The following is a 56395-nucleotide window of genomic DNA, read 5'->3' as shown; positions in this document are numbered from 1 at the left end:
GCCCCGCGCTGAACCGTCAGGCCATCCAGGGCGGACTGGCCCAGCCAAGCCGCCACCATGACCTCGAGGACAAGCAATGAACACCAAGCAACGCTTCGACGCGCCGCTCAAGATCAAGGCCGTCAACGATGCCGGCGAGTTCGAGGGTTACGGCTCGATCTTCGGCAACCAGGACAGCTACGACGACGTGGTGATGCCCGGGGCCTTCCAGGCCAGCCTGGCCCGCTGGCAGCAAAAGGACCGCCTGCCCGCGATGCTCTGGCAGCACAACATGCAGGAGCCGATCGGCGTTTATACCGAGATGAAAGAGGACGAGAACGGCCTCTTTGTGAAGGGTCGCCTGCTCGTCGACGACGACCCGCTCGCGCGTCGCGCCCATGCGCACATGAAGGCGGGCAGCCTGTCCGGGCTGTCGATCGGTTACATGGTCAAGGAGTGGGATTTCGACCGCGACAAGGACGTGTTTCTGCTCAAGGAGGTCGATCTCTGGGAGGTCTCCCTGGTGACCTTCCCGGCCAATGACGAGGCCCGGATCTCCAACGTCAAGAATCACCTGGAGCGGGGCGAGCTGCCCCGGCCCAGCGAGTTCGAGAAGGCCCTGCGGGAGGTAGGGCTTTCTCGGTCTCAGGCCAAAGCCTTCATGGCTTCCGGCTACAGCGCCATCCAGCCGCGAGATGCGGAGGCGGAAAAAGCGCTTTCCTACCTCAAGTCCCTATCGGATCGAATGCAATAAGGAGCCTCCCATGGCTGTGGATCATAAAGACGTCGCCCAGGTCGCCGAGGAGCTGGGCCAGCGCTTCGACGAGTTCAAGAAGTCCAACGACAAGCGCCTCGAGGCGATCGACGCCGAGAAAACGGCGCTGTCGGAGAAGACCGAGCAGCTCAACGGCAAGCTGACCGAGCTGGACAACCTCAAGGCCGACCTAGAGGCCGCCCTCAAGGAGGCCAATCGCCCCGGCAAGCCCGGTGCCAGCAAGGAGGTTTCCGAGCACAAGGCGGCGTTCGGCAGCTTCATTCGCAAGGGTCGCGAGGAGGGGCTGCGCGAGCTGGAGCAGAAGGCGCTGAACATCACCACCGACTCTGACGGCGGCTTTGCGGTACCGGAGGAACTCGACCGCAATATCCTCGACCTGCTGCGCGACGAGTCGCCGATGCGCCAGGTCTGCAATCAGATCACCGTCAGCACCTCGGATTACAAGAAGCTGGTCAACCTGGGCGGCGCCGGGTCCGGCTGGGTCGGCGAGACCGCGGCCCGTCCCGAGACCGGCACGCCGACCCTGGCGCAGGTCGCCGCCTACATGGGCGAGATCTACGCCAACCCCCAGGCCAGCCAGACCAGCCTCGACGACCTGTTCTTCGACGCCGAGGCGTGGCTGAACGCCGAGGTGGCGCGCGAGTTCGCCGAGCAGGAAGGCGCGGCCTTCCTCAGCGGTGACGGCGTCAACAAGCCGAAAGGCATTCTGGATTACGCCTTCGCCACCACCGGCGACGCGGCGCGCGCCTTCGGCACCCTGCAGGAGATCCATTCCGGCGTGTCCGGGGACTTCGTGGCGGATGACCTGGTCAAGCTCGTCTACACGCTCAAGAAGGGCTACCGCGGCAACGCCGGCTGGATGCTGCCGATGCTGACCCTGTTCAAGGTCCGCACCATGAAGGACGCTCAGGGCAACTACATCTGGCGTCCGGGCATCGAGGCCGGCCAGCCGTCCAGCCTGCTGGGCTACGCGGTGAACGAAAACGAGGACATGCCGGCCGTGGCGGCCGATGCCCATGCGGTGATGTTCGGCGACTTCCGCCGCGGCTACACCATCGTGGACCGCATCGGCACCCGGGTGCTGCGCGACCCCTTCACCAACAAGCCGAACGTTGGCTTCTACACCACCAAACGGGTCGGCGGCATGCTCACCGACTCCCAGGCGGTCAAGGCGCTGACCCTCAGCGTGTAAGCGGCGGGGCGCCTGCGGGCGCCCCTCCCTTTCGGATCACTCAAGGAGGCAAGCATGCCCTGGATCAAAGTCGAAAAGCCGTTCCCGTTCTCGCCGGATGGCAAAAGCGTCGTCGAGATCGAGGCGGGGGAGCAAGAGGTGTCGGAACGCTGCGCCGAGGTGGCCGTCGAGCACCTCGAGGTGGCCACCCGGCTGGAGAGTGCCCCGACCCCTGCCACGTCTACCGCGGAGTCGGAGACGTCCAGCGAGGACGAGGCCGCCGAGGCTGGCGAAGCGGAGGCCCCGGCCGCGGAGGAGAAGCCGGCCGCCAAGTCGGCCGCCAAGAAGACGCAAGCCACTAAGCGCTGAGGGTCGCCATGCTCGAGCTGGACATTATCAAGCAGCACGTCCGGCTCGAGCCGGACGACGTCGAGGAGGACGCCCTGCTCGACACCTACGCCACGGCGGCCCAGCGGCTGGTCGAGAACCGCACCGGGCGCAAGCTCTATGCCACCGCCGGCGAGATCCCCAACGACCCCGAGACGGGCGAGCCGATCGAGGCCGGCCTGGTGCTCGACGACGACCTGACCACGGCCATGCTGCTGCTGGTCGGGCACTGGTACGAGAACCGCGAGAGCGTGGTGCTCGGCACGATCGCCAGCGACCTGCCGATGGCGGTGGATGCCCTGATCGGGCCCTACAAGCACTACAACGTGTGAGGCCGATATGCGAGCCGGCAAGCTACGCCACCGGGTGACGCTGGAGTTCTACCAGCGCCTGCCGCGCACCCCCTCGGGGGACACCCCGAGCGATTGGGTGGCCGTCGATACCGCCCGGGCCAGCATCGAGCCGCTGCGCGGCCGGCTGCTGCTGGCCGCCCAGGAAGCGCAGAGCGAGAGCACGGCGCGCATCCGCTTGCGCTGGCGCCAGGACGTCGCCGACGCCACCGGCAAGACGCTTCGCTTTCGCTACCGCGGGCGCGTGTATCGCGTCGATGGCCGCCCGGTCGACCCCGACCTGCGCGGCCGCGAGCTGGAGGTGATGGTGCATGAGTGGGTTTAACGTCCAGGTCAGCGGGGCCGGCTTCGAGCAGGCCCGGCGCGACATGGCCGGGCTGGAGCACAAGCTGCAGCACGGCGCCGTGCGCGCCGGCATGGTGCGGGCCATCGCGCCGGTCAAGAAGACCGCCAAGGCCAACGCGCCCAAGGACTCGGGCGACCTGGCCCGGGCGGTGGGGCACCGCTCGTTGAGCAAGCGCGCCAAGGGCCGGCTCGGCCTCGGCGCCGATACCGTGGCCCTGCTGGTGGGCACCAATCGCCGCGTGGGCGGCCGCTGGCAGGGGCGAAAGGGCCTCTGGCAGGAGCACGGCACCGAGCACATGACGGCGAATCCGTTCCTCGGCCCGGCCCTCGAGCAGCACCAGAGCGGCTTTGGTGGGCGCTTCTATGCCGGCCTGAGCCGCTACCTCGACCGCAAGGGGCTACGCCCATGATCGACACCATTCTCGCCGCGCTGGCCGGTGCCGGCGTCACGGCCTGGCGCTCGAGCGACGCCGACCCCAGCCGCGCCGACACCGGCCCCGGGCTGGTCGCCCTGGTCGACCCGGTGGTGGCGAGCGCGCTGTGGCCGGTCCAGCTGCCCAACGACGCCCCCGACACCAACGGCGTGTACAGCCTCGCCGCGCAGGGCGACATCGAGGTCGACGGCTACCGCCTGGGGCGCGTCGATACCTATGTGGTCAGCCTGCGCTCGCCGACCTTCGACCCGCTGCGCGCGATGACCGACGACCTGGTCGAGCGGGTGGCGGGCCATGCCGGGCTGGTGAGCTGGGAGATCACCGACGCGGCCACCGACTACGAGTTCGACCCCCGCCAGTACCGGGCTCACTTCGAGCTGCAGGCCACCAGCCTGGCCACCGCGGCTCCGGCGCTGCCGGCGGCCTTCGTGCATCCGGTGCAGGCCGACGCCGAGACCAACGCCCTGGGCACCTGCGACGTGCGCCAGACCGTGAGCGAGCACCTGGCGGTGGTGCTGGTCGCCGAGCAGGACGGCATCGACGCCCAGCGCGCCCAGGTCCAGCAGGCGCTGCTCGGCCTCGAGGCGGCCGACGGCGTGGCGCCGCTGGAATACGCCGGCGGCCAGCGCGTGGCGGTGTCCGGCCGCCATGTCTACTGGCGCGAGCTCTACCGCTATGCCCGCCTGATCCGTTCCACCTGACCCCAGGAGATTCCCATGCCCAACCACGGCGGCCGCTACGAGATCCGTCGCGGCAAACGCGTGCTCGTCGAGCGTACCGACGGCCCGCAACCCGACCCCCGGCGCTCGGCTACACCCGCCCGCAAGCCGGCCCCCAAGACCGATGATGTAAAGGAGTCCAGCAATGGCGAAGAAATGGCGTAAGCGCTATGCCGTGGCCAAGATCGAGAGCGCCTATGGCACGCCGAGTGCCGACATGACCGGCGCCACCATCCTCGAGGTGGTGATGCTCGACGGCGGCAATCCCTATGCCGGCAATACCGTGGAGCGCGAGCGCATGCGCGACGGGCTCGGCGGCTTCGAGCAGGTCAATACCGGGCCCTATGTCGAGCGCACCCTGCGCCTGCCGCTGGCTGGCCAGGGCACCGCCGGCGAGGCGCCGGCCTATGGCCCGCTTCTGCGCGCCTGTGGCATGAGCGAGACGGTCAACGTCGGCACCGACGTGGTCTATCAGCCGGTCAGCGAGAACCACGAGAGCCTCGAGCTGTGGTGGATCGAGGACGGGCAGATGCAGCACATCAGCGGCGCCCACGGCACCCTCACCATCAGCGCCGACGCCCAGGGCCTGCCGTATATCGAGTTCAGCTTTACGGGGCTGTACAAGAAGACCGAGGCGGCCGGGGACGCCAGCGTGGCCACCCAGGCGGTGCAGGCCAAGGAGGTGCCGGTCAACAAGGCCAACACCACCGCGGCGATCGACGGGCATAGCGCCTGCCTGGCCTCGCTGTCGCTGGACGTCGGCAACCAGGTGGAATACCGCAACCTGGTCAACTGCGAGTCGGTGCATATCACCGACCGCGGCGTGACCGGCACCGCCAACATCGAGGCGCCGGACCTCGCCACCAAGGACTATTTCGCCGCGGTCGAGTCGCACAAGAGTGCCGGCGTCAACCTGGTGGCGGCGACCCTGACCCACGGCACCGTGGCCGGCAATATCGTCGAGCTGGCCGGCACCCATGTGCAGCTGTCGAGCATCTCGCCCACCGACAACCAGGGCATCATGCACTATGACCTGGGGCTGCGCTTCCTGCCGGACGGCAGCGCCGACGACGACTTTACGCTGACCTTCAAGTAAGGCCCGGCCACCACCCCTCGCGCGCCGCCCGCCCGGGCGGCGCGCCTGTTTCCGATCGACAAGGAACCGTTATGACCTTCGTGCTCAAGAGCGTGCCCGACATTACCGTGCCGGTGACCATCCAGGTGCCCGGCGAGGCCGAGGCCAAGACCATCGAGGCGCGCTGGCGCCTGCACCCGGTGAGTCGCACCCAGGAGCTGCTCGAGCAGCAGCGCCTCGGGGAGCTGACCGACGAGGCCCTGGTCGGCCAGGATCTCCTCGGCCTCGAGGGCATCACCGACGAGGCCGGCGAGGCCGTGCCGTTCTCCGACGAGCTGGTCGCCCAGCTGCTCGACATTGCCTATGTGCGCCGCCCCCTGGTGCTGTCGTGGTTCGCCGCCCAGCAGGGCCGCGCGGAGGCCGCGGCAAAAAACTGAGGGCCGCCGGCCGGTGGTGGGCGGGCGCCGGCCAGGTGGAAGACACGCGCGACAGCGACGCCCAGGCCCTGGGCATCACCCGCCCGACCCCCAGCGAGCCCGAGACCTTCGGGGTGTGGGAGGAGCATTGGCCCGCTCTGCGGGTGTTCCTGGCCTGCCGCACCCAATGGCGGGTGATCGCCGGCATGGGCGGTGCCGTGCATCAGGGGCTCGATTACCCGGCGCTGGAGAGCGTGATGCGCATGCAGGGCGTCGAGGACGCCGCGGCCATGCTCGAGCAGGTCCAGCAGCTGGAGGGCGGCGCCCTGGAGGTTATCAACGGCAACTAGCGCGGCTCGCGATCCAGCGGCGTCTGCATTAGAGTTTCCGCAGTAATCGCCGATCGAGGAGGGGCGTGTGGTCATTCTCTTGTTTGCCATCCTGCTGGTGCTGCTGTATGCGACCGGGCTGCTGCCCGGGGTGCTCAAGGCGGTGGCGTTCCTGCCGGGCGTGCTGCTGGTGGTCTATCTCGGCATCGTCTACGGCTGGGGCGTGGTGGCGGCCGGCGTCGCCGGCGCGGTGCTGCTGGCCGCCCTGAGCGTCTATCTCACGCTGCGCGTGGCCAACCGTGAGCCGCCAGCCCGGAAAGTGTCGCCGGAGGCGATCGCGGCGCGTGACGCCGCCCGCCGGGCGGACAAGGACGCCCGCAAAGAGGAGGCGATGCGCCGTCAGCGAGAGATCACCGACGGCCTCTGACCCTTTCCCTTCATTCACTATCGCGAAAGCCCCGCCACCGAGCGGGGCTTTTTCGTGCCCGATCGTCGAGGTAGCCCATGGCTAGCCAGTACAAGGCCGGTCTGATCATCACCGGCGACGCCAGTGGTGGCATCAAGGCCATTCAGGCCACCGACAAGCAGCTGCAGGCCCTCAACCGGGACTTTACCCAGGGCGGGCGCAAGGCGCGCCAGTTCGGCCAGGACGCCAACCGGGCCGGCAACGACGTGCGCGGCCTGACCCAGAACGTGCATTCCGCGGGGGAAGGGCTGGCGGTGCTCAAGCGCGCCGCGGTGCCGGTGGGCGCGGCGATCGCCAGCATGTTTGCCGCCGGCAGCCTGCGCGCCCAGGTCGACTTTGCCGACCAGCTGCAGAAGATCAACCTTCGCATTGGCGCGAGCACCGAGGCCCTCAGTCAGTACAACTATGTCGCGAGCCTCAGTGATGTGCAGTTCAAGGAGCTGACCACCGCGTGGCAGCGCCAGAGCCGCCGGGTGGCCCAGGCCGCCCAGGACACCGGTGAGGCGCAGGAGGCCCTGGCCGCGCTCAACCTGGACGCCGGCGAGCTGGCCAAGCTGGCACCGGAACAGCAGTTCGAGCGCATCGCCGCGGCCATGAACGGCGTGGCGAGCGAGGCCCAGCGGGTGGCCCTGGCCCAGAAAATCTGGGACAGCGAAGGCGTCAAGCTGCTGCAGATCGTCAACCAGGGCACCGACGCCATCGCGCGCATGCGCGCCGAGGCCGACGCCCTGGGGCTGACCATCAGCCAGCAGACCGCCAACGACATGGCCACCTTTAACGACGAGATGGCCCGCCTGTCGTTCGCCGCCGAGGGCGTGTCGAAAACCCTGCTGGCCGAGGTGGTGCCGGCCATGACCGACGGCCTGCAGGCGACCAGCGCGTTCCTCGCCGAGGCGGGCGGGGCCGAGGCGGTGCTCGGTGAGCTGGTCGACATAGGCGGCGCCCTGGCGCTGGTCTATGGCGGCAAGCTGGCGCTGGCCATCGGCGCCAAGACCGCGGCAACCATCAAGGCCGCAGAGGCCAGCATGGCCGCCGCCCAGGCCGATGTGCGCGCCACCCAGGTGGGTGTGGCGCGGGCCGCCGAGAACCTGCGCGTGGCGCAATCCGAGCAGGCCGCGGCGCAGCGCGCCCTGGCCAATGCCCAGGCCACCACCGCGGCCACCGGCAGCACCACCAACCGCACCCGGGCCCTGGCGGCTCTGGCGGTGGCCAACCAGAAGGCCATGGCCGCCGAGGCGTCGCACACCGCGGCGGTCAACACCCAGGCCGCGGCGATGACCCGGGCCAGCGTGGCGGCACGCGGGGCCAGCATGGCGGTGCGAGGCTATTCTGGCGCTATGATGCTGCTCGGCGGTCCCGCCGGCGCGGCGATCCTGGCCGCCGGTGCGGTCTTCTACTTCCGCGACGAGCTGGGCCTGACCATCCCCACGGTGGACGCGTCCGCAGCGGCCGTGGCCCAGCTGACCGGCGAGCTGGACGGCATGAACCGGGCCACGGCCGAGGCCAAGCTCACCCAGCTGACCACCCAGCTGGCCGACCTCAAGGCCGCCGCCGAGGAGACCGGCGAGGCATACCTGGCCGTCGGCCAAGACGACACCGGCGCCGGCGGCTTCCTGGGCGCCGACGTGGCCGGCCAGGTCGAGCAGATCCGCGAGATTGGCGAGGCCGCGGGGCCGGCCCGCCAGGAGATGGCCAACGTCGAGGAGGCCATCGGGCTGGTCAAGGACCGCCTCGAGCAGCTCGGCGACGAGGGCGAGCGCACGCCGCCGACCCTGACCAAGATCGGCGACGCCGCGAAGGAGGCCGAGAAGGCCGCCCGCGAGCAGGCCGACGCCCTCGAGGCGCTGCGCCAGGCCATGAACCCGATGCGCGCCGAGGCCACCACCCTGGCCGAGCGCGTCGCCGTGCTCGACCAGGGTCTGGCCGATGGCACCGTGGGCGTGGTCGAGCACGCCCAGGGGCTGGCCTGGGCCGCCGAGGAGTACATGCGCGCCGCCACCGGCGCCGAGGAGTACGAGAAGCGCACCGAGGCCCTGGTGTCGCAATACGACCGATCGGCGCAGAAGGCCGCGCAGCTCGAGCAGGCCCTGGCGGATCTCAACGAGCGCTACCGGGCCGGCGAGCTGGAGGGCGGCCCCGAGCAATACCGGCGCATGGTGGCCGCCATTCGCGAGGAGATGGCCGAGCTGTCCCGCGAGGCCGACCCCATGGCCCAGGAGATGGCCCGGGCCTGGGAGGAGGCGACCAAGCGCATCGACGCCACCTTTGCCGACGCCTTCCAGGGCGCGTTCGAGTCGTTCGACGACTTCGCCGACCAGCTGCTCGACGGCTTCAAGCGTCTGCTGGCCGAGCTGGCCTATCAGGCCACCCTCAAGCCCATTGTCTTGAACATCACCGGGCAGATGGGCGGGACGCTGGGCATTCCCGGCACCGGCGGCGGTATGGCCGGTGGTGGTGGCATGGGCGGCACCGGCAAGCTGCTGTCGACGGGCAAGCAGCTCTATAACGGCCTGACCGGGGGCGGCGGCATCGCCTGGACCGGGGCCAGCAACGCCGCCTATAGCGGCGGCTTCGCCGGCTCGGCCACCAGCGGGATGGGGCAGTCGGGCTTTATGGGCGGCTCGACGGCCAATTTCCAGGGCATGAATGGGCTGGCCTCGGCCGGCGCCGGTTATGTCGGCACGCGCCTCGGCGGCGAAGTGTTCGGCGAGACCCAGACCGGCCAGCACCTGGGCACCGCCGGGGCGCTGATCGGCACCTACTTCGGCGGCCCGGTGGGCGCGGCGATCGGCAGCTTTATCGGCAGCTCGATCGGCTCGGCCTTCGCCGACAAGTACGCCGGGGAGAACCCCACCGGCACGCTGAAAACCGTCAACGAGTACGGCGCCGCCGGGCGCAGTGGCTTCGAGCGCGAAGCCGTCGCCGAGTCGGCCCTGGGCCGGGTGGGCTTCGCCCGCGAAAGCCGTGACATTGACACGCTTTTCGGTGATCGCGACAACTTCGAGAACGCCAAGAAGTTCGCCCAGCAGGTCGCCGCCACCGACAACGCCATCGCCCAGCTGGCGCGCAGCGAGGCCGAGCTGGCCGAGATGCGCGAGGCGGCCGCCGACCAGGGCCTCTCGAGCATGGACGACCTCGAGGGGCGCTATCGCGCCATCCTGTCGAGCCTCGACGGCACCTATGGCGACTTCGTGGCCAGCCTCGAGGGCGGGGTCGAGGCGATCGTCGCCCAGGCGGTGCCGGCCCGTCAGGCCCTGGTGCTGCTCGCCGACGGCGTGGACGCGCTCAACCTGCGCTTTCGCGAGGGCTCGGTGGCGTCCTACCGGGCGGCCGGGCACCTGGCCGAGCTGATGGGTGGCGTCGAGGCCCTGGCCGGGGCCCAGCAGTCCTATTACCAGGCGTTCGTCGGCGAGGCCGAGCGGCGCGCCAACCTCGAGGCCGACCTGGGTGACGCCTTCGCCGAGCTCAACCTGGAGATGCCCGACACCGCCGCGCAGTTCCGCGACCTGGTCGAGGCGCAAAACCTGATGACCGAGGCCGGCCGCGAGCAGTATGCGGCGCTGCTCAAGCTCGCCCCCAGCATGAGCGAATACCTCACGGCGATGGAGCAGCAGCACGCGCAGATGCGGGGCTTTATCGACTCGCTGCTGCTCTCCGACCAGTCGACCCTCGACCCCGGCGAGCGCCTGCGCGAGTCGCAAGCGCAGTATGCCCAGCTGCGCGACGAGGTCCGCCAGCTGCGCGCCGAGCGGTCCCGCGATGCCGGCCAGGCCGCCGACCAGCGTGCCCAGCAGCTGCGCGAGCAGCAGGGCATCCACCGCAACACCCGCAACCCTGTGAGCACCGTATGACCGACGCCGACTATGCGGCCTGGCTGGCCGACCACGCCGCGCCGCGGGTGGTGCTGTGCGAGATGGAGCACGGGGCGGGGACCGAGTTCCTCGCCTCGCACCCCTATATCTCCCGGCCCACCGATGCGGTGCCCAACCGGGTGTACGACGACCTGCTCGCCGAGGCCATCGACATCGAGACCCGTGCCGATGCCCGGCTGTCCTTCGGTGAGGTACGCCTGGTCAATGACGGCGCGCTCGACGCCTGGCTGGGCTATGCCTGGACGGGCCACGCGATCCGCCTCTATCTCGGCGGGCCGGGCTGGTCACGCGACGACTTCCGACTGCATGCCCGGGGCATCAACCAGGGCATCAGCGGGGCGCGCCGCGGCGAGCTGGTGTTTTCGATGGTCGACCAGTCGGCGCGGCTCGACGAGCCGCTCGACACCGGCACCCTGCCGCTGGGCGGCGGCCCGGTGCCGCTGGCGCTGGGCAGCGTCTACAACGCCCCGGCCTATCGGGTCTCGACCACGGCGCTGACCTATCGGGCGTCCTACTTGGCGGCCACGGCGCTGACGCCCAAGGAGCTGGGGAACACCGTGCCACACACCGACGACCTGGCCGGCGGCGCCTTCACCCTCGACAACGCCCCGGGCGGCGCGCTGACGGTCGACATTCAGCAGGCCGACGACACGCCGGCCGAGGTGGTCGCCTGGGTCGCCGCGCAGTACGGCCTGACGGTCGCCGAGAACGGCCTGTCCGGCTACACCGTCGGGCTCTACTACGCCGGCCCGGTGAGCGGCCGGCAGATCCTCGACGACCTGTGCCGGGGACAGGGCGGCTACTGGTATCTGGACGCCCTCGGCCAGCTGGTGGTGCGTCAGCACCAGGTGCCCACGGTGGCCGAGCTGACCCTGGCGCCGGATGACGTGCTGTTCGGGAGCCTCGAGCTGGTCGAGACCCAGCAGCCCTGGGCCTCGCTCACCCTGCGCTGGGGGCGCAATGCCGCCCCGCTGCGCGAGGTGGCCGGGACCATCGAGGCCAACGACGCCAGCGAGGCCGAGCGCCTCAAGCGCGAATGGCGCGAGTCGGTGGCCACCCAGGCGCTGCCCGACTACCCGCTTGCCGAGGAAGTCACCCGCGCCTCGCCGCTCAGTGTGGCGGCGGACGCCGCCACCGAGCGCGACCGGCTGCTGGCGCTGCGCGCGGTGCGCCGTGACGTCTGGCGCCTCGAGGCGTTCCTGCCCGAGGCCGACGTCGGCCAGGCCATCGCCGTGGAGGTCGGGGCCCTGTCGGGCCGGCTGGGCCGGGTGATCGCCGTGCGCCGCTCGCCGACCCGGGGCATCACGACACTGGAGGTATGGGTGTGAGCAACCGCCTACGCATGATCCTCGACAACCTGCACGACCCGGCCACGCTGACGGCGACCTCGGAGGCGCTGCCGGTGGCCCATACCCAGCGCACCGGGCGGGCCTATGTGTGGCGCTCGGCGGATCTCGCCGACCAGGTGATCACCGCCACCCTGGCGACCCCGGCTTTCCTCGAGGCGCTGGTGATCTACCGCCACAACCTCTCGGCCACGGCCACGGTGCGCGTCGAGCTGCTCGACGACACCACCGTGGTGCATGACACCGGCGCGGTCACCGTCTCGGGGCTGATCGCCCTCGGCGACTTCCGTTTCGGCGTCGACCCCTGGGGCGCGACGCTGACCGATGACCTGCCGATCAAGCAGGCGCCGTTCTGGTTCTCGTCCACCGCCGTGACCGGCTACCGGGTGACCATCAGCGACCCCGACAACCTCGACGGGGTCATGGAGATCGGCCGGATCATCGCCGGCCAGGTGGTGACGCCGCAGTTCAACGCCAGCTATGGGGTGGCGCTCGAGTGGCAGGACGCCAGCGAGCACCGCCGCAGCGAGGGCAACTCGCTGCGCACCCTGGGCGGGGGCATCGCCCGGCGACTGTCGTTCGACCTGGCCTATATGGACGCCACCGGCCGGGCCACCCTGTCGCGGGCCTTCCTGCAGGGCGGCAAGGCCGGTGACGTCTATGTGTCGCTCTACCCCGAGACCGGCGGCCTCGACGAGGCCGAGCACGCCTTTCTGGCGCGGCGTGCCGGCAACTACGCCCACACCCATGACTTTTTCAACAACTGGCGAGCCGACGCGCTCACCTTCGTGGAGGTATAGATGGCCACCGTCCCCACGGTCCCCAACTTCGCGCAGTACAACTTTGCGCTGGGCGATACCGATGCCGCGATTACCAAGCAGAACGGGCAGAATGCCGCCCTGGTGGCCTTCGGCGATGACCTGGTGCTGATGACCCAGAGCCTCAACCAGGACATTGACCAGATCGCCCAGGACAAGGCCGACGCCCAGCAGGCGGCCACCGAAGCCGAGACCTACCGCGACCAGACCCAGGAAATCAGCGAGGGCGGCCTGCCGGTGAAGGGCGGCAACGCCAAGAAGGTGCTACGGGTCGCCGACGACGAGCAGAGCTATATCCTCGACGGCCTGCTGCGCTTCGTGGTGCCGGTGGGTGCGGTGATGGGCTTTCCCTGCACCACGGCGCCGGCCGGCTGGCTCAAGCTCAACGGCGCCGAGCTGTCGCGCAGCGCCTATGCCGACCTGTGGGCCTTCGCCCAGGCGAGCGGCAACCTGGCGGGCAGCGAGGCCGGCAAAGATCCGCTGCAGTTCGGCCCCGGCGACGGCTCGACGACGTTCACGCTGCCGGATCACCGCGGCAAGTTCCCGCGCTGGTGGGACGATGGCCGCGGGGTGGATGCCGGCCGCGGCATCGGCGAGTCACAGGGCGACCAGAACAAGGCCCACGACCACGGCGGCAAGAGTGGCAGCGACAGCCATAGCCATAGCGGCACCACCGCCAGCGACAGCCACAACCACTCGGGCAGCACCAGTACCGACACCCACAACCACGGCATCCCGGCGGCGAGCGGCTACAACGACGGTAACAGCTCGGTGGCCGCGAACAGCAAGAGCGTCACCACCACCAAGTCGACCAACAACGACAGCCACAACCACTCGTTTACCACCAACACCGACACCCATAGCCACTCGTTTTCGACCAGCACCGACACCCACGACCACACCATCGCCTCGGATGGTGGCAGCGAGGCGCGCCCGCAAAACGCCCCGCTGCTGGCCTGCATTCGCTACTGAGGGACCGCCATGCAGATTTACCACTACCACCCCGACACCGGCGCCTATCTCGGCCGGGCCGAGGCCGACCCGTCGCCCATGGAGCCCGGCGCGTACCTGATCCCGGCGAACGCTACCACCCTGGCGCCGCCGTCGCCCGAGGAGGGCCTGCGCCGGGTGTTCGTTGAGGGGGCCTGGCAGCAGCTCGACGAGGCCGACGTGCCGGTGGCCGACGCTGGCGAGGCCGCCCCGCCCGAGGTGACTCATGACGACCTGCGCGCCCGGCTCGGCGAGATCCACGCTGCCTATGGCAATGGCACCACCCACCACCGGGGGCTCGACATCAGCATCGACGTCGAGGCCCGGGTCAACGCCCGGGGCGTGCTCGACGAGGTGAAGGCCGGCACCCAGCCGCTGCCCTTCCAGTGGTTCGCCGGCGGCCAGGCCATCGACGTCACCACGGTGGCCGAGATGCAGGCCATTCACGACGCCATCTATGCCGCCCTGCGTCGCGGCTTCACCGCCAAGGGCAAGGTGCTGGCGGCGATCCCCAATATCAGCCAGCCGGCCGACTACGACGTCGCCGCGGCCTTCCGCGCCCACCTGTAACCCGCACGAGGCAACCCCATGCTATTGACCGGCATCCTCTACGATGCGGGCGGCCCGCTCGCGTCCGTGACTATCACGTTCGAGGCCACCCAGACCACCCAGAACGGGGTGATCCTGGGCGCGGATCGGGGCTTTACCACCAACGAGGACGGCACCTATGCCATCAACCTCGAGCCGGGGCATTACGCCGTCTTCTGGAATGAGCGCGGCCACCGGGTGCGCCTGGGCAACCTGGTTGCCGACGAGTTCAGCGAGTCGAGCCTGCCGGCCGCCCTGCAGGCGGCGCCGACGCCGGTGGATTCCAGCGCCGTCGAGGACGCCATTCTCGAGGCCCTGCAGCAGATGCAGGCCGACCTCGACGCCTCGCGGGACGCCCGCGACGCCGCCCAGGAGGCCCAGGCCGCCGCCGAGCTGGCCCGCGACGCGGCCACCGTGTCCGGCAAGGTCTACGCCGACACCGCCGCCGGCCTCGCCGACACCCTGGGCGGTGACTACTTCAAGACGCCGGCGTCCACCGGCGACGGCTTTTTGACGCTGTACCGCAACGACGCCGGCAGCGCCACCGAGATCGAGACGTTTCCCTCGCTCAACGGGCTGACCGCGGCCGTGGCGGCCGCCAACGAGCAGGCCACCCGGCTGAATCGCGCTTTCTCCCTGCGGCCTTACCAGGGCGAGACCCTGCGCCTGGACTTCGTCAACCGGGCCTATGGGCAGGGCGATGTAACGGGCATCTCGCAAGCCTTTGCCGTGGCCGACCTGCTGACGGTCACGCGCACCGCCGAGGCGTGGGAGTGGGGACCGCACGGCCGCCTGATGCGCTATGCCCCCGACGAGCTGGCCTATGCTTACGACCCGGTGACCGGGGCCCCCTTGGGCGCCGTGAAGCGCGGCGACCGGACCAACCTGGTGCCGTGGAGTGAGGCGCTCGCCAACTGGTCGCAGCTGTCGGGGTTTACGGAGGTGCTCGCCTCGGCGGAAACGGCGCCCCGGGGGGAATATTCCCGGGTCGGCAATACCGACGGCGCGGCCGCCCAGAGTGTCTATATCGCCGAGTTCTACAGCCTGGCGGCGAAGGACTACACCTTTCGCTTTTGGTTCAAGCCCGTGGGAAATGCCACCTGCGTGGGCGTGAAGCTCGATAGCGACAACCTGCGGGCGGTCTTCAATGCGGCGGATGGGACATTCGACAACTATGCCGGCATCACGATAAATGCGATCGAGCTGCAGAACGGCATGGGCTACGAGGTGACGGTGCAATGGACCTCGCTCGGCGGCGATAATCGCATCTTGGTGCAGCTCCAGGATACTATCGGGTTTTCCTACTCGGCCACGATTCCCGCCGGTGAATATGCCTACCTGGGCGGCTTCCAGCTCTCCGATCGCCCCTTTGATGGCAGCTATATCCCCACCGAGGGGGCGGTCGTGACGCGCGACCTCGAGGAAATCTATCGACCCTTCGGTGATGAATACCAGCAGCAGGCCGGGGCGGTCTATGTCGAGTTCTCGCGGCCGCTCTTCCCGGACGGTGGCGGCGGCTTTGGCGTCTGGCTGGGCTCGACTACGGAAACGAATGAATACCTCGGGTTAATCTATTTCAGCGTCGGGGCGGAGGCGCTGACGTCGCAGAACTATTACAAGGGCGGCGGCGACCAGGCGGTGGTTTCCGATAACGGTCAGTATGTTGAGTACGGCAACAAGCTGGCCGCCTCGTATGGGCTGGGCGAACACTTGGGGGTGTCCTTGAATGGCACGTCTGCCGGCTATGGCACCGACGTGCCGACCACCCAGGCCCCGGGCAACCGCCTGGCCTTCGGCTGCAGCTCGTCTGGCAATGCCACCAACTGCGATATTTTCCTGCAGCTGCTCGAGCTGTACCCGGGGCCGCTGTCCACGGCTGAATTGGAGACCATGACCACATGAACCGCACCCACCTCGAACACACTGTCATCGCCCTGGTGATCCAGCTGGCGTTGTGGCCCCTGCTGGGGCCCTGGGGCGCGGGCTTCACGGCCTGTGCCGTGTTCCTGGGCCGGGAGATCGCCCAGCATGAGGCCAAGGGCGGCGGCGCCAAGGCGGTGCCCTGGTACTACGGCGCGATCCGTCACTGGTCGCGCGATTCCATCCTCGACGTTGTCCTGCCGGCCGCCGTCTGTGCGGCCCTGGCCCTGGGAGGGGCTGCCCTATGATCGACGCGATTCTCTATGTGCCCGACTTCCCCGCCCTGGTCGCGCACCTGGATACCCACCACCCCGCCATGCTGGCGCGGGACGAGAGCGGCGCGCTGGTACAGCCGCCGGTGGTGGTGGGCTTCGCCCGCACCCCGGCCGTGGCCACGCCGGACGGCGCGGCGCTGATGGTCTATGCCCGCCTGCGCGGCCCCGAGGTCGAGCAGTGGCACGGCATGCCCGGGGTGGAGGTGCTGGCCGAGGCGCCGTTTACCGGCCTGGGCACCGCCCAGGCGGTCTATGACCAGGTGTTCGCCGATCCCGACGCCCTGGCGGCCTATGACGCCGTCTATGATCGCACCCCCCGCCAGGTCAACGACGGCGAGGGCGGCACCCTGACCGTCACCCCGCCGGCCTGGTTCGGTCTGATAGCCGGGGCGTGAGCGGCTCGCTTCATGGAAGGCTCGGGCATGGCGGTTTCTCCATGGCCTGTCATTTCAGTGAGGCTCGCCGCACTCAAGTCGGCAAATGTTGGTCCCGATAGAGGGATTGATTTGCTCGAGTGTTAACTCGGCTGGGAGTCTGGCGAGACTCACCGAAGAACCCATAGTCCCGCCGATAGCCCTAGCATGAAAATGTTGGCGTAGAATATAACCGCCATGATTTTTTCGGTTGTTTTCCTCGCTGTGTGTCGGGTTGTTGTTTTGCTGTCTAAATAAATTCTAGTTCCTTTGTTTAAAGAGGTGCTCGCCTGACTCATCAGGTCATTGTATCTCTCTAAGGATTGCGTCAAAAAATGAGACACAAGGAGGCTGAAGATGCTTGCTGCTATGGCCAAAAAATGTTGCTTGGACTCAAATAGTACATAGTACCAGCCGGCGATAAATGCTGTCTGTATTGTTATTGAATACTGGATAACTTGCCAGGCTCTTCCTTGATGGCAAATTAATAAATCTTTTCTTATCGCGTCATACTCTGCGCCTAACTTTTTAGTGGAATCCATGAGAAGATCCAGCTCCTTTTAATAAGCTATAGACTTTGGTTAATATTTCTTTCACGGCGGCAGTCGCCGGTGGGCTTGCCCGGTACATTCGCTCTGGTCTTGAACTATTTGCCATGCACAATCTATAACATCTACTCGCAGAATAAATAGGACGGTCGGATTTTGTTAATTCCCTTGGCGCCATGTGGCCTTATCTAAGTCCTGTTGGTTAAAGGTATTACGAATCAAAGGGTAAGCCATTATTTTACATAAGGGTTGCCATTACCTTGGATGGTTATGATCCGCTGATTTCGTTTTCGCTCCCACCTATCTACCGGATCTTGATTCGACCAGGCAGTGAAGAGCTGTTGTTGCTGGCGGCTGATGCGAATTCCGTAGGTGTCGCGCATGTACCAGTAGGTGCGAGCAATATCACCACGGACATGGGCGGGAGGTTCGAAGGCATCGACTTCGAAGGATACCTTGGCCTGGCACTGGCCATACTGGTAAGAGTCCGAGCCAGCAACCATGCCATAGCGTAGGTTCGACCTATCCCCATTCACCTCGCCTACCGATGGCACCAAGTTGTGGAGATCGGCCTCGGCCCGGCGGAAAACCTCATCCACGGAACGGCAGAGATCACGTCCGCCTTCTTGCCAGCACTGACGCTGCCGTCCGAAGTCGTAGGCAGGGACGACGTGTTCCCACTCGATGCGGGAGGCGCGTTCCGGCTGCTTCCGCACCTCATACCCACAGCTGGCGAGCTCCGGCCCTTCCTCGAAGTCGAAGGCGCATCGGCAGTAGAAGGTGAGATCCTGGTCATGGTAGATCTCCTGCTCTGCGATTCGCTTCGCCGTCGAGAACGAGGTGGGCACCTCCGCTGCAGCCAAAGAAGGCTGTATGGCCAGCAGGGTGATGGTGACGAACGTTGGTAGGCGCATCCTTGTGCTCCCCGGCAGCCAATGCCGGGAGTGTAGCAGCCCGAGGGTGCCCCATGATGGCAGGCGCAATGGAAGTAAAGCTGGATGCCTGTCCAGTATCTCGGCGGATCGATTGCGCTGGATCGCTCAACGGCTCCGGTGGAGGCGTGAGACAATCTAAGAATTGTGAGACAGGGGGGGGGGGGGGGCAGGGCGCTGATGGAGAAGGGATTTCACGGTACCTTCTGCTCTACCATTGAGCTACACCCGTGCAGGGGATCTGCGTCCGCTGCGGTCGCATGTGATCAGGTGGTCGCAGTTTGGTCGCAGACCAGGTGCGACCACGATGGCAGGTGTGATGAGTGGAGGCTGTAAGTGGCTGATATTTCAGCGAAGGCCCGTAGCAAGCGCGGCCCTGGTTTGCTGAAAAACGGATTCAAAATCCGCCGGGTGCAAGCCCTTGTCGGTTCGAGTCCGACCACCGGTACCATAAAATCAAGCACTTATCTCCTTCCAGGTGCTTGGTCTGGATTAGATTCCCCTCACGTGTCAACAAAGTGTCAACGCCGCTTTGACCCTGTCCCGCTCTACTCCCTCCCCGTAGCCGGGCGAACTATGCCGCTTAGTACCTAATCTCCCTATTTCTAAGACGTTATTATTAGCGTTTCATGTGAGTGCAGACTACATTTCTAATGTCAGGCAGGAAGCCTTCAGACTCGATCATGCTCATGGTGTGGTAAGCGGCCCCTCTTCTTCAGGGGGGGGGCGCTTTTTTCGTTGGATGGAATCTTCGTGGGCTGGCGGGGCGACCGTGCCGATCAGCTCGGGACCGGCAGCTCTCGACCTCTTCGGTAAGGCAGCAGGCAATGACATCGCCTCGGCTGCCGTCGTCACTTGATGGCCGGGAGTCGACGCGCCTTGGCCTTTCCTCAGGCACACGAGAATGCCCGCTCCATGGAGCGGGCACGGGTCATGTCGACCCCGTCGGAGGGTGGTGGGCCGCCTCAGGAGGCGTAGGCGCCGGCGGCGTAGGTCAACTCGTAGCTGTGGCTGTAGATCTCGAGGATATTGCCGAAGGGGTCTTCCATGTAGACCATGCGGAACGGCTTCTCGCCAGGGAAGTATTCTCTAACCGGCATGCGCTGCTTGCCGCCGGCAGCGACGATGCGCTCGGCGAGCCCTTCCACGTCAGGATCCTGGACACAGAAGTGGAAGACGCCGGTCTTCCAGTACTCGAAGTTGTTCTCCGGGGTTTGCTGGTTCCTAAACTCGAACAGCTCGACGCCGACCCGGTCGCCGGTGGACATATGGGCGATGCGGAATGACTCCCAGCCAGGCCCGAAGACGTCGCTGCACATCACGCCGATCGCCGAGTCGTCCTCGACGATGGTGGTCGGTTCCATGATCAAGTACCAGCCGAGCACCTCGGTATAGAACGTCAGGGCCGCCTCGACATCGGGCACCGAGATGCCGATATGGGAGAAGGTACGGGGATAGACCTGGCGCATGGCAAGCACTCCTGTTGGTCGTGGGCGGTTGGCACGCTGGCCATGCTAGGCGGTGATGAGCATAATCAGAACCATCACCCCGTTATCCTTATGATAAGAAATGCTTATGATACAGCCGCAATGGCTGCGCACCTTCGAGGCCTTGGTCGAGCTTGGCAACTTTACCCGTGCCGCCGAGCGGCTGGACCTGACCCAAGCCGCGGTCAGTCAGCACATCAAGCACCTGGAGAGCCGGCTCGGGCCGCTGCTGCTCCGCCAGTCCCGAAAATTGGAGCTGACCCCGGCAGGCCATGCCCTGCTCGATTACCAGCGTGAGCTGCAGGCCGCCGATCAGCGCCTGCAACAGCGCCTGGCCGGCGACGATGCGACGCGGGGAGAGCTCAGCCTCATCACTCCCGGCAGCATCGGGCTGGCTATCTACCCGCACCTGCTGGCGCTGCAACGCGAGGCGCCCGGCCTCACCATCCGCCATCGTTTCGGCCCGACCGCCGAGGTCATCGATGCTGTGCTCGACAACCGCGCGGAACTCGGACTCGCCACCCGGCGGCCCGATGACCCCCGGCTGTCGGTGTCGCTGTTCACCCGGGAAGCGCTGGAGCTGGTGGTCCCGGCCGGGGAGAGGGTGGACGGCTGGGATGACCTGGTGCGGCTTGGCTTCATCGACCACCCCGACGGGCATGACATGGCCACTCGCCTGTTGAGCCGCTGCTTCCCCGGCAACCCGGGGATACGCCGGCTGCCCTGTCACGGCTTTACCAACCAGATCGGCCTGATCCTCGCGCCGGTGGCCGAGGGGTTGGGGTTCAGCGTGCTACCCCGCTTCGCCCGGGAGGCATTCGCGAAATCCGAGGCGATCCGGGTCGTCAAGGGCCTGCCGGCGGTCGTCGACAGCCTGTGGCTCCTGCATCGCGCCGAATGGCCGCTCTCGGCCCGTGCCAGCCGCGCCGTGGAGTGGCTCTCAGTTCGAGTGGTGGGAGCATCGTCCGTCTAAGAGACTCTCCTTGGCCGTGGCGGCTCCGGGACCGAATGCCTGCTCCATCGCCCGGCATGCCGCGCTGGCCAGGAACTAGATGCTTCTTAGACCGCAACGATCTGGGTTACCCCCAAAAGATTCTTAGTACTGTCGCTTGAAGCAGGACTACATTTCTAATGTCAGCGCAGGAAGCCTTCTGACTAGTCATGTTGTGGATCGCGGCCCTTCTTTGGGCCGCTTTTTTCTTCGCTGCCGCGGAGTGTGGCACTGCCCCTTCGCATTGGAGGCTGGGCTCGCGTCATCGCATCATGCCCTCCTGGTGCGTCATGGCGGCGCCGGCCGTCCCTCTCTCAGTCGATGCTGGTATCCCGAATGGCGGCATTGATCAGGCAGTAGAGGCCGTAGCTCGCCAGGCCGAGGGCTACCGCGCCGAGCAACCAGGGACCGAAGGGCTGGGCGGCCAGCACGTTCAGCGCGCCGCCGAGGCCCTGGGCCTCGCTCGGGTCGGTCTGCCAGGCCGAGATGCACAGGAACAGGCCGATCACCTGAAATACCACGCCGCGGGCCGAGAGGCCCCAGCGGGTAATGATGTCCGCCAGCCGGCGTTGCAGCGGCCCCATGTCCTGGCGGTACCAGTTCTTGAGATAGGTGCGCCGGATGGCTCGCCACAGCTGCCGAAGGCCGATAGCGATGAACACCAGGCCGATGGCAAAGATCACGTAGAGTCCGCCCTGGTGGCTCATCACCAGGGCGGTGCGGTCGCTGGCCGTGTCCTGTCCCGACGAGCTGGCGGCGTTGCGCAACAGGTCGAGGCAATAGATCCCGAGGCTGCCATGGATCAGGCTGCTGATCAGGAATCCCAGGCGCGTGACGAGTCCCTTGGGGCCGCGACCGACGTCCTCGGTATCCAGCAGGGCCTGGAGGAGACGCCAGGCGGCATAGGCGGCGAGTCCGGTGCCCAGTCCGCCGAGCATCAGGTCGCCGAAGGGCTTGCTGGCCAGGCCATAGAGGGCTTCCTTGGTTCCGACGTTGTCGCCCCCCAGGCCGATCGCCGCCAGGAAGGCCAGGCCGCCCACCAGCAGGTAGACGACGCCCTTGGCGGCGTAGCCCACCCCGGCCGCGAAAGCCACACCCCGCGTCAGTCGGGTATTGGATCTTGGCATCGTGAACTCCACAGTCACCGCGTCAGACGAGGCCGATGACCACCATGGCCAGGGTGCCACCGGTCAGCAGGTAGGCCATCAGCGCCATCAAGCCGTCCTCGGCGAGCAGGGCCAGGCCGAAGAGCGTCAGCGCCAGGCCGGCCCCGTTGGCAGTAAAGGGCACCAGCTCCATCGGCGGCATCGCCAGGCCGATCAGCAGGCAGGTCAGGGCCACTGGCAGGTGGGCCGGGGGGCGGGCAAGCCATACCAGGCGGGCTCGCAGGAGGCGGTCGACCCAGCGTGCGGGGCGCTCCATCCAGTCGGTCACCCGCACGAAACGCTCGCGGGACACCCGCCGCCGCAACAGGCATCGCGGCAGCCAGATATGCTCTCGGCCGAGCAGCAGCTGGGCGGCCACGAGCACCACCAGGCTGGCCATCAGGGTCGGCACGCCAGGGATATCGCCGAGCAACGGTGCCAGGGTGATCAGCCCGGCGATCAGCAGGAAGGGCGCGAAGCTGCGTCGCCCCACCGTGTCGAGGATCGCTTCCAGGCTCACGTCCTGTCGCCGCCGCCCCGCCTGCTGCACCCGAGCGATCAGCGTCGTCAGGTTGCGTGGGCATGGCGGGGGCGGTGCTTGCGGGGTGTCTCCGGTCATGCGGCCCCTGCTGTCTGGGGGAGGGGGCCAGGGCTCCTGGTGACCAGGATCGCCTGGGCGACGTCATGACAGTGTACCCTTGCCGCCCGTGGGGATGCATGCCGATCCCGCCAGGCCGGGCAGCGGCCCTGTCGCATGGCATCGCAATATCGTATGGTAAGCGGCCAGACTTTCTCCCGTGCTTGCGAGGGAAGGCTGTTTTCGTTGGCTCCCCTCGGCGGGCGTCTGTCTTGCCAGGTCTCCCTGTGCTCGCAGCGCAGCCTGGCACCATGCTTCGAGGGCGCGCTGCTCTCCTCTTACCTTGTCTGGTGGTCCGCTGTGTCCATGGTCGCTTCTGGCAGATTCCTCCAGCAGCTACTGCGCCATCCCCTTCGTACCTGGCGGCTTTGCTACAGCCAATGGCGCTACGACTACACCCCCGAGTCGCAGGTGCCCGACACCCTGCACAGGGCAGTGCTGTTCGTGCCCAAGCGGATCGGTGATGGCATGGCCGTCTTCCCGGTCATTCGGGCCCTGCAGGCCCGCGGGGTATCTCGCCTCGTCATCGTCGCCTCGACCTACAACGCGAGCGTCTTCCGGCAGCTCGCCGACGAGCATGTCGAGGTGGTGACCCTCGCCGACGGCAAGGATATCGGGGCGGTCCGAGACGTCGCTCGCGAGCTTCGTGCCCGCCATGGAAGCATCGATCTCTGCGTGGAAGGCACCATCCGCGACGATGTGGCCACACGGTGCTTCGTCGGCACCCTGCGGGCGCGCTGCAACCTGAAGCTGGGGGGCTCGCCGATGCGCTGCTACGCACCGCTGCGGGGGGAGGCCCGGGCGATGCAGGATCACGGCGAGGCCCGCCCGCACTGCTGGGCCGCGCTGATGCGGGAAGCCGGCATCGCCGACGTCCCGGGTACCTATGAGTTTCCCATCGCCGCCGACGACGAGGAGCGGGTCCGGCGCTGCGTGGCCCCCCTGCGACCCTATGTCGCCCTCAACCTGGATGGCAGCCACCCGGCGCGCCAGCTGTCTCTCGAGCAGGGGCGACGGCTCTGCGAACTGCTGCGGAACATCACGGGTCTGGCCGTGGTCATGGTCTTCGGCCCCGGCGGCGAGGACAAGGCGCAACGGCTGGCGGCCGAGGTGCCGGATGTGCACCGGCTGTCGCTGGCGGTGAGCCTGCCGCACAGCGTGGCTATCGTGAAGCATGCCGCCCTGGTGGTGACCCCCGATACGGCGGTGCTGCACATGGCCAGCGCCTGGAATCGGCCGACCCTCGGCCTCTACGCGCGTCCCCAGCGGCGTTGGCGGCCGCTGGCCGAACACAGTGCCATGATCGAGACCGGCGGCCATCTTGCCGATCTCGATCTGCAGGAGGTGGCCATGGCCCTGGCCGTGCTGGCGCCGGTCGATGACGGTCGAGGCTGAGCCGCCACGCCAAGCTCTGGCCCTGTCCTTGGTCGGGGGAATATCGTATGGTGAAGACGGTTGCAGTCCTTTTCCCGCCAGCGGGAGGAGGACTGTTTTCGTTGGCCCCCGGACGGGGCCAGCCTGGACGGAACATGGAGGTCAACGATGACGCAGCGTCCCCCCTTGATCATCAATCGCCTGGATGCCGAGCGGTTGCAGCGCCTGATCGACGAGGCCGGCGGTGACCGGGGCGTGGCGGAGGCCCTGGAGGCCGAGCTGCTGCGCGGCGAGGTGGTCGACCCGCAGGAGATTCCCGAGGACGTGGTGAGCATGAACAGCCAGGTGCTGTTCACGGACCTGGCCCGGCAACGCCGGGTGATCCGCACCCTGGTCTATCCGCGCTCGCTACCGGAGACCGGGGATGGCGTCTCGGTGATGGCCCCCGTGGGAGCGGCCCTGCTCGGCCTGCGGGTCGGGAATGTCATCGACTGGCCGCTGCCCGGCGGCGAGCCGGCCCGGCTGCGCATCGAGGCGGTTCTCTGGCAGCCCGAGCGGGCCGGGCAGTTTCATCGCTGAGGTTCCGTCATACTTGACCCAAGGAGTCTGATCATGCCGTTTTCACTGTGGATGTCACTGGCCGCGGTCTGCGCCATGGGAGCCATGTCGCCGGGGCCGAGCCTGGCCCTGGTGCTGCGCCATACCCTGGGCGGCGGGCGCTTGCCCGGGGTGGCGGCGGCGCTGTCCCATGCCCTGGGCGTGGGGCTCTATGCCTTGCTGACCGTCTGGGGCCTGGGGGCGCTGATCGTGCGCTTTCCCTTGCTGTTTCAGGCGATCACCTGGGGGGGCGCGGCCTACCTGGCCTGGTTGGGCATCAAGGCGCTGCGGGCCGGTCGCGCCGGGGCGCTCGACGCCGAGGCCATGGCCACCTCCGGGAGTCAGGCCGCCCGCGAGGGCATGCTGGTAGCGCTGGGCAACCCCAAGCTGATCCTGTTCTTCGTTGCCCTGCTCAGCCAGTTCGTGACCCCGGACATGAGCCTGGCGGCCCGGGCGATCATCGTGCTCACAGCGATGATCATCGACGGCGGCTGGTACATGCTGGTGGCGGTCAGTCTCTCCCACTCCCGGGTCCTGCCCTGGCTGCAGGCGCGCGCTCACTGGATCAACCGGGCCACCGGGGTGCTGTTGCTGGCGCTGGCGCTGAGGGTGGTCGCCGGCCCCATCGGCTGAGGCTGCGTTGACGTGGATCACGTGGCCGGGTGGGTCGAGAGGTCGAGGGGCTGATACGCTAGTCTTGTCGTCTTACCGGAAGTCGTGTTGATGAATGAGTCCTCCCCTCATGCTCTGGCGGTATTGCTCGAGGATGATCCCGATGCCGCCGCTGCCCTGGCGGTCCAACTGCGGGTGCTGGGGGTGGAGACGCGTTACTGCCGGCATTCCCACCACCTGGTCGGCGAGGTGCTGGCCAAGTCGCCGCAGCTTGTCGTCATGGGGTTGGCGTTCGGCGAGCAGGACGGCATCGCGATGTTGCGCCGGCTCGCCGAGTGCCGTTATCGGGGGCGAGTTCTGCTGCTCAGCGGCGTCGAGCGCAAGGTGGCGCGCATCGCCGAGCGGCTGGGCGAGGCCCTGGGGCTCAACATGTTGCCTTCCCTGGACAAGCCCATGCGGCTCGGCGAGCTACGCGAACGCCTGGAAGGCCTGGAGGGCGAGGCGAGTCCCGGGCCGGCCGAGATCCGCCCGCCGTTCTTCCACCAGGATGAGCTGGAGCGAGCCTTCGACCGCCAGGAGCTGATCCTCCACTACCAGCCCCAGTTCGACCTGGCGAGCCGGCGGCTGTCCGGCGTCGAGGCCCTGGTGCGCTGGAATCATCCCGAGGCGGGCCTGCTGGTGCCCGGCGACTTCCTGCCGCTGCTGACCCCGGCCCAGAGTCGCTTGCTGACCCGTCGCGTGTTGCAGTTGGCCATGACCGATGCGGGCCGCTGGCGCGAGGCCGGCCTCAACCTGTCGCTGTCGATGAACGTCACCCCCGACGACCTGCTGTGCCCGGAACTGGTCGCCCTGGTCCGCGAGGGCTGGCACTCGGCCGGTGGGGCACCGCTGGTGCTGGAGATCACCGAGACCGCCTCCATGGAGGACGAGCTGCTCGGCAGCGAGGTGGCGGCCCGCCTGCACCTCACCGGGCTGGAGGTCTCGGTGGACGACTTCGGGGTTGGCTTCTCGTCGCTGGCGCGACTGCAACTGCTGCCCATCAGCGAACTCAAGGTCGATCGCAGCTTCGTCAGTCGCCTTCACGAGGACCTGCAGGATGCCGCCATCGTCGAGGCCGTGGCACTGCTCGGGCGACGGCTGGGCATCCGCGTGGTCGCCGAAGGCGTCGAGGACCTGGCCTGCCTGGCGGCCCTGGAGCACTATGGTTGCACCCATGTGCAGGGGTTCGGCCTGGCCCGGCCGATGCCGAGCGAGGGCATCATGGCCCTGGCTCACGGCGAGTCGCCCCTGACGCCTTCGTGGGGACGGAGTTCCGCTGACAGCTCATGTAAGTGATAATGGTTCTCTAATGTAGGAAATGTCTCACGCTGGAAGTGGTTGACGGCAAGGGTGAGCGTCATCTTGCCTGATGATTGCTGGCGATAGCGTTCGTTCGACGCATTTCTCTCTCTTTCCTCCTCCGGGACACCTGGGGCGATACCCTCTGTCGCCCCAAGCTGCCTTCCCACGGGCTTCATTTGCCTTGCTACCCTCGCGCCCACATTCGGCAATGCCACGGACGGCCGCCCGTGCCGGGCGCCCGGATACCGTATCGTCTGCGTCTGTCAGGGCACGGCTCCGAGAAAAAGGCCGGCCACGGGGCGTCGCGTCGTTATATGCAGGGAGGAAGCACGAAAATGGCCAAAGAAGGGTCCGTTGCGCCGAAGGAGCGCATCAATATCAAGTACGTGCCCGCCACCGGGGACCAGCAGGCCGAGACCGAGCTGCCGCAGAAGCTGCTGGTGGTCGGCGACTTCAAGGGCGGCGCCGAGGAGGCGCCGATCGAGGAGCGCGATGCCGTCTCGGTGGACAAGAACAACTTCCAGTCGGTGATGCGCGAGGCCGGCCTGGGGCTGCAGACCAGCGTGCCCAATCGCCTGGAGGCAGAGGAGGGCAAGGAACTCGCCGTGGACCTGAGCTTCCAGTCCCTGGCGGATTTCGCTCCCGACAGCGTGGCGCGCCAGGTGCCCGAACTGCGCCAGCTGGTCGAGCTGCGCGAGGCCCTGGTGGCCCTCAAGGGACCGCTGGGCAATGTGCCGGCCTTTCGCGAGCGCCTGCAGGCGCTGATCGAGAACCCCGAGGCTCGGGACCAGTTGCTGAGCGAGCTCGAACTGCTCGACGACGCCCCGTTCCCGGGCGACTCCTGATCCCTTCACGCACGGAAGCGAGGCACCCCTCATGAGCGAATCCACCCACTCCCAGGCGCCCGCCGCCGAGGCCCGCGCCGAGGACTCCCTGCTCGACCAGGTGATGGCCCAGACGCGCATGGCCCCCGCCGATGAAGGCTACGACGTGGCCAAGCAGGGCGTTGCCGCCTTCATCAGCGAGCTGCTGAAGAGCGACGACGGCCAGGCGCAGGTCAACAAGTCGGTCGTCGACCGGATGATCGTCGAGCTGGACCGCAAGATCGGCCACCAGGTCGACGAGATCCTCCACGACCAGGGCTTCCAGCATCTGGAGTCGGCCTGGCGGGGCCTGAAGCTGCTGGTCGATCGCACCGACTTTCGCGAGAACATCAAGCTCAATGTCCTCCATGCCACCAAGGAGGAGCTGCTCGAGGACTTCGAGTTCGCCCCGGAGATCAGCCAGAGCGGCCTCTACCAGCACGTCTACGCGGCCGAGTACGGCCAGTTCGGTGGGGAGCCGGTGGCGGCGATGATCGGGCACTACGATTTCACGCCCTCGACCCCCGACATCAAGCTGCTGCAGTACACCGCCTCGGTGGGGGCCATGGCCCACGCCCCCTTCCTGTCCTCGGTGGCGCCGAGCTTCTTCGGCATCGACAGCTTCGAGGAGCTGCCCAACATCAAGGACTTCAAGGCGATCTTCGAGGGACCCAAGTACGCCCGCTGGCGCAGCCTGCGCGAGTCCGAGGACGCCCGCTACCTGGGCCTCACCGCCCCGCGCTTCCTGCTGCGCATGCCCTACGACCCGGTCGAGAACCCGGTCAAGAGCTTCCACTACGAGGAGTCGGTCAGCGAGCGCCACGACCACTACCTGTGGGGCAACACCGCTTACCTGCTCGCCGAGCGCCTCAACGACAGCTTCGCCAAGTACCGCTGGTGCCCGAACATCATCGGCCCGCAGAGCGGCGGGGCGGTGGAGAACCTGCCGGTGCACACCTACGAGGCGCTGGGGCAGCTGCAGAGCAAGATTCCTACCGAGGTGCTGGTCACCGACCGGCGGGAATTCGAGATGGCCGAGGAGGGCTTCATCTCGCTGACCATGCGCAAGGGCAGCGACAACGCCGCCTTCTTCTCCGCCAACTCGGTGCAGAAACCCAAGACCTTCCCCAACACGCCCGAGGGACGCGAGGCCGAGACCAACTTCAAGCTCGGCACCCAGCTGCCCTACATGTTCATCGTCAATCGCCTGGCCCACTACATCAAGGTGCTGCAGCGCGAGCAGATCGGCTCCTGGAAGGAGCGCCAGGACCTGGAGCGCGAGCTCAACACCTGGATCCGCCAGTACGTCGCCGACCAGGAGAACCCCCCGGCCGACGTGCGCAGCCGCCGGCCGCTGCGCGCCGCCTCGGTGCAGGTCTCGGACGTCGAGGGCGACCCGGGCTGGTATCGCGTCTCGCTGGCGGTCCGCCCGCACTTCAAGTACATGGGCGCCAACTTCGAGCTGTCGCTGGTGGGACGCCTCGACAAGGACTGACGCCATGACCGCCTTCAGGGATTGCGGCGGGCGGCCCGGCGCGCGGCTCTTCGAGCGCCTCTCGGCGCCGGAGCGCCCGGTGCCGGAGGGCGAGCGGGCGCTGGAGGCCACCCTGGCCTCCATCAAGCGCCACCTGGTCGAGTTGCTCAACAGTCACCCGGGGCACAGCGAGTGTGCCCCGGGGCTGGGCCTGCTGGACTTCAACGACGCCACGCTGGGCGTGCTGGACCTCGAGCTCAAGGTCGAGCGCGCGATCCGCGAGTGCATCGAGCGCTACGAGCCGCGGGTCCGGCGCGTCCGGGTCGAGACCCTGCCCAACGACGGTGACCCGCTGCAGCTGCGCTTCCAGGTCCAGGCCACCCTGGACCTGGGGCGCGAGGCCACCGAGACCACCATCGACCTGTTGCTCAACGACAAGCGCTACCAGTGCGTCAACTGAGGCCATCATGCTGAACCGCTACTACCGGGACGAGCTCGACTTCCTGAAGCGCCAGGGCCGCGAGTTTGCCGAGGGCAACCCCGGGCTCAGCCGCTTCCTCGCCGAGCAAAGTACCGATCCCGACGTCGAGCGCCTGCTCGAGGGGTTCGCCTTCCTGTCCGGGCGACTGCGCGAGAAGGTCGATGACGAGTTCCCCGAGCTCACCCACTCGCTGATCGGCATGCTGTGGCCCAACTACCTGCGGCCGGTGCCGAGCATGACGGTGGTGCAGTTCACCCCCCACTGGCACGGCCTGAGCGGCGCCCAGACGGTGCCCCGCGGCACCTCCCTGGCCAGTCGCGAGGTCGAGGGCACGGCCTGCACCTTTCGCACCTGTCACGAACTGACGCTCTATCCCCTGGCCCACGACGGCGTCACCGCCCGCCACTCGCGGGAGGCCTCGGTGGTCGAGCTCGACCTGGCGGTGCACAGTGACCAGCCCCTGGACGGCCTGGGGGTTACCGACCTGCGCCTGCACCTGGGCGGCAGCGGCTACACGGCCCGCACCCTCTACCTGTGGCTCAGCCACTACCTGGCGGGCCTCGAGCTCGAGGTCGACGGCCAGCGGATGGCGCTGCCGACGCGCCTGCTGGCGCCGGTGGGCTTCGCCGCCGCCGACGCCCTGCTGCCGTACCCGCGCAACGTCTACCAGGGCTACCGCATCCTGCAGGAGTACCTGTGCTTCCCCGAGGCCTTCCAGTTCTTCGACCTGCAGGGCCTGGGTGACCACCTGCCGTCGCGCCCGGCCGAGCGGGTGACGCTGCGCTTCACCTTTACCCGCACCCTGCCGGCGGATGCCCGGGTGGGGGACGAGAACCTGGCGCTCTACTGCACGCCGGCGATCAACCTCTTCGCCCATGACGCCGACCCGGTGGACCTCAGCGGCGAGCGCAGCGCCTACCGCATCCGGCCCAGCAGCCGCTTCCCCGCCCACTACGAGGTGTTCAGCGTCGACGAGGTCACGGGCTGGCTGGAGAGCGAGGCCGGGCGCATTCGCGGCGAGCCGCGCCGCTACGTGCCCTTCGAGAGCTTCGAACACCAGATCGAGCGCGACCGCGGACGCCAGGCGCTCTACTACCGGGTCCGGGTCCGCGACAGCCTGCGCGGCGACGGCTTCGACCACGATATCGCCTTCGTGCGCGGCGACGAGCAGGCCTGCCTGGGCCTGCGCGAGACCATCTCGCTGCGCCTGACCTGCTCCAACCGCGAGCTGCCGGAGCGGCTGACCATCGGCGACGTCTGCCTGCCCACCGAGGACAGCCCGGCCTTCGCCGGCTTTCGCAACATCACCCGGCCGACCCCGGCGATGCGCCCGACCCTCGACGGCAGCCTGCTGTGGACGCTGATCTCCAACCTCTCGCTCAACTACCTGTCGCTGCTCGACCGCGACGCGCTGCGCTCGGTGCTGCGCGTCTACGACTTCCGCGCGCTGGTCGACCGCCAGGCCGAGCGCATCGCCCAGCAGCGCCTGGCGGGCATCGTCGATATCCAGACCCAGCCGGTGGACCGCCTCTATCGGGGCCTGCCGGTGCGCGGCCTGCGCTCCGAGATGACCCTGGACCAGGAGGCCTTCGGCGACGAGGGCAGCCTCTTCCTGTTCGCCAGCGTGCTGTCCCGGTTCTTCTCGCTGTACGCCAGCATCAACTCCTTCCACGAGTTGCACGTCACCAACCTCCACAACCGCGAGCGCTACGCATGGACCTTGCAGTCGGGCCAGCAGCCCCTGATGTAGCGCTCGCGCCCCTGGTCGACGGGGCCCGACGCTACGACTTCTACCAGCTGGTCGAGCTGCTCCACCGGCACCACGGCGACGACCTCGAGGGTGACCGGGAGGCCGACGCGAGCGCCGAGCGAGTGCGCTTCCAGGCCTGTGCCTCGCTGGGCTTTCCGGGCAGCGACGTGATCGACCTCGCGCCCCGCGAGACCGGCCGCTACGCCCTGCGCGTCAGCTTCCTGGGACTGCAAGGGGCCCAGTCGCCCCTGCCGGGCTACTACCTGGAGGCGATGGCGCATGCCGATGCCCACCGCGAGGGCGCGGCCGGCGACTTCCTCGACCTGTTCAATCACCGGCTGCTGTCGCTGCTGCACCGCGGCTGGCGCAAGTACCGCCACCACGTGCGCTACCGGGACGGCGCCGAGGATGGCTTCTCGGCGGGAGTCTTCGCCCTGGTCGGGCTGGCCGACGAGCGGCTGCGCGGCGAGACGCCGATCAACTGGAGCAAGATGCTGGCCTATGCCGGCCTGCTGGCCGGTCGCTCGCGCTCGCCGGACGTGGTGGCGGGCATCGTCGGCCACTGCTTCGACCTCGACGGCGTCGAGGTCGAGTCCTGGGTGCTGCGCCGGGTCGAGATCCCGGCAGACCAGCGCAGCCGCACCGGCCTGGCCTGCGCCACCCTGGGCCAGGACATGGTCGCTGGCGGCCGGGTCGCCGACATCAGCGGCAAGTTCGCGCTGTGCCTGCGCGGCCTGGACCTGGCGCGCTTCCGCGACTTCCTGCCCGACGGCCGCGACCACCAGGCCCTGCGCACCCTGATCGACTTCGTGCTGCGCGAGCCCCTGGCCTATGACCTGGAACTCGAGCTGCTGGAGAGCGAGGTCCGCCCCATGCGGCTGGGCGAGGGCGGCAGCTGCCAACTGGGCTGGACGACCTTCGTCCAGCCCGAGGCCGACGCGGCGCCCCGGCGGCGCCGGGTCCGCATACAGATGACACGGTGAACCTCCCATGAACACGACGCCCACGCAGCAGGCCATCACCCTGGTGGTCACCAACAGCGAACGGCTCGAGGGCCGCTCCACCAGCAGTCACGTCTTCCGGGGAGCCGGCGGCACCCTGGGCAGCGCCACCGCCGACGACTGGCTGCTGCAGGACCACGCCGGCCGGGTGCGGCCGGGCCATGCCGAGATCCAGCGCCTCGACGGGCGCTTCTGCCTGGTCGACCGCTGTGGGCAGACCTTCGTCAACCGCGCGACCCTGCCCATTGGCCGGGAGCGCCGGGTGGCGCTGCGCGACGGCGACGAGCTGCAGGTCGGGGAATACCGGCTGCGCGTGCACCTGGGCGACCGCCAGGCCGACAGCGCCGGCGTGCAGCCCCTGGCGACCCTGGTGGACGAGGAGCACGAGCGCCTCGACGCCCCCGAGGCGCCGCTGGCCACGGCGCTCGCCCCGACGCCCCAGCAGGACCCCCTGGCGGCGCTGGGCGAGGCCTCGCCGGCCCGCCGTCACCAGGACCCCCTGGCCGCCCTGGCCGACGACGAGATCGCCGGCGAGGACGATCCCCACGGCCTGCTCGATGCCCTGGACGGGCGGGGCGAGCCGTCTCCCGCCCCGGCGGCACCGCTGAACCGACGACACGAGGACCCGCACATGGACGAACGGTTGTTGAACGATCTGGAACGCTCGGTCGGCGAGCAGCTCGAGGAGCGCTGGCAGGAGCCGGCCGCGGGCGGGGAGGCCGGTCATATCGGTGCCTCGCCGCTGCTCACCACCCTGGGCGGCGAGCTGCGCTTTCGCGACAGCGCCGAGCAGCACGCCTTCCTCGAGGAGGCCGGCCGGACCCTGCGGGCCACCCTGGAAGGGCTGCTGGCGCTGCACCAGGCCCATGACGGCAGCCGCTATCCGCTGCGCGACCGCCGCCTGCAGCCCATCGAGGACAATCCGCTGCGCCTCGGCCAGCCCTATGCCCAGACCCTGACCACGCTGTTCGCGGCCCAGCGCAGCCCGGTGCACCTCTCCGCGCCGGCGGCGGTGGCGGAGTGCCTGGAACACCAGCAGCAGCACCAGGCCGCCGTCGAGGAGGCCATCGGCGACGCCCTGGCCGCGATCCTCGAGGCCTTCTCGCCGGACGCGCTGCTCAAGCGCTTCCATGCCTACCGCGGCGCCGGCCGACAGGGCGAGGACGAGGGCGGCTGGGCCTGGGAGATGTACCGGCACTACTACCAGGAGCTCAACTCGGGCCGCCAGCAGGGCTTCGAGAAGCTGTTCTGGGAGGTCTTCGAGCAGGCCTACGACCAGTCGCTGCGTCGCCAGCAGCGGGAGGGCGCATGACGCCCCGTGCTGCCCGGGCCGTGCCCCTGTGCTGTCGCCTGGTCGCCGGGCTGGCCCTGCTGCTGGCGCTGGCCGGCTGCGCCTCGACCTTCGAGGCCGCCGGCAAGACCTACCAGGTCATGCGCGACCCCTCCATCCCGGTGGGCTACCCGGAGGATCGGCCGTCGCGGGTCGACCTCAGCATGCTCGCCGCCGGCGACGTCAACCCCAACGGCGAGGGGGAGGGGGCGCCGCTGCGCTTCCAGATCCTGCAGCTCAAGGACGACTCCATGCTGATGGCGGCCGACCATCGCCAGCTGCGCGAGGACCTGGAGGAGGCGCTGGGCACCAACTACCTGGCCCATGACGACTTCACCCTACTGCCCGGCCAGTTCAAGTTCTACGAGCCCTTCGAGGTCGAGGAGGACACCCGCTACATCGGCATCATCGCCTTCTATGCCGCGCCGGACCAGGTGCAGTGGAAGAAGGTCGTGCGCATCGACGACCGGGGCCGGGACTATCACCTGCTGGTGCACCTGCACGAGCACGAGGCCGCGCTGCGGAAGGAGACCTGATGGCCAGTCGCAACCGAGTGGTATGGAGCGAGGGGCTGTTCATCAAGCCCCAGCACTTCCAGCAGCAGCAGCGCAGCCTGGAAGGCCTGATCGACAGCCGCCTGCGCGGCGTCGGCGGCCATCTGCACGGCTTCCTGTCCCTGGAGCTCAACGCCGAGTACCTGAGCTTCGGGCGCATCGCCCTGAGCCGTGCCAACGGCGTGATGCCCGACGGCACCGCCTTCCAGCTGCCCGACGACGACCTGGAGCCCCAGCCGCTGGAGATCGGCGATGCCTCGATCACCAACCAGGTGGTCTACCTGGGCGTGCCGCTGGCCACCGACGGCGTCGCCGAGGTCAGCCGGGAGGCCACGGCGCTGCCCTCGCGCTACCGGGCCGCGCCGCGCGGGGTGCGCGACCTGCACTCACCGGACGGCGACCTGGCCGACCTCGAGTTGGCGCGGGTCGCCCCGCGGCTGCTGCTCGAGAACGAGGACCGCAGCGCCTATGCCTGCCTGGCCGTGGCGCGCATCCTCGAGCGGCGTCCGGACGGCAGCCTGGTGCTCGACGAGGGTTTCCTGCCGACCCTGCTCAACGTCCAGGCCGCCCCGGTGCTGCAGCGCTTCGTCGGCGAGATGGCCGGGCTGATGCGCGAGCGGGCCCGCAATCTGGCCCAGCGCCTGGCCACTCCCAGCCAGACCGGGGTGGCCGACGTCACCGACTTCATGCTGCTGCAGTCGCTCAACCGCGCCCAGCCGCGCTTCCAGCACCTGGCCCGGCTCGGCCACCTGCACCCCGAGCGGCTCTACGCCAGCATGCTCGAGACCTGCAGCGAGCTGACCACCTTCACCGGGGAGTCGCGGCTGCCGCCGGAGTACCCGGCCTATGACCACGACCAGCCCGAGGCCGCCTTCCGGCCGCTGATGCAGAGCCTGCGCCAGTCGCTGTCCACGGTGCTCGAGCCCCGGGCGCTGGCCATCCAGCTGCAGTCACGGCGCTTCGGCCTCAAGGTAGCGACGCTCGCCGACCTCAGCCTGCTCGACGACGCCGACTTCATCCTCGCGGTGCGCGCCGACCTGCCGCCGGAGCGGCTGCGCAAGCTGTTCGTGCAGCAGACCAAGGTGGCCAGCGTCGAGCGCATCCGCGACCTCATCAGTCTGCAGCTGCCGGGCATCCCCCTCGAGCCGCTGCCGGTGGCGCCGCGCCAGCTGCCCTTCCATGCCGGCTACACCTACTTCCGCCTCGACCGGCGCAGCGAGGCCTGGAGCATGCTGCGCGGGGCCAGCGGCTTCGCCTTCCATGTCGCCGGCGACTTCCCGGGGCTGGAAATGCAGTTCTGGGCGATCAGGAGCTAAGCCATGAACGAACTCGCCACCCGCGACGACGCCCGGCGCCACGAGGACAGCATCGATGTCCAGGGCCTGGAGCGACTGATCCACAGCCATGCCGGCCACCTGGATGCCGACGAGGACTACTGGTTCCGGCTGCGCGGCCACAGCCTCAACCCGCTGGTGGATGCCGCCAGCTCGCTGCTGGGCATGGTGGTCCGGGTCCGCCAGCTCGACCGGCTCGACGACATCGAGCGCCTCTATCGCCAGGTGGTCGACGAGGTCGCCGCCATCGAGGTGGAGCTCACCGAGCAGGGCTACGACCGGCCGACCCTGCTGGCCTACCGCTACGTGCTGTGCTCCTTCATCGACGAGGCGGTGATGAGCACCGACTGGGGGCAGCAGAGCGAGTGGGCGGGCCACTCCCTGCTGGCGCGCTTCCACAACGAGACCTGGGGCGGCGAGAAGGTCTTCTCGATCCTCGCCCGGCTGCGCCAGGAGCCCCGTCGCTACCGCGACATGCTGGCCTTCATCTACCTCTGCCTGTGCCTGGGCTTCGAGGGGCGCTACCGGGTCATGCCGCACGGGCGCGAGGAGTACGAGCAGATCCTGCGCGAGCTCGGCGACCAGCTGGCCGCCCTCGACGAGCCCGGCGAGGAGGCCCTGACCCGTCCCCTGGACAACGTGGTCACCGCCCCGCGCCGCCAGGGGGACGGCCTGCCGCTATGGGGCATCGTCGCGCTCTTCGCCCTGGCCCTGGCGGCGGTCTACACCGGCCTGGCGTGGTCGCTGGATGCCCAGGCCGACCAGGTCGGCCGGCTGCTGGAACGGATCATCAACTAGCCATCGACGGCAACACCGAGGAAGAGACCATGCTCAGGGTAGAGCTACCGGCACTGATCGACCGACTCAACGCCATCGCCCGCCAGGGACTCGAGGCGGCCGCGGCGCTGTGCGCCGAGCAGCAGGCCCCCGAGGTCGGCGCCTCCCACCTGCTGCTGGCCTTCGTCGACCAGCCGCTGTGCGATGTGCGGGTGCTGCTCGACGGCGAGGGCATCGCGCTTCCCGAGCTGCGCCGCGCGCTGGCCGAGGACGCCCGGCCGCCCCGCGACCTGGAGGTCACCACGCCCAGCTTCTCGCCGCTGCTGGTCGAGCTGCTGCAGGATGCCTGGCTGCTGGCGAGCACCGAGTTCGACCACCGCGCGCTGCGCAGCGGGGTGATCCTCACCGCGCTGCTGCATCATGCCGGCCGCTACCTGGGGCCCCGCGGCGAGCGGCTGCTGGCCGGCATCAACCGCGAGCGCCTGCGCCGCGACTTCGCCCGGCTGACCCGGGACTCCGCCGAGGCCGCGGTGCCCGGCGCCGAGGCCGGGGGCCAGGCCGCCCCGCGCGGCGCCGGCGGCGAGGACGGCGCCCTGGCGCGCTTCGCCACCTCGCTCACCGAGCAGGCCCGCCGCGGCGAACTCGACCCGGTGCTGTGCCGGGATCCGGAGATCGACCAGATGCTCGACATCCTCGGTCGCCGGCGCAAGAACAATCCCATCGTGGTGGGGGAGGCCGGGGTCGGCAAGAGCGCCGTGGTCGAGGGGCTGGCCGCGCGGATCGTCGAGGGCCGGGTGCCCACGGCGCTGGCCGGCGTGGAGCTGGTGTCCCTGGACCTCGGCGCCCTGCAGGCCGGCGCCTCGGTCAAGGGCGAGTTCGAGAAGCGCCTCAAGGCGGTGATCGAGGAGGTCAAGGAGGCCGCCACCCCGACGCTGCTGTTCATCGACGAGGCACATACCCTGATTGGCGCCGGCAACCCGGAGGGCGGCGCCGATGCCGCCAACCTGCTCAAGCCGGCCCTGGCCCGGGGCGAGCTGCGCACCATCGCCGCCACCACCTGGCGCGAGTACAAGAAGCACGTCGAGAAGGACCCGGCGCTATCGCGGCGCTTCCAGCCCATTGCCCTGGGCGAGCCCAGCGTCGAGGAGGCGCTGGTCATCCTGCGCGGCCTGCGCGACGTCTACGAGGCGACCCACGGCGTGCTGATCGGCGACAGCGGCCTGCGCGCTGCCGCGGAGCTCTCGGCCCGCTACCTGGCCGGCCGCCAGCTCCCCGACAAGGCCATCGACGTGCTCGACACCGCCTGCACCCGGCTCGCCCAGGCCCTGGACACGCCGCCGCGGCGGCTCAGCCACCTCAACAGCGAGCACCTGGCGACCTGGCGCGAGCGTGACCAGCTCGACCGCGAGGCGCTGCTGGGGCGCAGCCCCGAGGCCGGTCGCCTGGATGCCCTGGACGCGCGGCTGGCGCAGCTGGGTGAGGAGCTGGAGACCCTGGAGTCGGCCTGGGGCGAGCAGCGCGACTGCGTCGAGGCGATCCTCGGGCTGCACCGCGAGCTGCTCGACGGCGAGGACGAGGACCTCGAGCGGCGCGACCGGCAGGCGGCGAGCCTGGCCGATCACGAGGCGCGCCTCGCCGAGCTGCAGCACGAGTTCGCCCTGGTCAACGCCACCGTCGAGGAGGCCCAGGTCGCCCAGGTCATCGGCGACTGGACCGGCGTGCCGGTGGAGCGCATGACCCGCGACGAGCTGTCGCGGCTGACCGAGCTGCCCCAGGCGCTGGGCCGGCTGGTCAAGGGCCAGGACCCGGCCATCGAACGCCTGCACCGCCACCTGCTCACCGCCCGCGCCGACCTGCGCCGCCCCGGTCGCCCGCTGGGCGCCTTCCTGCTGGTCGGCCCCAGCGGCGTGGGCAAGACCGAGACCGTGGTGCAGGTCGCCGAGAGCCTCTATGGCGGTCGGCAGTTCCTCACCACCATCAACATGTCCGAGTACCAGGAGAAGCATACCGTCTCCCGGCTGATCGGCTCGCCGCCCGGCTACGTGGGCTTCGGCGAGGGTGGCCTGCTGACCGAGGCGATCCGCCAGCGGCCCTACTCGGTGGTGCTGCTCGACGAGGTCGAGAAGGCCCACCCGGACGTGCTCAACCTCTTCTACCAGGCCTTCGACAAGGGCGAGTTGGCCGACGGGGAAGGGCGTGCCATCGACTGTCGCAACGTGCTGTTCTTCATGACCTCGAACCTGGGCCATGACGCCATCGTGCGCCATGCCGACGACCCCGCGGCCATGGACGCGGCCCTCTACCCGCTGTTGTCCGACTTCTTCCGGCCGGCGCTGCTGGCGCGCATGGAGGTGGTGCCCTACCTGCCGCTGTCCCGGGAGATCCTCCACGACATCGTCGGCGCCAAGCTGGAGACCCTGGCCGAGCGCATCCGCGACCGCCACCGTGAGGCCGAGGTGGTGCTCGACCCGGCCCTGGCCGAGGCCATCTGCGCCCGGGCCACGCGCAGCGAGAACGGGGCGCGGATGCTCGAGTCGGTGATCGACGGCGAGCTGCTGCCCCCGGTCTCGCGGGCCCTGCTCGAGCGCCTGGCGCGCCGCGAGCCGGTGACCCGGGTGACCCTGGGCGTCGACGGGGATGGCTTCACCGCGGAGGTGGCATGACGTGAGCAGGGACGGCGTGCTGCAGGGAGGAGGAGCGACCGCGACGCGGCCGGCGCTGGCCGGCATGCGCGAGGCGCTGCGATTGGTCGAGAGTCGCACGCCGGCCGAGCTGCGCCGGCGCGGCGTCGCGCTGCTGGGCGACCGCCAGGGCCTGCCCTGGGTGCGCTGCCTCGCCCTGGATGCCAGCGGCCGCTGGCTGGGCGGCGACGACGACCTGCCGCGGCTGGCCTGCGACGACTTCCGCCATCCCTATGCCCACGCCATTCGCCGCGGCGAGCGCCTGGCGCTGGGGCTCGGCGAGGCCCGCTCGCGGCTGGATCACGAGGCCTTCCAGGCGGCGGTCGCCGGGCTGCCCGCGGCCTGGCGCCTGGTGGTGCAGCCGCTGCGCGCCCGCGACGGACAGCGCGAGTGGCTCGGGGTGCTGGCCCTGGCGGGGCCGGCCGCCGAGCTCGAGCCGCTGCTGGCCAGCGTCGACTTCCAGGCCTTCGAGACGCTGTGGTGCCACCTCTGGGCCTGGCAGATCCGCCAGCGCGACGAGCGCCAGCACCAGGCGTTGCTGCGCGACTCTCTGGCCAAGCTCAACGACGGGGCCCGCCGGCGCGGCTTGAGCGAGCGGCTGGCGCGGGAAATCCGCGGCGCCTCGCCGGCCATCCGCGCGCTGCGCGACCAGCTGGTGCGCGGCGCCGAGACCAACCTGGCGGTGCTGCTGCAGGGCGAGACCGGCACCGGCAAGGACCTGGTGGCCCGCGGCATCCACGAGGTCTCGTCGCGGGCCGCGGGACCCTTCATGGCGATCAACTGCGCGGCGATTCCCGAGAGCCTGCTGGAGTCCGAGCTGTTCGGCCATGCCCGGGGGGCCTTCTCCGGGGCCGACCGGGCGCGGGAAGGGCTGTTCGGCCAGGCCGACGGCGGCACCCTGTTCCTCGACGAGATCGGCGACATGCCGCTGGCCCTGCAGGCCAAGCTGCTGCGGGTGCTGGAGAGCGGCCGCTACCGGCCGCTGGGGGCCAGCGAGGAGCGCCGCGTCGACCTGCGGCTGGTGGCCGCCACCCACCAGCCGTTGCATCGCCGCATCCGCGAGGGGGCCTTCCGCGCCGACCTCTACTACCGGCTCGGCCAGTTCCCCCTGGCGCTGCCCGCCCTGCGCGAGCGCCGCGAGGACATTCCCGAGCTGGCGCTGGCCTTCGTCGCCGACTTCTGCCAGCGCGAGGGGCGCGAGGACATCGGCCTGGGCCGCGCCACCCTGCGGGCCCTCGGCGAACGGGACTACCCCGGCAACGTGCGCGAGCTCAAGAACCTCATCGACTACGCCTGTGCCATGACCCGCGACGGCGAGGACATCGTCCCCGAGGTGCTGCCGCTGGCCGGCCTGCCCCGGGACCCCGGCGAGGTGGCGAGCGCCGAGGACGCGCCGCCGCGGGCGGCCCACGAGGAGGTCGCCGACCTGCGCCGGGCGCTGCGCGACTACGAGGCGACGCTGATCCGCCAGCGCCTGGACCGCTTCGACGGCAACCGTTCCCTGGCGGCCGAGAGCCTCGGCCTACCCAAGCGGACCCTGGCCCACAAGTGCCGACAGCTGCAACTGGATACCCCATGACCGCGACCCTGACGACACGCCATGCCCCCGCGACGCTCGCCTCGGCCCGCCGGCTGCTGGCCGCCCTGGCACTCGCCCTGCTGGCCGTCGCCCCGACCGCCCAGGGCGAGGACTCGCGTCTCGCCGACGCCCGGGCCTGTGCCGCGCAGGGCTCGCGGCTGGCGCGGCTGCACTGCTACGACGCCCTGTTCCGGGAGACCACCGAGGTCGCCGCTGTCGCCCCGCGGTCGTCCCTGTGGCAGGCCGTGGCCGCCCAGGAGGCCGAGCGGGCCGCCGACGATGTCGGCCTGATGGTGCGCGAGACCCCGGACACCGTGCTGATGAGCGCCCCGGCGCTAGGCACGCTGCCGCCCCGGCCGCTGCTGGTGATCAGCTGCGATGCCGCCATCACCCGCTTCCAGCTGCACCTCAGCGAGCCGCTGGAGGCCCCGCGAGCCCCGCTGCGGCTGCAGGGGGCGGGCGCCGCGCTGGACCAGACCTGGCGGGTGCTGGACGGTGGCCATGTGCTCAGCGGCGGCCGTGGCCTGCCGGCCATCGCCACCCTGAAGCGCCTGCTGGGCACCGAGCAGCTGACCCTGGCCAGCGAACGGCCCGCCATCGACGGCCTGCGCTTCGACGTGAGCGGCCTGCGCTCGGCGATCGCCCCGCTGCGCGCCATGTGCCGCTGGTAACGAGGATCCCCATGCGAATCACCCAGGACGCCCAGCTCGAGCCCCTGCTGGCCCCCCTGGCCGACGACGTCGGCCAGCCGGTGACCGACACCGAGGCCTTCGCCTGGCTCGACGAGGAGATGATGAAGGTCGGCTCGCTGCAGCACGGCGAGGTCGACTGGGCGGGAGCCGAGGCCCGGGCCGCCGGCCTGCTCGCCGACACCGGCAAGGACCTGCGCGTGCTCGGTCACCTGCTGCACTGCCTGCAGCAGGGTGGCGACGCGGTGCGCTTCGCCCTGTCGCTCGCGCTGCTGGAGGGGGCCCTCGCGCGCTGGTGGGAGACCGCCTACCCCTACGCCGGGGCGCGTGGCAGGCGGGCCCGGCCGAAGCTCTTCCAGCAGTTCACCCAGCGCGCGGTGACGCTCGCCGGGACGCTCGACTTCCAGGGCGCTGCCGAGGAGCACCAGGCCTGCCGGGACGCGCTGGCCCGGCTGCGTGACCGGGCCGCCGAACGCGCGCTGCCGGCCCCGGCGCTGGAGGAACTCGCGCGGCTGCTGGACAAGGCCACGCCGGCGGCGGCGAATCCCGCCCCGGCGTCGTCCGCCGCGGCCCCGTCCGCGGGCGGCGACGGCCCGAAGGGGGAGCCCGCGGACGGGGCCGCGACGGCGCCCCGGGCCCCGGAGGCCCGCCTCGAGGCGCGCAACGAGCGGGGCAACCGCCAGGCGCTGCTCAAGATGGCGGAATTCCTCAACGACCAGTCGCCGGGCGAGGCGCTGGGCTACCGGCTGCGGCGCCACGCCATCTGGCACACCATCCAGGGCCTGCCGATGACCCGCGACGGCCAGCGCACCGAACTGGCGCCGGTGTCCGCCGACCGCGCCGCGGAGTACCGCGAGGCCGCCGGCGGGCGACCGACCCTCGCGGACTGGCAGCGCATCGAGAACAGCCTGGCGCTCGCCCCCTACTGGCTCGAAGGCCATCAGCTGAGTGCCGAGATGGCCGGCAAGCTGGAGCATCCGCGCTGCGCCGAGGCGATCCGCGACGAGGCCGAGCGCTTCGTGGCCCGGCTGCCGGGGCTCGAGGCGCTGACCTTCAGCGATGGCAGCGCCTTCCTCGACCCCGCCACCCGGGCCTGGCTCGAAGCGCGCCCCGGCGCCGGGGCGCCTGCCGTCGGGGGTGGCGGCGACCCCTGGCAAGCGGGGCTGGAGGCCGCCCGGGAGCGGCTGGCGGAGGCGGGGCTGGCCGCCGCGCTGGCGGTCCTCGATGAGGGCCTGGCGGCGGCACGCTCGCCGCGGGAAAGCGTCTACTGGCGCCTGGCCAGCGCCGACCTGCTGCAGGAGGCCGGCCTCGCCGCGCTGGCCCGCCAGCACTACCAGGCACTGCACGACGCCGTGACACCGCTCGAGCTCGACCGCTGGGAGCCGGCCCTGCCGGCCCGGCTGGCATCGGCGCTCGAGGCGTGAGGCACGGCGACGCAACGGAATCGACAGGGACGAGGGAGCAAGGCTCATGTGGAGACGAGTGAAGGCCGGCCTGGCCCGCTGGATGCCCGGGATGTCCCGGGCGGAGAGCCAGCTCAACCAGGCACGCGGACACGCCAACCGGGCGAGGGGACTGAAGCGGCTGGGCGTCTGGCTGTGGTGGCTGCTGGTGGTGGCCCTGCTGGTAGCGATCTGGTGGCTGGGGCCAGAGTGGCAGGCCTTCGGCGGCCGACCGCTGGGGCCCTGGGTCAATCGCCTGCTGGCCAGCCTGGCCCTGGCCGGGATGGTCGCGGTGGTCTGGGGCATGCGCCTGGCCCGGCGCCTGCGCACCCTCGACGAGGAGCGTCGCCACGACGAGCAGCGCCAGCTCGACCCGGTGCTCGGCCAGCTCGAGCGCCAGGAGGAGAGCCTGGACGCCACCCTCGAGGAGCTCACCGAGAGCCTCGGCGGCGGGGCCAACGCCCGCTACAGGCTGCCCTGGTACCTGGTGATGGGCGTGGAGAACGCCGGCAAGACCAGCCTGATCAACCGCTCGGGGCAGAACTTCGCCCTGACCCACGTGATGAAGGCGTCCGGCCAGGGCAAGCGCGGCCGGCTGGGCTTCGACTGGTGGATCGGCGACAAGGCGGTGCTGATCGACCCCGACGGCGAGCTGCTGACCCAGGGCGCGCTGCAGGGCGGCGAGCCGGCGGAACTCGAGAACCGGCTGTGGAACCACTTCGTCGACTGGCTGGAGCGCCATCGGGCCCGCCGGCCGCTGGATGGCGTGGTGCTGGTGCTCGACCTGGCGCGGCTCAGCGACGCCCAGGTGGCGGTGCGCAAGGCCTACGCCTCGCTGCTGCGGGCGCGGCTGCGCGAGCTGATGGAGCGCCACGGCAGCCGGCTGCCGGTCTACGTGACCTTCAGCAAGATGGACCTGCTGCACGGCTTCGACGACTTCTTCCGCCACTATTCCCGGGCTGCCCGCCGGGCGCCGCTGGGCTTCACCTTCTCCCCGGGCTCCCTCGACAAGCCCGGCCGCTGGGAGCTCGAGTTCGCCGAGGCCTACGACGGCATGCTGGAGCGGCTCAACCAGAGCCTGCCCGGCCTGCTCGCCGAGTGTCGCGACCGCGAGGAGCGCGAGGCGGTGTTCCGTTTCGTGCGTCAGCTCGCCGGCCTGCGCGACGTGCTGCTGGGCTTCCTCGGCGAGGCGCTGTCCAGCGACCGCTTCTCCACCGCGGCCCTGGTGCGCGGCGCCTACTTCACCTCGGTCTACCAGCAGGGCGTGCCGGAGGACCCCTTTGTCGATGCCGCCGCACGCCGCTACGGCATGACCGACGGCGTGCAGCCGGCGCACCGGGCGGCGCGTTCGGCGCTGTACTTCACCGAGGAGCTGTTCGAGCGGATCATCTATCCCGAGTCGGGGCTGGCCGGCGACAACGCCCGGGCGGCCCGCCGCCGGCGGCGCGTGCGGCGCGTCGCCGGCCTGGCCTGCCTGTTCGTCGGCGCGGCCATGGTCGGCGGCTGGTACCACTTCTACCAGAAGAACGCCCAGGCCCTGGCCGCGGTGGCGGACAAGGCCGAGGCCTTCCTCGCCGTGCGGCCGGGCCAGTGGCAGAGCGACGATCCCACCGGCTACGGGCTGCTCGAACCCCTCGATCGCCTGCTGGATGCGACCCGGGAATTCGGCGACTACCGCTCGCGGCCCTGGCTGCTCGCCGACATGGGCCTCTACCAGGGACACGAGCTGGGCGTCGAGGTCGACAACGCCTACCTGCAGCTGCTCGAGCGGCAGTTCCTGCCGGTGCTGATGATCGGCATCATGGATGACATGAACCGTGCGCCGGACGGCAGCAACGCCAAGCTGGCCCTGCTGCGCATCCTGCGCATGATGGCCGACGCCAGTGGCCGCCAGCCCGAGCGGGTGCACGCCTTCATGGCGGACCGCTGGCAGGAGGCCTTCCCCGGCCAGGGGGATGTCCAGCGCCGGCTGCTCGGCCACCTCGACTATGCCCTGGCCTACACCGACCTCGCCGGCCATGCCGAGGCCGGCGACCTCGCGGCCCGGGAGGCCATGGCGCCGCTGCGCGGCAGCATCGCGGCGGCCCAGCAGGAGCTCGCCCGCCAGCCCATGGCCGAGCGAGTCTATGCCACCCTCAAGGCCGGCAGCCTGCGGCGCAGCGGCGCCCGGCTGGACCTGCGCGCGAGCGTCGGCCCGGCCTTCAGCCTGGTGTTCATGGCCCGCGACGACGACCCCGAACAGGTGCGCATCCCCGGGCTGCTCACCCGGGACGGCTTCGAGGGCTACTTCCTCGACCAGCTGGAGCAGGCCACCGAGCTGGCGCTGATCGACACCTGGGTGCTCGGCCAGCGCGACGACATCGACTTCAGCGAGGCCGACCGGCGTCGCCTGCAGGCGACGCTGCGCGAGCGCTACGCCAGCGACTATCACGTCACCTGGCGCGAGGCGCTGGCCGACATCACGCTGGTACCGCTGCCCGATATCCACCAGGCGGTGCTGGTCGCCGACGGCCTGCTCGGGGCGAGTCGGCCCCTGGACCGGCTGCTCGACGAGGTCAGCGAGCAGACCGAGCTCTACCCGGAGCTGCCGGGGGACGACGCGGCGGCCCAGGAGGCGCTGCAGCGCTCGCCACGCTATCGCCTGGCCAGCGAGATCGCCCGCCACTTCGCCCCGCTCCACGAGCTGACCGAGACCCGCGGCGACAACCCCTCGAACCTCGACGAGATCAAGGCGGCGGTCGCCGACCTGCGCGACTACCTGCGCGAGGTCGACGAGGCCGGTGACCGCGGGGAGAGCGCCTTCGTGCTGGCCCGTGACCGCCTCTCGCTGCAGGGCGGCGACCCCATCGCCCGTCTGCAGCGCATCGCCGAGGACACCCCGGCGCCGGTGGGCGGCATGCTCGAGAGCCTGGCCGACCAGAGCTGGCAGCTGCTGATGGCCAGCGCGGTGCGCCACCTCGAGCGCCAGTGGATGGACGAGGTCGTGGCGCCCTTCCAGCAACGCCTGGCCGGTCGCTACCCGCTGGCCCCCCAGGCCTCCCGGGAGGTGGCGCTGGCCGACTTCGAGGCCTTCTTCGCCCCGGACGGCACGCTCGATGCCTTCTACCGGCGCAACCTCAAGCCCTTCATCGAGGGCGCGCCGGAGGCCCTGCGCACCCGCGGGGGCGATGCGCTGCTGCGGCGCGGAGTGATGGAGGCCATGCAGCGCGCCGAGCGCATCCGCGAGGCCTACCTGAACCGCGACGGCGTGCTCGACGTGGCCTTCAGCCTCGAGCCGCTGAGCCTGAGCGCCGACAAGCGGCGCGGGGTGATCAGCGTCGACGGCCAGCTGATCGACTATGCCCACGGCGTCAGCCGCCGGGTGCCGATGATCTGGCCCAACGGCCTGCGCGACAGCAACGAGAGCCGGGTCACCCTGGTGCCGAGCCAGGTCAACCGCTCGCCGCGCAGCCTGCGCCGCGACGGCCCCTGGGCCTGGTTCCGCCTGCTCGACGAGGCCCAGCTGACCGGGGCGGGAGAGCGCGAGCTGGAGCTCCGCTTCCAGGTCGACGGCGGCAGCATGCGTTATCGCCTCACCGCCGAGGGGCCGCGCAACCCCTTCACCCGGTCCCTGGTGGCGGGCTTCAGCCTGCCCACCGCCCTCTATGCCGAAGGAGAGCGTGACGATGCTGGCGACGCTTAAACGCTGGCTGGGCGCGGCCCCGGCCACAGCGCCTGCCGAGGCGCCGGCGGCCGGGACGCACCGGGCCGAACCGCCCCCCGCCCTGGCACCGGCCGGCGAGGCCGACATTGCCCTGCTGCTCGAGGCCGCCCAGCGCGCCGAGGCCGAGGGGCTCTCGCCCTGGGTGCTGCGCGACGAGGCCCGCCTCGAGACCCTGCGCCGCTCGCTGGAGTTCGTGGTCCACCGGGGGCTCTGGCTGCAGCGGGAGGCGGGCCAGGTGGCCCATTGGCAGGGGCGGCTGCTGGCCTTGCGCCATGGCGACGGGCCGGTGCTCGGGATGCTGCTGGTCTGCCGCCGCGATGACGAGGCCGCCTGGCAACTGCGCTTCTTCTTCATCGCCCCGGAATGGCAGGGCCGCGGCCACGGTGCCCGCCTGCTGCTGGCCGCCCGCCGCGAGCTCAAGGGCACGCCGCTGCAGACCCGGCTGCCGCTGGCCGGGGCCGCCCCGGCCAGCCTCGAGGCGGCGGGCTTCAAGCGCATGCACGTGGACGCCGGCGGGGTGGCCAGCTTCGAGGCCCCGGCGCAATGGAACGACCAACGCGAACGCACGCGCGGCGCCTGAGCGGCGACGCGCATCGGCAGGAGGACGACGCATGGGACGCAAGTTCGTATTGTTGGGGGATCTCGGCACCGACCACGAGGGCTTTCCCCCCACGCCGGTGACCGCCGGCAGCCCCACGGTGATGATCGACGGCAAGCCCGTGGCTCGCCAGGGCGACCCCCTGGCGCCCCACGCCAAGCCGGACCACGGCACCCACCCGCGCGCCATCGCCGGCGGCTCGGGCAGCATCCTGGTCGACGGCAAGCCCGCCGCCCTCACCGGGCATGCCGTGGACTGCGGCGGCGTGGTGATCGGTAGCGCCAGCGGGGAGGGCAGCTGACATGGCCGACCGCAGCGGACTGCAGTTCACCCTGAGCCTGACGGGAGCCGATGAGGTTGATCTGGCCGTCGTCGATTTTACCCATGAGGAGGCGCTCTCGGCGCCCTTCCATCTGCGCGTGCGCTTCGCCAGCCGCTCGCCGGACCTCTCGCCCGAGGCGCTGCTCGACCGCCCGGCGAGCCTCACCGTGTGGCAGGACGGCGTGGCCCAGCGCCGGGTCCACGGCATCGTGGCCGAGTTCGGTCGCGGCGACCGCGGCCATCGCCGCAGCCACTACGAGGTGATCATCCGCCCGGCGCTGTGGCGTCTCTCGCTGCGCCAGAATTCGCGGATCTTCCAGCGCGTCTCGCCGCTGACCATCCTCAACACTCTGTGCGAGGAACGCGGCCTGCGTGATGTGGCCTTCGCGGTGACCCGCGAGCTCGCCGAGCGCGAGTACTGCGTGCAGTACCGCGAGACCGACCTTGAATTCATCGAGCGCCTGGCCGCCGAGGAGGGGCTGTTCTACTTCCATGAGTTCGAGGACGCCGACCTCGGCACCCACCGCCTGGTGTTCGCCGACGACCCCCAGGTGCTCACCGGGCTCGGCGAGCGCAGCTACCATCACCGCGCCGGCGGCAGCGCGCCCCAGCGTCATCTGCGGCGGCTGACCCAGATCGCCCGGGTGCGCCCGGCCCGGGCCCAGCTCAAGGACTACAGCTTCAAGCGCCCCGCGTATGGCCAGCTCCACGACCATCAGGGCCAGGGGCTGGAACAGCACAGCCAGCGCGAGGACTACGAGCACTACGACTACCCGGGCCGCTACAAGGCCGACGCCTCCGGCCAGGCCTTCACCCGCCATCGCCTGGAGCACCTGCGCCACGACGCCCTGACGCTCAACGGCGAGAGCGACCTGCCCGAGCTTTCCCCGGGCTCGCGCTTCAGCCTGGCCGACCACGACGTCGGCGCGTTCAACCGCGGCTGGCAGGTCATCAAGATCAAGCACGAGGGCGAGCAGCCCCAGGCCCTGGAGGAAGACGCCGTGGGCATCACCGCGGGCGATCGGGCGGGCCTGCGGGGCCAAGGCGGGAAGGCAGGCGCGGACGCCATGACCCGCTATCACAACACCCTCACGCTGACCCCGGACGACGCCGCCTGGCGCCCCGAGCCCCAGCCCAAACCGCGGGTCGACGGCCCCCAGGTGGCCTTCGTGGTCGGGCCCGAGGGCGAGGAGATCCACTGCGACGCCCACGGCCGGGTGCGCTGCCAGTTCCCCTGGGACCGCTACGCCGCGCCGGATGAAACCGCCAGTGCCTGGCTGCGGGTCAGCCAGGGCTGGGCCGGCGGCGGCTACGGCATGATGGCGATCCCGCGCATCGGTCACGAGGTGATCGTCTCCTTCCTGGAGGGCGACCCGGACCAGCCGCTGATCACCGGGCGCACCTACCATGCGGTGAACACCCCGCCGTACCCGCTGCCCGAGCACAAGACGCGCACCGTGATCCGCACCCAGACCCACCAGGGCGAGGGCTTCAACGAGCTGCGCTTCGAGGACCAGCACGACCAGGAGCAGATCTGGCTGCACGCCCAGAAGGACCTGGAGCTGCTCACCGAGAACGACCGCACCGAGGAGATCCGCCGCGACAGCCACCTCAAGGTCAAGCGCGACCGTATCGGCGAGCTCGACCGCGACGATCACCTCACCGTGCACGGCGAACGCCGTACCCGGATCGACGGCGACGACCACCTCAGCGTGGGCCAGACCCGCCACGAGAAGATCGGCCGCGCCCAGCTCGTCGAGGCCGGCAGCGAGGTCCATCACAAGGCCGGCATGAAGGTAGTGGTCGAGGCCGGCGCCGAGATCACCCTCAAGGCTGGCGGCAGCTTCGTGAAGCTCGACCCCAGTGGCGTGACCATCGTCGGCCCCAGCGTCAAGATCAACTCCGGCGGCAGCCCCGGCAGCGGCACCGGGCAGAGCGCTCAGGCGCCGATCCTGCCGGGGGAGGTCGATCCCGCCCCGCAATTCACGCCGATCAAGGCACCGCAGCACGCCGCCCTGTTGCAGCAGCAGGCGCTGTGCCCGGTCTGCGAATCCGCCAGCGATGGATCATAGGCCATGAGTGAGCCTTGGTCAGCGGACGGATCGACGTGGGAACTTGAACTCGACTGGCCTGAGGCAGGAGAGGTGCTCCTGCTGCTCGATGGCGTGCGTGTGAAGGCACTGGCCCGGCGCCTTTACGAGTGGTCGGAAGGCGACATGGATGCCGACCTTCTTTACGCAGGCACGCCCTGGGCCGACGTGGCCGAGGTGTCGCCATGGCTGGTGCGGCTTAAGGGGCCGGGCGATCCCATACTCGAGCGGTTCGTCAGCCAGGGGGCCGAGGCGGAATGGGGCTATCTGATCCTCGGCTCATGCGATCTGCTGGACGTGGCCGACCATCTGCGCGACCTGATCCAGGTGCGGCATCCCATGGGCATTCCCATGCTGCTGCGCCTGGCCGATCCTGCGGTCATCTCGTCGCTGTTTACGGATGGCAGCTTGCCGGAGCAGGTGCCCTGGGGGCCCATCGAGCGGCTGATAATGCCGGATGCGGTGCAGAAAGCCTGGCACAGGCATGCGCCGCTGGAGAAGGAGGCGACTGGCCGGCCCATAAGCGCTGTGGATTATCGGCTCTCGGAGTCGCAGCTGGAGCGCCTCCAACAGTGCGACCGTCGGCGAGACCTCCGGCAGTTGATGACCTTCGTCGACCGGCATTGCTATGGCTGGCTGAAGGCAACGGATCGTCCCCAGCGCCACGCGCAGCTGGCCGGCGTCGTGCAGGAGGCGTGTGGTATGGGGTTAACGGCGCCGCGGGAATGGGCCCTGTTTTGCACCCTGATGCAGCGTCTCGGGGTCACTTCCTGGCGAGAGGCCGAGCACTTGGAAGCTTGGACGAACCTGTTGGGCGATCCGGGCCAGGGTAGCGGCATGGCAAGACTCGAGGCCGCTCTGGCGGCGGCTCCCACATCATCACGGACTGACGTTACGACATAGGGAGAATGTCAAATGGCTGCGTTCGAGCGACCCGCCGATGATCGCAACGACGCCTCGCTGGCGGCGTATGAAATGTCGAGCCGCGGCAGCGAGGAGGGCGCCACCTGCCCGCTGTTGGGTGGCAAGGTGCAATTGCTGCCCTTGCGCTATGGACTGGTCGAGGAACTCGAACCGGAGATTGATACGCCCTATTCGCTGACGGCGCGGCCGCTCGGTATCCGGCTGTTGCGCAACGGCTACCTCTATGTCCTCGATGGCGAAACCCACCAGCTCGATGAGTACGAGTTTCGCGACTTCGGCGACACCATCTCCGGCGGTAAGCTCGAGTACGAGACCGACCGCATGCTCTACGTGTGTTTCTCCGAGGTGCAGTGGACCGCGGCCAAGCGCGCCCAGGTGACGGAGAGTGAAGCGGATCGGGATGCCTTCATGCAGGCAGTCGATCTCTCCGGCGCCAACGCGGTCAGCGGGGGAGGCCAGCATCTGATCACCACGGCCCAGGCCGAGGAGTGGGTGGCCGAGTTCGCCGAGGACGCGCAACTCGAGGTCCCCGAAGAAGGCTATGAGCAGGAAGCCCAGCCTTACCTCTGGGAGAACGAGCCTTACTATCACAAGTCGCGGCTCGGCAAGCTGCTCAAGCAGCATGACGTCGGGGATCGCGACGAGGCCCTATGCCTGGTGGTGCGCGACGATATCGGCGTGATGCGTGATCTGGCGCAGTTCCAGGACGAGGTCGTTGGCTGGGTGGAGGACTGGGCCACGGAGAACGAGGGACGTACTGAGCGGGATTACCTGCTGGCCTGTTACATCGAGTCGCTGTCCCAGCTGAAGGGCGCCTCGCTGGACGACCTGCGCCAAGTCTCGGAGGACCCGGCCGTCCAGGCCGTGTGGGACGAGGTCGCCGCGATGGAGGAGCCTCGCCAGGGCGAGGTACGGCAGGCCCTGCTCGATTTCCTCAATCGGGACAGCAATACCGGTGAACTGCCACAGCCCTACGATTCGGACTTGCCGGCAGAACTCAAGGAGCGTCTCCAAGTAATACGCGACAAGGGTTCAAGGAGCAACTACAGAGCAATCACCCGTCAATTACACGCAGAGGTTCGCCGCTACTACGTCGACAGTCTCAGCGGGAGCCTGGGAGCCGACTTCGTGGATCGACATGGCGATGCCCTGCTTTCCATGAAACAGCAGCACAACGAGCGGCTCAGGGCACTTCTCGAAGGCAGCAGCATCGGTGAACGGGGCATCAATGAGCTGATCGACCGCGAACGCATGGACGCTTTTCTCGGCGAGCATCGCCCGCGGCTGCAGCGCTGGAATGCCTCGCTCGATGCCCTGTCCGACGATCGCGCCGATATGCTGTGCAGCATGCGTTTCCACACTGCCGCCTGGTACTTCGATGCGCAGGATGCGGATCAGGTCCACGAGGGCTTCAAGGCCCAGTATGGGTGTCTGAAGGATATCTGCCGCACAGAAGAAGCGACCGAGCAGGTCGCCGACTGGCTGGAGGAGGCTCCGCACTACGATCGGCCGCTGTTCTATACCCTGCCGCTTGCCGACCAGAGCGACTTCATCGGCCAGTATTCGACGATTGCCAATGCAGGTTACGGGGCCGTGCTCAAGGCTAAGGACCTGTGGGATGAGCTCAACTCGATCGAGTCCGGGCAACTGCCGGCAGTCGATCAACTGCCCGAGGATACCCAGGTCATCGCCGAGAGCGCCCATCAGCCCTTGGCGCCGGCAATCTCGCGGGGCATTGCCCAGGTCATGGACGAGCTCTACCAGAGCATCAATCGTGACACGGTCCCCAACCTGGAAGAGTTGTTTCGACGCCTTCCCAAGGCGCTGCCCGCGCGAATTCTCGACGCCGCCCATCGTACGGGGGCCAGCTTCGTCGTGGCGTCACGCGAGGAACTGGAGAGCTTCCGGCGTACCATCCAGCGTGTCCTGGCGCTGCGAGAAGAGCTCAGTGCGATCCGCAAGCGTCGCAATGCCGTCAAGGCGACCGCCGGGCACCGGTCCCCCGAGGCGCAAACCCTGCTCGAGGAGTTCAAGCGCCTGCGCCAGGAACTGCAGACGGTGCATGAGCCGGAGCTGGCCCGTGCGCTGAGCCCGATCGAAGAACTGCCCGACGATGCGGTCCGTATCACTGGTACGGCGCCAGGGCGCGCCGGCCTGACGCTGGTGCTGCCGGCGGCCCAGAAGGCCGAAGTGGGTGGGTTGATACGTAACCTGCGGCAAGGAATTACTGCGGCGCCCAAGGCAAGCCTGGTCGGGGATGGTCTAGGCTTGCTAGTTTTTGCTGCTCAGATGGTTACCTTCTGGCATACATACCAGGACTATCAGAGTAGGACCGGGTCGAATGGATCAACGACGCGTATCGATGTTATCAAATCATTTGTTGCTACAAGTTCTGCTGGATTTCTTGCGGCTCAGGGCATTATGGATACCGCTCTAGATCTAAGAGTGAAGGCTCTAGCCGATGCCCTTAATGATACCGGAGCCCTAAAGGTCGCGAACTCACTAGGTAAGCTGCATATTTTCTTGGGAGGCTTGACTTACGTCGCAGGCGTTTTTGCTTCTTACTTTAGCCTTTCAAATCGATATAGTACTTGGCAGGAGGCTGTTCGTAGTGGCGACCAAAGTGCTCAGAGTGCTGCCATGGCCAGTATGGCAGGTGCCGGAGGCATGCTGGGGGCTAATGCCTATGGCTTGACCCATACCCTTCATACAGGCTTTTCCGTAGCGTTCCGTGGCGTTGAGTGGGCCGCTGCCGGTGCTCGACTGGGATCAGTGTTCTGGCGATTTAATCTCGCCGGGGCCTTGTTTACCGTGCTTGAGCTTGGCGGGAGCTGGCTTTATAACCGTTACAGCACCAGCCGTCATGATGATTGGCTGCTCTCTACCCCTTGGAGTCAGGATGCGGAACAAGCCCGTGATGACTCGCTCGAGACTTATCAGTCACGGCTACAGGAAATCGCTCAAGTACCCAAGCTTAACGTCAGCATCGAGGAATTCGAGAGCTGGTGGAAAAATCGGCTCGAAGGCCCAAAGTCGGTGGATTTTGACCTTAGCCTTCCTTCCATCGGCTTGCAGGATATTATCGCCCCCTTTGGCGGTAAGCCGCCATATACACTGTCGCTGGCCTGCTATCAGGTGCGCTCGAACGCGGGACCAGGCCCGCGTGAATTCTGGTATCCCGCAACCAGTCAAGTCGATCTCCAGCTCGATCTGGAAGATCAAGCGCCTCTGACGCTCGGTTTTCCCAGACCGGAGCCGGTGGGTGAGGGAGATTGGCGCTACCATGATACCGTTATGGCGATCCGGGTCGAGCGTCTCGGCAGCGATGGTCGTTATCAACCGTCTGACTACCATATCCGATTCTCCCTGGCAGGCGGTGAAGGTGTTTATACCCCATCAGAGATTGACATCCTCGGCGAGCCGGCGGCTTGGCAGGAAATCGACCCGCTTCTTTTCACTTGATCCTAGGCATTTATATGTCCAACAAGGAAGCTCAGACACCCCGACCTGATATGGCCCAGCCCCACCGGGCCGGCGATATCGAGCCCTTCCCGTCAGGCCAGGTCAGCTATCTGTCACCGGCTCCCCTGCCCACAGGGGCGGCGCCCCTAGACTTCAATCAGGCTATTGGCGAGGTCAACGATGCCTATCTGGACTTCGGGGGGAGTCTTCCCACCCCCTTTACTTGGCAGTTTACTTTAGGGATACCCTTCATTGGTTCTCTATGGATTGTTGTGCTTACCCCTTTGGTACTCGGGTGGATGACTTCTAGCGAAGAGCTCCCTTTTGCCAGTGAGTTTATTGCCTTCTTCGATATTACTCTGGGAATAGGACTATGGGGGGGGGGGCTTATCCTTGCCTTGGCTTTGTTTATCAAAGCCCAATACCACTTCAAGTTCCGCAACGATGTCCCTACCCGTTTCCATCGTCAGCGCCGCGAGGTTGCGTTTGCGCCGGGCGGCGGTAAACCGCTGATCATCGTGCCCTGGGAAAGCGTGGCGGCCTGGATAACCGAGGCACAGGGCGCGACCCAGTACGGCGTGCAGCGCCAGTATGGGCTAGGGCTTGGCTTTATCGATCCCGAGACGGGGCAGCAGCACTTTATCGAGCTTCAGCAGCCGGGCCGTCCGCTGGCGATGGGGCTGTGGGAGTCGGTGCGGGCCTACATGGAATACGAGGTGCATACACGCGAGGAGATTCAGGATCCGAATGGCCTGCATCGCCCCGGCGATCCGCCCTACGAGGGCGTGCATACCTTCCATAACGCCCGCCGCCGGCTGCATCGCCGTTATCGAGACGGCGAGATCGGCCTATTCAAGGTCTCAATGTGGTACCTGTGGCACATCCTCGACCTGTGGACGATTCCCTTCCACCTGGCCGAGTGGGAGATCCGCGCCATCCAGAAGGCCGGGCGCAAGACCCTGCCAGAGAGCCTCGATGAATGGTCGCAACCTCTTCCCAGAGAGCAGTGGGCCCAGCCCAGCGAGGAGTTGAAGCGCCTCTCGGCGGAGGTGCGCAAGCGCCAGGCTCAGCAGCCAAACCGGCCGATCACCGCCATCTTCGCCGAGGTTTACGGCGAGGAAACGACGCTCTCGGCCTGATGGGGCCGGCTTGCCCTAGACCTCTTACCTGGGCACCGCTTTCACTGAACGATACATCGCACGGCAAGGACGCCGTGCCACATATGTCACGCCAGGGAAGGCGCGCTGCCGTCTGCCCCGGCGGTAGCGTGCCTGGTTGTGGGGTCGCGTTGGCGAGTTACCTATACCTGTCCACGATGGCCTTCTAAATGACACGCGTCTGGCAGGCTTGGCTGCCTTCCGATGTACAAGCCCCGGAGGCGGAATTCGCGCTGTCGATCGATTATCCGGCGACGCTACTGAGCTCCCCTAATGGCGCTGACTTTGTATTTTATAAGCCAGAGGCAGATGCGGGTGGCTTTAACCTGGAACCGGCGGAGAATGCCCCTGTTCGCCAAGCGATAAGCCGTATGTTCAATCTGACGGTCCCGGCTTGAATGTATGCAGGACGGTGACGGCTAGTGTTTAAACATTTTATATTCAGTATTTATGAAAAGGTGTTTGTGTGATGTGGTTTATTCAGCCAAGAAAAAATTACGTGCCTGAGATGCCATGGGAACGTGTCGCTGAGCCAGAGGTCATGAGCTGGCAGATTCGGGTGCGTGACTATAATACCTTTGTGGCTAATATGGTTTTTTTGGGGGTTTATTTGTTATTGGGGGGTTTGTTTGGGCTGCAATTTATTTCCAGAAAGGAGGTGTTGTGGATGGGGATTCAATGTCGCTTATTGGGTTGTCTTTGGCCATGATCCCTGTAGTAATGAGCATGACCCATCAGACCTCCATTATCGCCTATCGTCTCACGAATAAAGGGTATGAGGCTTTCTCGTGGAAGCCCCAGATTGATTCGGTGAAGCCGGTGATGAAGTGGACAGCAATTGTCTCCGGTGTCGCGGTGCTGGTGGCCACCTTCTTCAATCCTTACTTTATTCTCGGTGCAGTTGGTCCGGCCGGCTTGGGGCTAATTGCATTGTCAATGGGGAGCTCCAGTAGCTACCAGAAACTTGTGAGGGGTGAAGAGCATTATAGTGCTTCTTGGGATGATGTGGAGGAGGTGGCGCTATGGAGAAAGCGTCGACTCATTGGGCTCAGGTTTACGTTTCATACGAGTAAAGGCACTACGCAGAACGGGTATCGTACCTTGTACTGTAAAAAGGGAGAAGAGGATGAGCGCGTTGCCTTTATAAGAGACAAGGTGAAAGACGTCCCCTATGTGGAAAAAAAGATGGAGGTTTTCGAGGGAGGTATGGCGATATAGACGCATCCCTATACAACCTAAAGTCATTAGCGTTATCGCGGCAAGGACGCCGTGCCAGATATTCTCGCTAGGGAAGGCGCGTTGTCGTCTGCCCCGGCGGTAGTGTGTCCAAGGAAACACCATGACCACCCAAACCAAGGAACAGGATGCCTCCGCCATGGCGCTGCGCGCCGGCGAGCATCTGACGCGTGGCGCCAATGAGCTCTATGCCCTGAGCCCCAAGCCTATTCCCTTGGGGCCCATGGCAGGGGCCGGAGCGGATGTGGGGCGATTGGTCTATCGCCGCGACGAGGCGACGCTGGATCTTGTACACAATGTCAGCCGTAACGGCATGCTGGCCTGGGGGGCGGCGGTCTGGATGATGCTTGCCTTTGTAGGGGTGTTCTTCTTTGTCGTCTTTATGGTTGTTTATGGCGGCTTCACCTGGGCTAACGCCTTGGGGATGTGGGGGGGGGCGCCTATGGAGCATTTCTGTTTTTTATAGCCTTGCTCATCATCCCCGATCTCTGGGTTACCCTATCTGTCAGCGTAGTTGTCACCTAAACGGATTGAGAGGTGATCAACATGCGTTACCCCGCAGAGCGGAAGGAAGCCATCCTTCAGAAGATGGCACCTCCGATGAGCCTGACCATCCC

General features: G+C 68.3%; 54 protein-coding genes (1 of these 54 cut by a window edge). 49 read left to right on the top strand and 5 right to left on the bottom strand.

All coding sequences use genetic code 11. The annotated features are described in order from the left end of the window. The 21 genes from EKG36_RS20960 to EKG36_RS13045 form a co-directional block, all read left to right on the top strand. Window positions 1–80, top strand: partial view of a hypothetical protein gene (locus EKG36_RS20960; protein ID WP_281274428.1) — the 3' portion only. Its footprint begins 55 nt before the window's first position; the window shows 80 of its 135 coding nt (coding positions 56–135); its start codon lies beyond the left edge, outside the window; it ends in the stop codon at window positions 78–80. Next, window positions 77–733, top strand: a complete 657-nt coding sequence (locus EKG36_RS13135; RefSeq protein WP_126484811.1) for an HK97 family phage prohead protease — start codon at window positions 77–79, stop codon at window positions 731–733. Before EKG36_RS20960 ends, EKG36_RS13135 begins: the two co-directional genes overlap by 4 nt. A 10-nt stretch (window positions 734–743) precedes the next feature. Beyond that, entirely contained in the window at window positions 744–1946 is a 1203-nt protein-coding gene (locus EKG36_RS13130; RefSeq protein ID WP_126484809.1) for a phage major capsid protein, read from the top strand. Between the two features lie 54 nt (window positions 1947–2000). Continuing rightward, complete coding sequence (locus tag EKG36_RS13125) at window positions 2001–2294, top strand: hypothetical protein (RefSeq protein ID WP_126484807.1); 294 nt, start codon at window positions 2001–2003, stop codon at window positions 2292–2294. A gap of 8 nt (window positions 2295–2302) precedes the next feature. After that, window positions 2303–2644 carry a head-tail connector protein gene (locus EKG36_RS13120; protein WP_126484805.1) on the top strand — a complete coding sequence of 114 codons (342 nt, stop codon included), beginning with the start codon at window positions 2303–2305 and terminating at the stop codon, window positions 2642–2644. A gap of 7 nt (window positions 2645–2651) precedes the next feature. Further along, a complete protein-coding gene (locus EKG36_RS13115) occupies window positions 2652–2987 on the top strand; it encodes a phage head closure protein (RefSeq protein WP_126484803.1) in 336 nt (111 codons plus the stop codon). Next, the gene (locus tag EKG36_RS13110; protein WP_126484801.1) at window positions 2974–3417 is read left to right on the top strand and encodes an HK97-gp10 family putative phage morphogenesis protein; all 444 of its coding nucleotides are present in this window, start codon (window positions 2974–2976) and stop codon (window positions 3415–3417) included. The genes EKG36_RS13115 and EKG36_RS13110 overlap by 14 nt, the downstream gene beginning before the upstream one ends. After that, window positions 3414–4142 carry a hypothetical protein gene (locus tag EKG36_RS13105; protein ID WP_126484799.1) on the top strand — a complete coding sequence of 243 codons (729 nt, stop codon included), beginning with the start codon at window positions 3414–3416 and terminating at the stop codon, window positions 4140–4142. The genes EKG36_RS13110 and EKG36_RS13105 overlap by 4 nt, the downstream gene beginning before the upstream one ends. Before the next feature lie 15 nt (window positions 4143–4157). Then, entirely contained in the window at window positions 4158–4325 is a 168-nt protein-coding gene (locus EKG36_RS20485) for a hypothetical protein (protein WP_185827557.1), read from the top strand. Next, window positions 4306–5256, top strand: coding sequence for a phage tail tube protein (locus EKG36_RS13100; RefSeq protein WP_126484797.1), 951 nt, complete (start codon window positions 4306–4308; stop codon window positions 5254–5256). The genes EKG36_RS20485 and EKG36_RS13100 overlap by 20 nt, the downstream gene beginning before the upstream one ends. 71 nt (window positions 5257–5327) lie before the next feature. Continuing rightward, entirely contained in the window at window positions 5328–5672 is a 345-nt protein-coding gene (locus tag EKG36_RS13095) for a hypothetical protein (protein WP_126484795.1), read from the top strand. A gap of 35 nt (window positions 5673–5707) precedes the next feature. After that, on the top strand, window positions 5708–6001 hold the full coding sequence (locus tag EKG36_RS13090) for a DUF1799 domain-containing protein (RefSeq protein ID WP_221766081.1): 294 nt from the start codon (window positions 5708–5710) through the stop codon (window positions 5999–6001). A gap of 67 nt (window positions 6002–6068) precedes the next feature. Next, window positions 6069–6407 carry a hypothetical protein gene (locus tag EKG36_RS13085; RefSeq protein WP_126484793.1) on the top strand — a complete coding sequence of 113 codons (339 nt, stop codon included), beginning with the start codon at window positions 6069–6071 and terminating at the stop codon, window positions 6405–6407. Window positions 6408–6484: 77 nt separating this feature from the next. Continuing rightward, a complete protein-coding gene (locus tag EKG36_RS13080; RefSeq protein ID WP_126484791.1) occupies window positions 6485–10297 on the top strand; it encodes a hypothetical protein in 3813 nt (1270 codons plus the stop codon). Continuing rightward, complete coding sequence (locus EKG36_RS13075) at window positions 10294–11646, top strand: hypothetical protein (RefSeq protein ID WP_126484789.1); 1353 nt, start codon at window positions 10294–10296, stop codon at window positions 11644–11646. Before EKG36_RS13080 ends, EKG36_RS13075 begins: the two co-directional genes overlap by 4 nt. Continuing rightward, window positions 11643–12464 carry a hypothetical protein gene (locus EKG36_RS13070; RefSeq protein WP_126484787.1) on the top strand — a complete coding sequence of 274 codons (822 nt, stop codon included), beginning with the start codon at window positions 11643–11645 and terminating at the stop codon, window positions 12462–12464. Before EKG36_RS13075 ends, EKG36_RS13070 begins: the two co-directional genes overlap by 4 nt. Next, a complete protein-coding gene (locus EKG36_RS13065) occupies window positions 12465–13454 on the top strand; it encodes a phage tail protein (protein ID WP_126484785.1) in 990 nt (329 codons plus the stop codon). It begins immediately after the preceding gene. 9 nt (window positions 13455–13463) lie between these two features. Further along, window positions 13464–14042: a hypothetical protein gene (locus EKG36_RS13060; RefSeq protein ID WP_126484783.1), complete on the top strand. Its 579-nt coding sequence runs from the start codon at window positions 13464–13466 to the stop codon at window positions 14040–14042. A gap of 18 nt (window positions 14043–14060) precedes the next feature. After that, complete coding sequence (locus tag EKG36_RS13055; RefSeq protein ID WP_126484781.1) at window positions 14061–15962, top strand: carboxypeptidase-like regulatory domain-containing protein; 1902 nt, start codon at window positions 14061–14063, stop codon at window positions 15960–15962. After that, window positions 15959–16228, top strand: a complete 270-nt coding sequence (locus EKG36_RS13050) for a hypothetical protein (protein WP_126484779.1) — start codon at window positions 15959–15961, stop codon at window positions 16226–16228. The genes EKG36_RS13055 and EKG36_RS13050 overlap by 4 nt, the downstream gene beginning before the upstream one ends. Then, window positions 16225–16650, top strand: a complete 426-nt coding sequence (locus tag EKG36_RS13045; protein WP_126484777.1) for a hypothetical protein — start codon at window positions 16225–16227, stop codon at window positions 16648–16650. The genes EKG36_RS13050 and EKG36_RS13045 overlap by 4 nt, the downstream gene beginning before the upstream one ends. A 149-nt stretch (window positions 16651–16799) precedes the next feature. Here the strand turns inward: EKG36_RS13045 and EKG36_RS13040 are convergent, their stop codons facing one another. The 3 genes from EKG36_RS13040 to EKG36_RS13030 all read right to left on the bottom strand — a co-directional run bounded on the left by EKG36_RS13040 (window position 16800) and on the right by EKG36_RS13030 (window position 19617). Next, window positions 16800–17210, bottom strand: coding sequence for a hypothetical protein (locus EKG36_RS13040; protein ID WP_126484775.1), 411 nt, complete (start codon window positions 17208–17210; stop codon window positions 16800–16802). Window positions 17211–17449: 239 nt separating this feature from the next. Then, the gene (locus tag EKG36_RS13035) at window positions 17450–18130 is read right to left on the bottom strand and encodes an endonuclease (protein WP_126484773.1); all 681 of its coding nucleotides are present in this window, start codon (window positions 18128–18130) and stop codon (window positions 17450–17452) included. A gap of 983 nt (window positions 18131–19113) precedes the next feature. Beyond that, window positions 19114–19617, bottom strand: a complete 504-nt coding sequence (locus EKG36_RS13030) for a lactoylglutathione lyase family protein (protein ID WP_126484771.1) — start codon at window positions 19615–19617, stop codon at window positions 19114–19116. A 106-nt stretch (window positions 19618–19723) separates the two neighbouring features. Here EKG36_RS13030 and EKG36_RS13025 point away from each other — a divergent pair, with 106 nt between their 5' ends. Continuing rightward, complete coding sequence (locus EKG36_RS13025; protein WP_126484769.1) at window positions 19724–20608, top strand: LysR family transcriptional regulator; 885 nt, start codon at window positions 19724–19726, stop codon at window positions 20606–20608. Window positions 20609–20940: 332 nt separating this feature from the next. Here the strand turns inward: EKG36_RS13025 and EKG36_RS13020 are convergent, their stop codons facing one another. Beyond that, window positions 20941–21753 carry a DUF1206 domain-containing protein gene (locus tag EKG36_RS13020; protein WP_246007511.1) on the bottom strand — a complete coding sequence of 271 codons (813 nt, stop codon included), beginning with the start codon at window positions 21751–21753 and terminating at the stop codon, window positions 20941–20943. A gap of 22 nt (window positions 21754–21775) precedes the next feature. Beyond that, window positions 21776–22390, bottom strand: coding sequence for an exopolysaccharide biosynthesis protein (locus tag EKG36_RS13015; protein WP_126484767.1), 615 nt, complete (start codon window positions 22388–22390; stop codon window positions 21776–21778). A gap of 324 nt (window positions 22391–22714) precedes the next feature. On the opposite strand from EKG36_RS13015, the gene EKG36_RS13010 reads away from it, so the two are divergent. The 27 genes from EKG36_RS13010 (at window position 22715) to EKG36_RS12880 (ending at window position 56244) form a co-directional block, all read left to right on the top strand. Further along, on the top strand, window positions 22715–23803 hold the full coding sequence (locus EKG36_RS13010; protein WP_185827556.1) for a glycosyltransferase family 9 protein: 1089 nt from the start codon (window positions 22715–22717) through the stop codon (window positions 23801–23803). Between the two features lie 147 nt (window positions 23804–23950). After that, window positions 23951–24361 carry a nucleoside diphosphate kinase regulator gene (gene rnk, locus EKG36_RS13005; protein ID WP_126484763.1) on the top strand — a complete coding sequence of 137 codons (411 nt, stop codon included), beginning with the start codon at window positions 23951–23953 and terminating at the stop codon, window positions 24359–24361. Between the two features lie 33 nt (window positions 24362–24394). Next, window positions 24395–25012 (top strand): LysE family translocator, encoded by a 618-nt coding sequence (locus tag EKG36_RS13000; protein WP_126484761.1) that lies wholly within the window; start codon window positions 24395–24397, stop codon window positions 25010–25012. 90 nt (window positions 25013–25102) lie between these two features. After that, window positions 25103–26326 (top strand): EAL domain-containing response regulator, encoded by a 1224-nt coding sequence (locus EKG36_RS12995; RefSeq protein WP_126484759.1) that lies wholly within the window; start codon window positions 25103–25105, stop codon window positions 26324–26326. Between the two features lie 341 nt (window positions 26327–26667). Beyond that, window positions 26668–27177 (top strand): type VI secretion system contractile sheath small subunit, encoded by a 510-nt coding sequence (gene tssB / locus EKG36_RS12990; protein WP_126484757.1) that lies wholly within the window; start codon window positions 26668–26670, stop codon window positions 27175–27177. A gap of 31 nt (window positions 27178–27208) precedes the next feature. Continuing rightward, the gene (tssC, locus tag EKG36_RS12985) at window positions 27209–28690 is read left to right on the top strand and encodes a type VI secretion system contractile sheath large subunit (protein WP_126484755.1); all 1482 of its coding nucleotides are present in this window, start codon (window positions 27209–27211) and stop codon (window positions 28688–28690) included. A 4-nt stretch (window positions 28691–28694) separates the two neighbouring features. Next, window positions 28695–29129, top strand: a complete 435-nt coding sequence (gene tssE, locus EKG36_RS12980) for a type VI secretion system baseplate subunit TssE (protein WP_126484753.1) — start codon at window positions 28695–28697, stop codon at window positions 29127–29129. 7 nt (window positions 29130–29136) lie between these two features. Continuing rightward, a complete protein-coding gene (tssF, locus tag EKG36_RS12975; protein WP_185827555.1) occupies window positions 29137–30900 on the top strand; it encodes a type VI secretion system baseplate subunit TssF in 1764 nt (587 codons plus the stop codon). Beyond that, complete coding sequence (gene tssG, locus EKG36_RS12970) at window positions 30864–31883, top strand: type VI secretion system baseplate subunit TssG (protein ID WP_126484751.1); 1020 nt, start codon at window positions 30864–30866, stop codon at window positions 31881–31883. The genes tssF and tssG overlap by 37 nt, the downstream gene beginning before the upstream one ends. A gap of 7 nt (window positions 31884–31890) precedes the next feature. Beyond that, window positions 31891–33213, top strand: coding sequence for a type VI secretion system-associated FHA domain protein TagH (gene tagH, locus EKG36_RS12965; RefSeq protein WP_126484749.1), 1323 nt, complete (start codon window positions 31891–31893; stop codon window positions 33211–33213). Continuing rightward, window positions 33210–33767 (top strand): type VI secretion system lipoprotein TssJ, encoded by a 558-nt coding sequence (tssJ, locus tag EKG36_RS12960; RefSeq protein WP_126484747.1) that lies wholly within the window; start codon window positions 33210–33212, stop codon window positions 33765–33767. Before tagH ends, tssJ begins: the two co-directional genes overlap by 4 nt. Further along, window positions 33767–35101: a type VI secretion system baseplate subunit TssK gene (gene tssK, locus EKG36_RS12955; protein WP_126484745.1), complete on the top strand. Its 1335-nt coding sequence runs from the start codon at window positions 33767–33769 to the stop codon at window positions 35099–35101. The genes tssJ and tssK overlap by 1 nt, the downstream gene beginning before the upstream one ends. Window positions 35102–35104: 3 nt before the next feature. Further along, a complete protein-coding gene (gene icmH, locus EKG36_RS12950; protein ID WP_126484744.1) occupies window positions 35105–35917 on the top strand; it encodes a type IVB secretion system protein IcmH/DotU in 813 nt (270 codons plus the stop codon). Between the two features lie 29 nt (window positions 35918–35946). Next, on the top strand, window positions 35947–38559 hold the full coding sequence (gene tssH, locus EKG36_RS12945; RefSeq protein WP_126484742.1) for a type VI secretion system ATPase TssH: 2613 nt from the start codon (window positions 35947–35949) through the stop codon (window positions 38557–38559). 1 nt (window position 38560) lies between these two features. Then, window positions 38561–40156 carry a sigma-54 interaction domain-containing protein gene (locus EKG36_RS12940; protein ID WP_246007510.1) on the top strand — a complete coding sequence of 532 codons (1596 nt, stop codon included), beginning with the start codon at window positions 38561–38563 and terminating at the stop codon, window positions 40154–40156. Further along, window positions 40153–40827 (top strand): type VI secretion system-associated protein VasI, encoded by a 675-nt coding sequence (vasI, locus tag EKG36_RS12935; protein ID WP_126484740.1) that lies wholly within the window; start codon window positions 40153–40155, stop codon window positions 40825–40827. Before EKG36_RS12940 ends, vasI begins: the two co-directional genes overlap by 4 nt. 11 nt (window positions 40828–40838) lie before the next feature. Next, window positions 40839–42269 (top strand): type VI secretion system protein TssA, encoded by a 1431-nt coding sequence (tssA, locus tag EKG36_RS12930; RefSeq protein WP_126484738.1) that lies wholly within the window; start codon window positions 40839–40841, stop codon window positions 42267–42269. A 46-nt stretch (window positions 42270–42315) separates the two neighbouring features. Next, window positions 42316–45969, top strand: a complete 3654-nt coding sequence (gene tssM, locus EKG36_RS12925; RefSeq protein ID WP_126484736.1) for a type VI secretion system membrane subunit TssM — start codon at window positions 42316–42318, stop codon at window positions 45967–45969. Next, window positions 45953–46570 carry a GNAT family N-acetyltransferase gene (locus EKG36_RS12920; protein WP_126484734.1) on the top strand — a complete coding sequence of 206 codons (618 nt, stop codon included), beginning with the start codon at window positions 45953–45955 and terminating at the stop codon, window positions 46568–46570. Before tssM ends, EKG36_RS12920 begins: the two co-directional genes overlap by 17 nt. 31 nt (window positions 46571–46601) lie before the next feature. Then, window positions 46602–46889, top strand: coding sequence for a type VI secretion system PAAR protein (locus EKG36_RS12915; protein ID WP_126484732.1), 288 nt, complete (start codon window positions 46602–46604; stop codon window positions 46887–46889). Window position 46890: 1 nt separating this feature from the next. Continuing rightward, window positions 46891–48981, top strand: a complete 2091-nt coding sequence (locus EKG36_RS12910) for a type VI secretion system Vgr family protein (protein WP_126484730.1) — start codon at window positions 46891–46893, stop codon at window positions 48979–48981. 3 nt (window positions 48982–48984) lie between these two features. After that, complete coding sequence (locus tag EKG36_RS12905) at window positions 48985–49902, top strand: DUF4123 domain-containing protein (protein ID WP_126484728.1); 918 nt, start codon at window positions 48985–48987, stop codon at window positions 49900–49902. A 12-nt stretch (window positions 49903–49914) separates the two neighbouring features. Further along, complete coding sequence (locus EKG36_RS12900) at window positions 49915–53385, top strand: toxin VasX (protein WP_126484726.1); 3471 nt, start codon at window positions 49915–49917, stop codon at window positions 53383–53385. Between the two features lie 14 nt (window positions 53386–53399). Then, complete coding sequence (locus EKG36_RS20805) at window positions 53400–54524, top strand: hypothetical protein (RefSeq protein ID WP_246007509.1); 1125 nt, start codon at window positions 53400–53402, stop codon at window positions 54522–54524. Window positions 54525–54712: 188 nt separating this feature from the next. Beyond that, complete coding sequence (locus EKG36_RS12890) at window positions 54713–54940, top strand: hypothetical protein (protein WP_126484724.1); 228 nt, start codon at window positions 54713–54715, stop codon at window positions 54938–54940. A 328-nt stretch (window positions 54941–55268) separates the two neighbouring features. After that, the gene (locus EKG36_RS12885; protein WP_126484722.1) at window positions 55269–55760 is read left to right on the top strand and encodes a hypothetical protein; all 492 of its coding nucleotides are present in this window, start codon (window positions 55269–55271) and stop codon (window positions 55758–55760) included. 121 nt (window positions 55761–55881) lie between these two features. Further along, the gene (locus EKG36_RS12880) at window positions 55882–56244 is read left to right on the top strand and encodes a hypothetical protein (protein WP_126484720.1); all 363 of its coding nucleotides are present in this window, start codon (window positions 55882–55884) and stop codon (window positions 56242–56244) included. Window positions 56245–56395 lie beyond the last annotated feature (151 nt).

The sequence above is a fragment of the Halomonas nitroreducens genome, from assembly GCF_003966155.1.
Classification (GTDB): Bacteria; Pseudomonadota; Gammaproteobacteria; order Pseudomonadales; family Halomonadaceae; genus Halomonas; species Halomonas nitroreducens.
This window is presented reverse-complemented; position numbering and strand designations above follow the sequence as displayed.

Bases quoted from the DNA above. Each gene is read 5' to 3' on its own strand.
- EKG36_RS13105 (WP_126484799.1), top strand. From the start codon at position 3,414: ATGATCGACACCATTCTCGCCGCGCTGGCCGGTGCCGGCGTCACGGCC.
- EKG36_RS13135 (WP_126484811.1), top strand. From the start codon at position 77: ATGAACACCAAGCAACGCTTCGACGCGCCGCTCAAGATCAAGGCCGTC.
- tssC (WP_126484755.1), top strand. From the start codon at position 27,209: ATGAGCGAATCCACCCACTCCCAGGCGCCCGCCGCCGAGGCCCGCGCC.
- EKG36_RS13065 (WP_126484785.1), top strand. From the start codon at position 12,465: ATGGCCACCGTCCCCACGGTCCCCAACTTCGCGCAGTACAACTTTGCG.
- EKG36_RS13115 (WP_126484803.1), top strand. From the start codon at position 2,652: ATGCGAGCCGGCAAGCTACGCCACCGGGTGACGCTGGAGTTCTACCAG.
- EKG36_RS13020 (WP_246007511.1), bottom strand. From the start codon at position 21,753: ATGCCAAGATCCAATACCCGACTGACGCGGGGTGTGGCTTTCGCGGCC.
- EKG36_RS13120 (WP_126484805.1), top strand. From the start codon at position 2,303: ATGCTCGAGCTGGACATTATCAAGCAGCACGTCCGGCTCGAGCCGGAC.
- EKG36_RS13130 (WP_126484809.1), top strand. From the start codon at position 744: ATGGCTGTGGATCATAAAGACGTCGCCCAGGTCGCCGAGGAGCTGGGC.
- tssG (WP_126484751.1), top strand. From the start codon at position 30,864: ATGGACCTTGCAGTCGGGCCAGCAGCCCCTGATGTAGCGCTCGCGCCC.
- EKG36_RS20485 (WP_185827557.1), top strand. From the start codon at position 4,158: ATGCCCAACCACGGCGGCCGCTACGAGATCCGTCGCGGCAAACGCGTG.
- tssM (WP_126484736.1), top strand. From the start codon at position 42,316: ATGTGGAGACGAGTGAAGGCCGGCCTGGCCCGCTGGATGCCCGGGATG.
- tssH (WP_126484742.1), top strand. From the start codon at position 35,947: ATGCTCAGGGTAGAGCTACCGGCACTGATCGACCGACTCAACGCCATC.
- EKG36_RS13050 (WP_126484779.1), top strand. From the start codon at position 15,959: ATGAACCGCACCCACCTCGAACACACTGTCATCGCCCTGGTGATCCAG.
- icmH (WP_126484744.1), top strand. From the start codon at position 35,105: ATGAACGAACTCGCCACCCGCGACGACGCCCGGCGCCACGAGGACAGC.
- EKG36_RS13010 (WP_185827556.1), top strand. From the start codon at position 22,715: ATGGTCGCTTCTGGCAGATTCCTCCAGCAGCTACTGCGCCATCCCCTT.
- EKG36_RS13000 (WP_126484761.1), top strand. From the start codon at position 24,395: ATGCCGTTTTCACTGTGGATGTCACTGGCCGCGGTCTGCGCCATGGGA.
- tssF (WP_185827555.1), top strand. From the start codon at position 29,137: ATGCTGAACCGCTACTACCGGGACGAGCTCGACTTCCTGAAGCGCCAG.
- EKG36_RS12995 (WP_126484759.1), top strand. From the start codon at position 25,103: ATGAATGAGTCCTCCCCTCATGCTCTGGCGGTATTGCTCGAGGATGAT.
- EKG36_RS12890 (WP_126484724.1), top strand. From the start codon at position 54,713: ATGACACGCGTCTGGCAGGCTTGGCTGCCTTCCGATGTACAAGCCCCG.
- EKG36_RS13075 (WP_126484789.1), top strand. From the start codon at position 10,294: ATGACCGACGCCGACTATGCGGCCTGGCTGGCCGACCACGCCGCGCCG.
- rnk (WP_126484763.1), top strand. From the start codon at position 23,951: ATGACGCAGCGTCCCCCCTTGATCATCAATCGCCTGGATGCCGAGCGG.
- EKG36_RS13080 (WP_126484791.1), top strand. From the start codon at position 6,485: ATGGCTAGCCAGTACAAGGCCGGTCTGATCATCACCGGCGACGCCAGT.
- tssK (WP_126484745.1), top strand. From the start codon at position 33,767: ATGGCCAGTCGCAACCGAGTGGTATGGAGCGAGGGGCTGTTCATCAAG.
- EKG36_RS12915 (WP_126484732.1), top strand. From the start codon at position 46,602: ATGGGACGCAAGTTCGTATTGTTGGGGGATCTCGGCACCGACCACGAG.
- EKG36_RS13095 (WP_126484795.1), top strand. From the start codon at position 5,328: ATGACCTTCGTGCTCAAGAGCGTGCCCGACATTACCGTGCCGGTGACC.
- EKG36_RS12880 (WP_126484720.1), top strand. From the start codon at position 55,882: ATGACCACCCAAACCAAGGAACAGGATGCCTCCGCCATGGCGCTGCGC.
- EKG36_RS12900 (WP_126484726.1), top strand. From the start codon at position 49,915: ATGGCTGCGTTCGAGCGACCCGCCGATGATCGCAACGACGCCTCGCTG.
- EKG36_RS13015 (WP_126484767.1), bottom strand. From the start codon at position 22,390: ATGACCGGAGACACCCCGCAAGCACCGCCCCCGCCATGCCCACGCAAC.
- tssJ (WP_126484747.1), top strand. From the start codon at position 33,210: ATGACGCCCCGTGCTGCCCGGGCCGTGCCCCTGTGCTGTCGCCTGGTC.
- EKG36_RS12910 (WP_126484730.1), top strand. From the start codon at position 46,891: ATGGCCGACCGCAGCGGACTGCAGTTCACCCTGAGCCTGACGGGAGCC.
- EKG36_RS13110 (WP_126484801.1), top strand. From the start codon at position 2,974: ATGAGTGGGTTTAACGTCCAGGTCAGCGGGGCCGGCTTCGAGCAGGCC.
- EKG36_RS20805 (WP_246007509.1), top strand. From the start codon at position 53,400: ATGTCCAACAAGGAAGCTCAGACACCCCGACCTGATATGGCCCAGCCC.
- EKG36_RS13100 (WP_126484797.1), top strand. From the start codon at position 4,306: ATGGCGAAGAAATGGCGTAAGCGCTATGCCGTGGCCAAGATCGAGAGC.
- EKG36_RS13040 (WP_126484775.1), bottom strand. From the start codon at position 17,210: ATGGATTCCACTAAAAAGTTAGGCGCAGAGTATGACGCGATAAGAAAA.
- EKG36_RS13025 (WP_126484769.1), top strand. From the start codon at position 19,724: ATGATACAGCCGCAATGGCTGCGCACCTTCGAGGCCTTGGTCGAGCTT.
- tagH (WP_126484749.1), top strand. From the start codon at position 31,891: ATGAACACGACGCCCACGCAGCAGGCCATCACCCTGGTGGTCACCAAC.
- EKG36_RS13125 (WP_126484807.1), top strand. From the start codon at position 2,001: ATGCCCTGGATCAAAGTCGAAAAGCCGTTCCCGTTCTCGCCGGATGGC.
- EKG36_RS12885 (WP_126484722.1), top strand. From the start codon at position 55,269: ATGACCCATCAGACCTCCATTATCGCCTATCGTCTCACGAATAAAGGG.
- EKG36_RS13035 (WP_126484773.1), bottom strand. From the start codon at position 18,130: ATGCGCCTACCAACGTTCGTCACCATCACCCTGCTGGCCATACAGCCT.
- EKG36_RS12905 (WP_126484728.1), top strand. From the start codon at position 48,985: ATGAGTGAGCCTTGGTCAGCGGACGGATCGACGTGGGAACTTGAACTC.
- EKG36_RS13060 (WP_126484783.1), top strand. From the start codon at position 13,464: ATGCAGATTTACCACTACCACCCCGACACCGGCGCCTATCTCGGCCGG.
- tssA (WP_126484738.1), top strand. From the start codon at position 40,839: ATGCGAATCACCCAGGACGCCCAGCTCGAGCCCCTGCTGGCCCCCCTG.
- EKG36_RS12920 (WP_126484734.1), top strand. From the start codon at position 45,953: ATGCTGGCGACGCTTAAACGCTGGCTGGGCGCGGCCCCGGCCACAGCG.
- tssB (WP_126484757.1), top strand. From the start codon at position 26,668: ATGGCCAAAGAAGGGTCCGTTGCGCCGAAGGAGCGCATCAATATCAAG.
- EKG36_RS13030 (WP_126484771.1), bottom strand. From the start codon at position 19,617: ATGCGCCAGGTCTATCCCCGTACCTTCTCCCATATCGGCATCTCGGTG.
- vasI (WP_126484740.1), top strand. From the start codon at position 40,153: ATGACCGCGACCCTGACGACACGCCATGCCCCCGCGACGCTCGCCTCG.
- EKG36_RS13045 (WP_126484777.1), top strand. From the start codon at position 16,225: ATGATCGACGCGATTCTCTATGTGCCCGACTTCCCCGCCCTGGTCGCG.
- EKG36_RS13055 (WP_126484781.1), top strand. From the start codon at position 14,061: ATGCTATTGACCGGCATCCTCTACGATGCGGGCGGCCCGCTCGCGTCC.
- tssE (WP_126484753.1), top strand. From the start codon at position 28,695: ATGACCGCCTTCAGGGATTGCGGCGGGCGGCCCGGCGCGCGGCTCTTC.